Genomic DNA, 57,671 nt, shown 5'->3' with positions numbered 1-57,671 from the left:
GAGAGCTTATGAGCATTTTGCTCGGCGAGCGATCGTAACGCTTGGCTTAGTTGGTTGGTTTGCAGGGCAAGGCTAGCTTGCTCGATCACAGTGGCCCGCTGGCTGAGTTGGTCTCGAATGTCTCGCCAAATCTCATCGACACTTGCCTCAATTTGAGCCGCAAAAGTCTGTGAATCGAACGATTTAAGGTCTGGCAGAATTAGTTCTTCGGCTTTTCGGAGACGATAACCGATGCCATAAACGGTCTCGATCGGGTCGCCTTTCACCCCAGCTAGTTTAATTTTATGCCGCAACCCCTTGACATGAGAGCGAATCGTTTCTTCAACAGGAGGCGTTTCTAGCGACCAGAGATGATCGATTAAGGCACTCAAACTATAGATGCGTTGAGGGTTTCGGAGCAGCAATTCGAGCAGGCTGTATTCTTTTGGCGTTAAGCGAAGCGGTTGAGTTTCACAGGTGACTTCGCAAGTGCTGGGGTTGAGATGAAGATTTCCCCAGGTTAACAAAGGTGGCAACACAGATCCGCCTCGGCGCAACAGCGCTCGAATGCGGGCTAATAGCTCCGGCAAATCAAACGGTTTAGCCACATAGTCATCTGCCCCCGCGTCTAACCCTTTGATCTTGTGGGTGCTGCTGTCTTGAGCGGTCAATAACAAAATTAGCGTTTGGTTGCCCTGCGATCGTAAGCGCTGACAAAAACTAATGCCGTCTAATTGTGGAAGCAGCACATCGAGCAAAATCAAGTCATAGCTAAACGATTCTGCGAGTTCCCAACCCCTCAAACCATCACTGGCGAGATCTACCACATAGTGTTGGCTGCTTAAAGCTTTGGCAAGGGGAATTGCAATAAGCTGATCGTCTTCGACTAAGAGAATCCGCATGGCGTGAATGATTCTGTAGGAAGAAGGGTTTGCACCCAGAGACTACTGATATCAAAATGTGTCTAAAAAGCAACTCAACAGGAACCCTGACCATTAGTGTAAGGGAAATTACGGATTAAGTAAATCTTGGGAATATCAGGAATGAGCGCAGACGTGCCTGTGTTGATGACCACGATCGGGCTTGCACCTCTCGATCACCACCCCTGAGCGTTCGTAGAGCGGTAAACGATGCCTCGGCACCGACGATCGTCACACCCGCCGACTCTAAACGAGTTTTAACGCCTTGATGAAAGCTGTCTCGAATGCCGCGAACTCGCTGCATCACGGTCAAAAAATCCACACTAATTTCAGCCTGAATTCCTAGCTTCTCTGCCTGTCGCGCTCGGCCTGCTGCATGAGCCGCCGCCAAAAATGCCTTAGAGGGCGTGCAGCCATAGTTGATGCAGCTTCCGCCCAAAACATCACGCTCAAAGATCACGACCTTACGCTCTGCGGTTGCATAATCGCTGGCAAGCGGAGTGCCGCCCTGACCACTGCCGATCACCATTAAATCTGCGGTCTCCATGCGGCGCGTGACCTCCTGAGAAGAATGGAGTGGATTCAAAAACGGTTGCCTAACGATCGCCCCCAATCTTCTAGCCTGCGATCGCTCCTAATCCTTGCAGCAATGGCATCCAGTTCACCCCATTGCGAGTTTCTAAAATCTGCCCATTGGCAACGCGATAAATGCTGATGCCCTCTAGCTTGAGTGACTTGTTTGTTGCCGGAACGCCCGCAAACTCGCCCGTGTGGGTCAGGGTTCCTGTCCATCGGGCAATCACTTGATCGCCAGTGGCAATCAGATCGTCGATCGTAAAGTGAGTATCGCTAAACACGGCACCCGCCCCCCGAAAGTCTTGCTTTGCCCCTTCGCGTCCTCGCCCTGGCGGATTGTGACCATAATCTACATAATCAGGAGACACTATTTCGTCAATGACTTCTTCACGTTTTTGATTAAACACTTCTTCATAAAATCGGCGCACGACGGCTTTATTTTCTGCTTCGGTTGACATGGTTAATTTCCTGGAATGCTTGCCAAAGCGAATGCTATTGAGATTGGCATCGATGTTCATCCTTCTTAAGAAGTAATTGCGGCGGCATCCGATCGCTGCCCCAACTGAAGCGCATAGAGATTCGCGTAGACTCCTTGTTGGGCAATGAGTTCAGCGTGAGTGCCATGTTCTACGATCGCGCCTTGCTGAATCACCAACACCTGATCGGCTTGAGTCACCGTGCTGAGACGGTGAGCAATCACAAAACTGGTGCGCCCTTTTAGGAGTCGAGCGATCGCAGATTGCACTAAGGCTTCTGTGCGCGTGTCAATGCTGCTGGTCGCTTCGTCAAGAATCAGAATCCGGGGATTAATCAACACGGCGCGCGCGATGCTAATCAGTTGCCGCTGACCCTGGCTGAGAGTCGCGCCTCGTTCACCCAAAAGCGTTGCATAACCTTGAGGAAGGGTGGTAATAAACTCGTGGACGTTTGCCACCTGAGCCGCTGCTTCAATTTCAACATGAGTGGCTTGAGGATTGCCAAACGCAATGTTTTCGGCAACACTGCCACTAAATAAAACGGTGTCTTGCAAAACGATGCCAATCTGACGGCGCAAACTGGCTTGAGTCACCTTGCGGATGTCTATCCCATCAATTTTAACGGCTCCGCCAGTCACATCATAAAAGCGCAAAATCAGGTTAATGATCGTGCTTTTTCCGGCTCCGGTGGGCCCGACGAGAGCGATCATCTGCCCTGGCTTTGCGTGAAGAGAAACGCTATTTAAGACGCGCTGATTAGCTGTGTATCCAAAGGTTACAGACTCAAAGGTGACTTCTCCCCGCATCGGTGGCATCTCGATCGCGTCGATCGCGTCTTGAAGTTGCGATGGCTCATCGAGGAGTAAGAAAATCCGCTCTAACCCGGCAAACGCAGACTGTGCTTGGGTATAGAACTGGCTCAGAATCTGAATGGGTCGAAAAAACTGCTGGACGTAGAGCAAAAATGCTGTCACAACCCCGACTGTAGCGGCTCCGGTAACGGCAAGATAGCCTCCATAAGCTAACACACCCGCAGTTGCTAGCGTGTTTAGAAAATCGATCGAAGGTAGAAATGCTGCGGTGATTGCAACTGCTTGAATATTTGCATCGCGATTGGCAGCGTTGAGATGTTCAAATTCTTCAATGTTGAGAGAAACGCGATTAAATGCCTGAGCCTCTCGGACACTGCCAATATCTTCTTCTAGCTTAGTAGACAAATCTCCGATCGTTTGTCGCGTCACTCGAAATCGCTTTCTCGCCCATCGTGCAAATAGTCCAGTTGTAAAAATCATCAACGGAACAACTAAATTGCTTAACAGTCCCAATTGCAGATTAATAAACAACATTGCAATGACAATACCAACTATGCTAAACAAGTTACCTAACATCTGAGCGATCGTTTGCCCAAATGCTTGATTAACGGTACTGACATCATTGAGCAAACGGCTCATCAAATCTCCGGCTTCACTCTGATCGAAGAAGCTCAATGGCAAACTTTGAATTTTGACAAAGATATCTTGCCGCAGTTGAGCCAGCAATCGCTGCATAATCCAACCAACGCGCAAAATCTGACCTCGAATTGCCTGTACGCCCAGCAGGTAGATCAGTGCCAAAACGCCCAGCATTTGCAGAAGTCCGCTCAGGTTGCCTTGAATGATTAAATGGTCGATCGACCAACCGATTAAAAAGGGCCCGATCGCTTGGGTGGCTGCCCCGATCGAGACTAGCCCCAGAGCGATCGGAATCTCTTTGCGATAGGGTTCCAAATATTGCAAAAAGCGTTTCAGCGTTGAGCGCGGTCGATGTGCTTTTTCGGTAGGTGCGGCAATAGAACCTCGCATATATTCTCCTCGATCGGGCGTTTGTTTCTCTAAGGATAATTGTGATCATGCCAGAAAAGATGCTTTCTAGTGCAGCGATCAGATGCTCAACGCTGGTTAACGACCCAGGTTGTAAAATCTTGATGTCGTTGCTCAAGCAAAGTCCATGCGCGTCCCTCAAATTCGAGACTTCTTAATCGTGATCCTGTTGGCTAGCAGTTTTCTAAACGCCAAACCTCTGCTGGCGTTCACCTCGGTTCAATATCGTGAGCGCGGCATTCAATATCGAGATCAAGGGCGATTTGAGGAAGCGATCGCCGCATTTCAAAAAGCGGTTGAGCTTGAGCCAAACAATACCAAAGGTCGCGTGAGTTTAGGATGGACGCTGCATTTAGCAAAGCAAGACCGATTGGCGGCAGAAACTCTAGAACAGGCGATTTCACTCAACCCCTTTGAAGTCGAGACTTCTAACGCCTTGGGAATCGTCTATCTGGTGAGCGATCGCTTGACAGACGCAGTAATGGTACACACTTGGGCAACCCTACTTGCGCCAGAGAATGAGATCGCTCACTACAATCTCAGTTTGGCGTTTTGGCGATTAGCTGCCTACGATTCGGCGATCGCGTCTGCAAAATGGGCAGCGAAACTAGAGCCGAATAATCCTCATCCTTGGGTGGCACTGGCGATCGCATACTGGAACAACAAAGAACAATCGCTGGCTAAACAGGCTTATCAGCAGGCGATCGCGCAGGATGGTAGATATCACGATCGGGCTTTTTTAGATAATCTGGACGAAGCGGGATTCAGTTCGAGTCAAATTAAAGTGTCTGGGCAAGTTCTTGAAGCGTTGTAGTGGGGCGATCGTATCTAAAACTTAGTTTAAACTTAGTTTAAACCTTCAGGGTTGACGAGCCAACGACCAAACTCACCCGTCGTAAATAACTTAGAATATCTCAACAGATAACCTCTCAAGGGTCGGCTCCAACAAGTCGTTTTACCGCGTAGCACAGAGGTACTTTTACCCTTCGCGCTCACTTTCATACTGGAAGGGCAGGGCAACTCTGCTATGAAAGCTATGGTATCGCCTGGAAAAATGTTCCAGGTAAGGACTAGCTAAAACTGTTCTTCGTGTAACTACACCGAGTTCAATTTGACGGTATAGAGTCGCCGCATCTATACCGAAAACTTTTTTGAAATCAGCAGTGAGTTCAGGCAAACCTTCCTGCTCTATCTCACATTCAGCAAGAATTTTCTCAAAGAAGTAGAACCTTTCATGACGATGAGAGACTACTAGCTTCCACGCTGCACTATTCATATCATCTGCTGTATCTCTGATTTCTCTTGCAGTTGCAATTTCACACAAAATGACTGAGTTTAAGAGTTTCGATGGCTGACTACTTGCAGTTTGCCTAGCTCTGTAGTCCCAATCAAGATCACAATCTTGAGTGACTACAATTGCGTAAGGGTGAAGAACAGCATCAAAAGATAACTCTTGCTCTTTCTGTAATAGCTCACTAACAACAGGCTTGTATTGAATTACACCTGTCAAGATTTCCCCTTGCCTTAGCGAGGAACTTTTATGTGATAGTTGGTAGATAGCCCGTTCTTCCATGCAATAACTTACAAAACAATCTAAGGTTCCAAAACAATGGGTGGTCTAACTTGTGTGGCTCTCAACTTACCTCGGATACTACTTGCAGGAATCGTAGGTATACTGGCTTGAGGCAGACGATTCTTATGGAAGCGAGAAATTCCCCCTAACTCCTCACAAGCTTCTTCTAAGGCAGCTTCTGGGAGGTCTTGAATAATAAGCAAGCATTTCAGCAACAATACCAACCTGCCCGACGACAAACGATACGCATCAGTTCTAAAGGATAAAGACGCATCAGACATTATTAAATCAAAAGAAGGATATTGAATTGTGATAGGTTTTCCACTTTCTCTATCAAAAACTGTGTTGTTGAGGGCAACGCCGGATGAAGTCTGGCTATGCTTATACTGAGTCAACTGATTGGGGTTGCATGGCGTTATGGAGAGCATCTGTAATGCTCCACCTAAAGAGCCTTCCGGCAGATTGGTTGAACTGATTGAGTACGTTCCAGACATCTCCATTTCCCTCTATTTTTTGTTCTGTGTAAAAATCAGCATCAAATAAGTAGGCAATCTCATCACTGGTTTCCTGTAACTCTTTCACAGCAACAAGTCCATGAGTTAAATTAATTTGTCCATTTTCTGTCTTTAAAATTAGGTTTTTTACTACTGTCTGAATTGAAGAAGAAAGTTCTGGATCATACAGCTCTGAAGCAATATGTTTAGCAATTAACTCTGACCAGCTCTTATCCTCGATTCCAAGTTTTGAACGAACAATTAAGTCCTGATACCGTAGACCCACCCTTGTATAAAAAGACGGCTTATATATACGTTCAAAAATCGTTAAAGCTTCTTCAAGACGTTGCTTAAATTGCTCGTATCGCTCATATGAAGAAGTAGTTAGAGCAATAAAATCTTTAGTAATAGATAGATTCCATCTTTGATCTTCTGACTTAAAGCTATAGGCAACGTCATTTTGCAGCGGCAAGCCGAATTGTTGAACAATCTTTGAGATTTCTGATGGAACTTGCGCTCTGGTCGTCTCAAAAAGTGGGTAGTGAAACCTAATCTCATCCTGAAACTCAACTGGCTCTTGATGAGAGATCTTGAGTATGGGCGGAAAGCGAAATTGACAGACAACCTCTATAAGAGGGTTGCGCTTGTAAATTACACGCTCAAACTCTGGCAAATTCATCAAAATCTACTTTTTATCCTAGGGCTACCACTATAGCTCTAGGATAAATTACTGAGCTACCTCTCTACCAGAAGTTTCAATAACTTTTTACTGAGACGTGATCTAATCTAACGACAACAGCCCCGCCAATACCTTTAGAGACCCGTCTTACCGATAGCCTCCAGGTCATTGCCCCAACCAACAGCTTAAGCGGCACAACTTCTTTTCAGAGAGAAAGATTTTGCCCATCATCCTGGATCAGGTGGATCGGCAAGAAAACTGTCCGCATATCCTCAGATTGAGTTCGACTTGGCAGCCCACAGGTTCCCTGCACCAGAGTTATTTACCCTAGCATTGCCCGTGCTTTGATTGCTACACTCAATTTTCGATGCGATCGCCCTGAGCATTGCAGTAGCTAGACAGTGTTTTCCTTCAGCCTGAGCAGTTTGCATCTAAGCTAGTCTTTTAACCTACGATCGTCAAGCAAAATTCAGAATGAGAAGTTTTTCGGAATCCACTTAGCAACACCTAACGGCTCAAATCAGCGGTGGTAGATAACCTTAAACTCAGCACCAGAGGCTTTCAACCGTCTGCTGCATTTGAGTTGCTAGACTGTGCCAAGCTAACAACTGAAGTCGTCAGGTGTACCATGATAATATCAGACAAATCGTTTTGACCTTAAGGAAAATGGGACTACAGATCTCAATTTCTGACTCTATTGTGCAAGCTCTTCGCTTACCAGAACCGCGTATTGAGCAGGAATTACGTCGAGAATTAGCCATTGCGCTCTATACACAAGACATTCTCTCCTTTGGTAAAGCACGAGAATTAGCTGAGATGGATAAATACGAGTTTGGGCAACTGCTGGCTCTTCGTGGAGTAGTACGGCATTACGGTTTTACAGAATTAGATGATGATTTAAGCTATGCCCGTAGTGAGTAACACTTCGCCAATTCTCAATCTGGCGATCGTGAATCAGCTTATCCTCTTGCATCAGCAGTTTGGTGAAATTCTGGTTCCAAATGCTGTGTTAGATGAGTTGAAAGTTAGTGAAGAGCGATCGGGTTCTCAAGCAATTCGTGACGCAATTTCATCGGGTTAGATTCAGGGTCAAGAGGTAAGTAACGAACCCCTTGCTCAACTTTTGAAGCAGACACTGGATCGAGGAGAAGCTGAAGCGATCGCCCTTGCCATTGAGCTTAAGGCAGATTGGACGCTTCTGGATGAGCGTGAAGGCAGAAAAGTTGCCAAGTCTCTGGGATTGAAAGTAACGGGAGTTTTAGGAATTTTGCTTCGGGCTAAACAGCTAGGTGAGATCGAATCATTACAGCTTGTTATTGACGACTTGATAAACAAAGCTGGATTTCGGATTGCACCAGAATTATTGACTCAAATTCTGACGCAGTAGAACGTTACTGGTACAGTGGATTGCTGACTTCATAGTTCATCAAAACCTATTTCCCTAGTCTTACCATTCATGGAATCACTGAGAGCTTTTTCTGCAAGCTCGTCTAACTTCATACTCTGCGGTCGGGATAATAGTTGCTGCCATTTTATTTCATTTTCAACATCTTCGATTAATTGTTCAGCAAGTTCATCTTGCAAATAATCCGGTAAATCCCGTGCTTTTCTGAAAGCTTCTGTCAATAAATTAGTCATATATTTTAGTGTGTTTTAGCAATTTCTTTTCATTAGAATAGCATTTTGAATTAACTGCTCGTTATTTCGTTTTTATGTAGCTAGACAGCGTTTTTCTCAGCCTGGGCAGCTTACATTTGAGAGATTCTGACTTACGATCGTCCAGCAATCAGAATGAGGAGTCTTAATGTCTTCGGGTCAATTTGAGTATCGCATTCCAGCAGATTATACCGAAGTGCAGCAGTTCGGACAGGTTTTGGCACAATGCTTTAACAGTCCGCCCAATGATGAATCGGTTTACCTCAACCGAATCGGGAGCGAGAACGTTCGGATTCTCTACGATCGCGGGCGAGTGATTGGCGGGTTGGGGCTGCTGCAAATGGGGCAGTGGTACGGTGCGGCGTGTGTGCCAATGGTTGGCATTGCAGCAGTGGGAATTGCGCCCGACTATCGAGGCAAAGGGGCAGCAATCGCCCTGATGCAAAACATGCTGCAAGAACTTCACGCTCAAGGAAGGCCGCTTTCAGTTTTGTATTCGGCGGCTCAACCTCTCTACCGCAAAGCCGGGTATGAACAAGCCGGAACCCTTTGCACCTGGAAGATTGCCACCAGCAGCATTGAGCTTCGAGACGATTCAATGCCGATCGAGCCAATCTCGCTTGACCCGACTGAATTTGCCGCCCTTTATCAACAGCAAGCCCAACAAATTAACGGCTTTCTCGATCGCAATTCTGCGATTTGGCAAGGGCTGTTAGAATCTCGAAAAGACATTCCTCCTTATGCTTATCGACTGGGGACAGCCGCCCAGCCAGAAGGCTACATCATTTTTCAGCAGCAGTGTGAAGGCGATCGCTGGCGGCTGGTGGTGAAAGATTGGGTGTTGCTAACGCCTGCTGCGGTCAGACGATTTTGGTCTTTTATGGCGGCTCATCGTTCTCAAATTGAGACAATTCAGTGGCGAAGCGCTGCGATCGACACGTTAACCCTGTTTCTGCCAGAGCAAAACAATGTCAAAATTCGATCGCTGACTCGCTGGATGCTGCGAATTGTCAATGTTCGGCAAGCTCTTGAAGCCCGCAAATATCCAGCAGGCATCGCAGCAGAATTGCATTTTGAGATTCAAGACCCGTTACTGCCTGCCAATGGGGGAAAATTAATTCTGACCGTTGCCAATGGCGTTGGAACTGTGACCGATGGAGGGCGAGGAGACTTGCAGATTGAGGTCAGCAGCTTATCACCGCTTTACACTGGGTTGTTTTCTCCTCGTCAGTTACAGGGGTGCGATCGCTTAACAGCAACCGATTCTGCTTTGACGATCGCCACCCAACTATTTGCAGGATCGCCTCCCTGGATGCCTGATCATTTTTAGTTCTGGCTAGATGCCACTTTGCAAGCAGCGTCTGCACCTGACTCAGGCGGCAACAGCGCGACGACATGAGGAACCGGACGAGGTATGTAACTCATCATCGACTCACCTTGATAGGCAAGAGAGGCGCTGGCTCCCGAATCGAGCATGATCGCATCTCGCAATCCAGCTCGACTAAGCACTTCTCCAAACTTTACCGAGTTGACATAATCACCCGATACGCCGACTACCGGACGGTTTGCCCAGTCGATGCCCCAAAAGGCCCGATCGCGCTCCGCATCAAATCCATACAGTTTGCCAAAGCTTTGAGCGTCTTGAGGCAGACCGTCTTTGACCAGCCAAGCCGCCGCAACAAAAGCATCAGTTAGCCCAGGTAAGTCACTCTCCATGCCAGCCTGGGTGTTGTGCCGACTGGGATCAAAGGGAACAAACCGCACCGTGCTGGCGTTGATCAGCACCAAGGGTCGTCCTTGAATCAGAGGCAGTTCTTTAGGATTTCCGGGAATGAATTTGCCTGTGGTTTGACTGAAAATTGGGCCAATCATTTGATTAGAATCGAGAGATTTGAGCGAGAAAAAAGTCCCGTCAACCGCTGCGATCGCCCTCGTTTTAGCGATAATTTCAGGAACTTGATAGCGCTTGTCTGCGTGAATGGTGATCGGTTTGCCGCCAGACGCAAAAATTAACGGCACCTTACTGACTGTCGTGCGAGTCAGTTGAACGGGCGCATAAAAGTTTGATGAATCGCCCAAAAAGCTGAGAGCCGGCCCGCCATCAGCTTTTTCGATTACCTCTGCTAATTGAGACTGACCGATGCGATCGATCGTCAACAAATTCTCTGAATCTTCAGCAAATCGAGTTTCTTCATCATTCATCGTCCAGGCGGCTTCATATCCAGCTTGCTGAATTCCTTGCTGAACGCGATCGTCATTCTTGCCAGAAGGATAAACAAAATACTTAATCGATTGACTGAGTTCTGTTTCTAAAATGCGCTTCGACTCGACAAATTCCTGCTGAAGCTGCGCGTCTGTAGACTCTCTCAAATCGAGAGGATGAGTGAGACTATGAGACGCGATCGTCACTAATGGATCGGCTGCCATTTCTCGAAGTTGTGCCCAGCTAATGCTCGATCGCCCTTTTGTCGTGCCCATTTTAGATGGGTAAATGGCAAACGCACCGGGATATCCATACTTCTTTAATAGGGGATACACAAATCGATAATGTCCTTGATAGCCATCGTCAAAGGTCAGCACGATCGGCTTTTTGGGCAACGGAATTCCGGTCTTGAGATGTTCGACTAACTGATCTAAACTAATCGGCGTGAGGCCATTTTTTTGAATTAATTGCAGCGCTGCCTCAAACTCTTCGGGCGTGACATCAAAGAAAACTTTTTTCTCGGCAATGATGTCGTGATACATGACCACGGGAACTTTTGCCAATCGTGCCCGCCCATGAATTTGAGGGAACGGTGGGGCAGCGGTCGTATCTTTCCAAGCTGGGGCGATCGCTTCTAATTGACCGCTCACGTTTGCATCTCGAACCGAGTGATTTGCTCCACCAAGCGCCGCAGGGTTGCCCATAGAGGTCGAAGCTTGATATCCGATCGAGTTGCCTTGGCGACACAAAGGAGTCAAAGAAATATCAAAATTGGAGAGAATCGGCGAAAATCTCTTCGCAGCCAGCAGACCTACTCCTGCGGGGTTAATCAGTGATAGTTTGGGCAGCATCCCATTTGAGGTAGAAACGACGAGTGAAAGCGTCAAAACAAATAAAGGCAGGCTGATCAGCATGAAGCGGTTAAGCCTGGACTTTAGATACCCGCGTTTCAGCAGACTGAGAAATTTAGTCCAGTGGGATAGCTTCATAAATCAACGTTAGCAGCAACTCTGTTGCTAGATCTAACCGATTTTGCGGCAATCTCAAGGTGTTATGGATCACATCCCCTAAATCTCTCAATCAGCGACTGAGAGAAAGAGCTTTATTTCCTGATCATGGACTCAATCTCCTGTATTGATATTGATGTGTTGGACTGATCGGGAAGCTCAACCACAATCAAATAGCCCGAAAAATTCTGTCCACCAGCGGCGGTTAGGGCACTCAAGATCTTGGGCATATCGGCTTGCTGAAGTCGTCCCGTTTGATCATAGAGTTCTAGAGCAGAAAGACAGCCGATCGTCGGATTCCAACCCGCACTGTCTGGGTAGCGGCTGTTATTTGTGAAAAAGGTTGGCGCTTCCCCACTTCCATGCACTCGGAATAGCCCTCGACCCGCTTTCCCTGCCCAATAGCTCTGCTGCATCGAAAAATCGTTACGCCAAGCAGGAGGCAGCAGTGACTGATAGGCAGACAACCCACTGATTTGACCCGGACGATTGGGCAAAAATGCTTTCACTCCAGGCTCAAACGGAGTGAACAGCTTGACTAACGAAAAGGTGCCATAGGCTCTAAAAAACTCGGTATCGGGTTGAGGAACACTGCCCTCTAAGCGATAGATCCCCTGCGGGGTTTGCCCACGAGTGAAGACGCTGGATAAGCCATGCAGCGATCGCGTCAGCAAGGGCACTGACCACAACTGACCGTTTTGACGAACAAACTCACCCTGGCGATCTTTTAAAATCGTTTGACAGAGAACGCCGCGATCGGGTCGGCAAATCACATACATCTGAAGCTGACCAGGGGCAATTGTCCAGGTCAACAGATCCTTTAAAGGCGGTGTGACACGGGGACGATCAAGACTCTCGATCGTTTGCAGCGTCGTGAATAGAGCCGGGTGATTGCGCCATTGAGGAAAGCGTTGCTGAATGAGATCGCGCCACTGCGATCGCGTCTCGGAATCAGCACCGCCTTGCACCAATGCCGAAACTGCCATGGCAACCCACTCTGCATCAGAACTGCGCTCAAGGGTTTGTAAAAACTGCTGCTTGACACCCTCATATTGAGCAGGATTGCTGAGATAAAGCTGCGTTCCGACCTGCATTGCCATTTCAAGGGTTCGTCCTTGAGCGCTGGAGAGGTTACGGTGAGTAGTCAACGAGAGAATTTGAGCGATCGCCGCATCAACTGACGCAAGCTGAGGTTCTGTGATCGCAGTTGACCAGAGCAAATTGCGCCAATAGCGTTCGTTAGCGTCGTTGACCGGGTAGCGGCTGAGATCGTAGCGATCGGGGCGCGTTTGGTTCACCTGCTGTTCGCGCTGTTTAGCTCTGGCTGCGGCAGTAGCTTGAGGAATGGTTGTTTGCGATCGGGCAGGAAGCGCGAGAAAAACTCCTCCAACGATCAGTAGGCTAGTTGCCCGCAGCAAGAGTTTCCAGGTTTTTTGTAGTAACGTTTTTTGCGCGTTCATGTTGGTATCAAATCTTCGCGTTTAATTTCCAGCACTCAGTTGGCTGCGGCTTGTTAGTAGACGATCGCGTAGTTCAACCGGATTGAATCAAGTTTAGGGCTAGGTTGGGACAGTATAACTCAGGCGTTTGAAGCACTCCTTTTCCTCTGTTTGTCAAGAAATGTATCTGACATTAAAGACGAGTATCTAGCTCGAAAGATAATCAACTACTGTAAGCAGCTTTCTCAGACATCACTTCTCCCGACAGAACTAGGTTTCTGAGGTGAGTATAAAGATTGTTTAATTTTTGTAACACTTTATGATAGTTTGAGACTGGAGGTAGAACCGTAGTCCGAGGATGTCTTGCTTCACCTTTGGTCAGTTGAAAACTTAATGAGGTAGCCCTTCGTATGGCCATTACTATTGATTCCGCTCGTGGTATTTTCCCTGGCACCCTGTCGGCTGATGCTGTGCCAGCACTGACCGCACGATTTAACCAACTCAGCGCCGAAGATCAACTGGCGTGGACATGGTTTGCTTTCTTGGAAATGGGCAAAACAATCACGGTTGCGGCTCCAGGTGCAGCCAGTATGCAGTTTGCTGAAGGAGTTTTGAACCAAGTCAAGAAGATGACCTTTGATGAGCAGACTCAAGTCATGTGTGATCTGGCAAACCACGCTGACACGCCGCTCTGCCGTACTTATGCTACCTGGTCGCCCAACATCAAGCTAGGATTTTGGGATCAGCTTGGAAAATGGATGGAGCAGGGCGTTGTCGCGCCGATTCCGGTTGGCTACAAACTTTCAGCCAACGCCAATGCTGTTTTAGAAACTCTCAAAACCCTAGATCAAGGACAACAGATCACGGTTCTGCGGAACTCTGTTGTAGACATGGGGTTTGATGCTGGTAAACTCGGCGGCTACACCAGAGTTTCTGAGCCTGTTGTCGCGCCTAGAGAGCTGTCTCAGCGCACTCAAGTCACCATTCAAGGTCTCGACAACCCGACCGTGTTGAGCTACATGAACAACTTGAATGCCAATGACTTTGACGAACTGATCAAACTGTTTTTGGCAGATGGTGCGTTGCAGCCTCCCTTCCAGAGACCGATCGTGGGCAAAGATGCGATCATGCGGTTCTTCAAAGAAGAATGCCAGAACCTCAGTTTGCTGCCAGAGCGAGGTGTCGCTGAACCCGCAGACGATGGCTACACTCAGGTGAAAGTCACGGGCAAGGTTCAGACTCCCTGGTTTGGCGCAGCCGTTGGCATGAATATGGCTTGGCGGTTTTTGATCAACCCCGAAGGCAAAATCTTCTTCGTAGCCATTGACTTGTTAGCGTCTCCTAAAGAGCTTTTGAATCTAGTTCGTTAGGAAGCGTGGGACGAAGCGATCGCTGATGATCTCGGTGAGCGCTCTCTTAATCAGGAGCGCTCTCTTATTCTGAGCAAACGGAACAATCTTAATCAACTAACTACCGCGAAATTTTAGATTGAATCATGCAAGTGAGTGAAGCTGAGTGGACTGATGTTGAGAAGAAGGTAGCTCGAACTGCCTTTGATAAAGCTTATGAGCGAGAGATTGAGGCTTTGCTGAAACAGGTTCGAGAGCAAGCAAGCACGATCGTAGACCTGAGTAATCTCTGGCAGTTACACGATTTCTTGAGTGCTAAACGCTATGGAATCGAGGGCAAGTACGACTACCAATACGCTGGTTTGCTCTTTGTCTTTGCTGGGTTGGTCAAGGAAGGCTGGCTGCATCTGAACGAATTGGAAGGGTTGGATAAAGGCAAGCTGTCCAAAGTTGCTGCCTTATCACGGATGTAGTTTGATGACACTCGGTCTTTTTTTTCAGCGCTTTTCGGCAGCAGTGTGGAGGCGATCGCTAGTTTGCTTTTACTCGCTGGTAGGCAAAAGCTGTCATTTTCGCTACCTCAGTCTGATGTCTTAAATAGTAGGCAACTACCGAATAAATATCGGAAATCTGAAGTAAGGGATAATGTTCCCCAATTTCTGCTGCTGCCCCTTCAAGAAAAGCTGCAACAACTGTATCCAAAGTGATGCGCTCTAGCAATGCGAACAACCCCCTTTGCATCAGCTACAAGTGGAATCGTCTCAACGGTAGGGACAAGCAGCATTTTGAGATCAAGATGGTTCTAGTTTTGTCTCTACTATAAGCCCAAGCTGAATCAGTCGTCACATTTTTAGATTTTTCAGCGTGTATATCGAGCGTCATTTTGAACAAACCGAAACACAACCAATAAGACAGCCACCACCAGTAGCGGTTTTCAGCTTTTTTGTAATAACGTTTTTAACTGCGCGTCCATTGTGTTTATAGGCGAAACTAGCGATTAAACTAAGCTCTACGCCCGCAGCAATTAGGCAGTTTGAAGTGTACTAGGCTCAGGGATAGGTTCACCTTCCGTTTGCCAAGCTTCCAAGTATATTTCAATGACTTCTTCACCATTACGAATTGCTTGCTCACGAGTCATGCCATGAGTGCAAGGCATCACGACACGATCGGCAAACTCTGGAATCGTAACCAAGAAAAGCTGATCTTCGTTTGACCACTGAACAACCATACTGTACTTATTCATGAGTCCTTATTTTTCTCGTGTGCTTTACTGCTTCAACTCCTTTGATTAGCTGGTAGTTGCACTGACGATCGCTTCATCTGTGATTCTAAAATCGCACCATAAAGCGGACTCGTTGCCATCAATTCATCGTGGGTGCCTTGGGCAACCAATCGCCCTTTATCCATCAACAAAATGCGATCGGCGTTTTGAACCGTGCTAATGCGTTGAGCGATCACAAAAGCAGTGCAAGTTTTGCGACGCATCAAATCATCTAGCGCGGCTTGAATCTGAGATGCCGTTTGAGCATCGACCGCCGAAGTGCTGTCATCTAAAATTAGGATTCGATAATCGGTTAACAAGGTTCGTGCGATCGCGATCCGCTGCTTTTGTCCGCCTGACAAACCGACTCCTCGCTCTCCAACTAGGGTGTCATAGCCATCGGGCAACTCACTGATAAAGTCGTGAATTTGTGCCGTTTTTGCCACCTCAATCACCCGATCGAGCGACGCATCAGAATCCGCATAGGCAATGTTTTCGCGAATGGTGCCACTAAACAACGTCGTGGATTGAAAGACAATGCCAATCCGCGATCGTAAACTGGCTAACGTAAAATCTCGCACGTCTCGCCCATCAATCCGCACTGAGCCTGACCTGACATCATAAAAGCGCGGAATCAGATTCATAATGGTGCTTTTGCCAGAACCTGTCATGCCGAGAATGGCAATCAGTTCGTTGGGCTTGGTTTCAAACGAAACTTCTTTGAGCGCTTCGATCGTCGCACCCGGATATCGAAATGAGACATTCTCGAAGGTGATTCTGCCGCCACATTGCTCAAACGGGATTGCACCGCGACGATCGCGAATATCAATTTCAGTGTCTACGACTTCATAGACTCGTTTGGCAGAAGCAGCGGCTTGCGCGATCGCGGGTGCCGCAAATCCAATTAGCAAAATTGGCTGAAGAATAAACAAAAGATAGGAGTTAAACGCGACTAGCTCTCCGATCGAAAAGCGTTGATTAATCACTTCTGCTCCACCATATCCGACGACTGCCAGCGTGATTAAATTACTCAATAAAAAGATGATTGGAAATGTGCCGCGAATGGCGCGAATCGTTTTCATGTTCGCAGTCACCAGCTCATTGTTTAGCATTGTGTAGCGCGATAGCTCTGTCGATTCGCGCACAAACGCTTTGACGACTCGCACCCCTTGCAAATTTTCTTGCAGCACTGCATTTAAGTCACCTAACTGTTCTTGCACTTGCCCAAACAAGGTGCTGTTTTTGCTAAAAAATTGTGCCAGCAGCCAGCCCGCGATCGGCACTACTGTCAGCGTAATCAGCGCTAATCGCCAATTCATCACGAGCAAAATTGTAGAGATCGTCACTAAAGTCACGATCGCGCCCAGAACTTGAATAAAACTGGTGCCCACAAAGGTGCGAATTTGTTCGATATCACTGGTGACGCGGGTGAGCAATTGCGAGGTTTGCGCCTGGTCGTGATAGCTAAAGCTGAGATTTTGAATTTTGCTAAAAATCTGATTGCGTAACTGGTAGGCAACGCCTTGCGACGCGGCTTCTGCCCAAAAACTCTGCCCAAAGTTAAACAAGCCCCGCGCGATCGCCGCGACGACCATCCAGCCTGCACTTTGCAGTGCGATCGACAGGTTTTTTGGAGTGATGCCCTGGTCAATGCCCCAGCGAAAGAGTTGCGGAGTGATGGCGTTGGCAACCGTCAGCAGCAGCAGACTCACGAAAGCGCCGATCGCTGCAAATCGATAGTCTTTTAAGCTCTTTAAGACGCGACGCAGTGAGACCATAGGCGCATCTTCGGGTCTGGGTGAATTATTCATAGCGGGGCAGTTTTAGGATCGTGGATTAAATCATATCGGTTATTTGCAATGGTAACGGGCGGCAGTGCCATGCCCTTACACAAATTCCGGCTTTATCTAATTCCCAATCCTTATAACCTGGAACCTGGCTTCTCGATCGCGATCAGTTTTGCAATTTATCTAACATGGGTTATGGTCTATTGAAATGGCTGCTGAAATGGGTGAAGTTGCCTAACGGCTTATTTTGCTCACAAACTGCTGCCAAACGCTCGATTTCTTAATCACTTGTGGCGTTTCAGGAGGCTTCGGTTCGTGAAGATAACGGTAGTGTTCCCAAATCTGCCAGTAGGGGCAACCGGGCTGAATGCGAATTCCCGCCCAGTGTAAATATTGCAGGGGTTGGTCAACGCTGGGGTCGATCAGGCAATCGCCATCTACTACAAAATGTGAACTGCCTGCCCAGTTACCCGGTGCGCCATTGGGTCTGCGAATGATATTAAACCGACGAGCAATGCGCTTGAGAATCATGTAGTTGATGATAGGCTGATCTGAGGTTTTTTGAGAAAAGTCAAAATATTCAGGGTGAGCCGCGCATTCTGCAAATGTATCGTAGAGATCTTGTTCAGAAATCAAGCCTTTCTTAGATGCCCAAAAGCCACCATTAAAAATATCTTTAAGTTCGTTTTCGGTGAAGAGATTATCTTCAACAACTTTAGGAGTAAATACGTTTTTGATGCCACCTAAATGCTGATAATCACAAGAGAGAAAATCGTATTCAGAGAAGTAATTTAAGTTGTCAATCAGTTTTTCAAAAACAACTATATCGGTGTCGATATACAGGAACTCGTCAAACTCACCGAACCAACAAGCTTGCTTACGAAATTGATTGGGTCGCGCAAAAAAATCACCGCCAAAGATCTCGTGTAATCGATTCGATAAGCGATCGATAAACTCCAAATCCTCATATACGCGCACTCCATGTCGTTCTTTGAGAATCGCTGCAACCTGGTGATAATTGTCATCATAGGGAATGAGCACGATCGGGATTTCTAAATCATGAACCCGAATGCTGTTAACCAACGCGATCGCGTGGTCGGTTACTTTGTCATTTGCAGTAATATAAATGCCGCGGCTCATAATGAAATTCCTTGTCTTGCTAACTGAAGTTTTTGAAGAATTCGATTGATGAAACGATTGGTTAAGGCAGGTCGATTCTCAGGTTCATGCAGATAGCGGTAATGCAAAAAGATGTCTTGATAGGGAAAGTCGATCGTTTTTCCTGCACAAAGTTGGCTAAATAAACTAGATGCCAATCCAATGTAATGCAGATAAGTTAGCCGATTGCCTTGATCGTAGAGCAAATGATCGCGTTCTTTAAAGTGCAGCGATGTGACACAACAACCCGTGCTTTGATCAGCAGGTAACTCTAAAGCAAAGTTATAAATTGAGCGGTTTGAGCGCATCATCATATAGTTCACGATCGTTTGGTCTGGAGCTTTTGAATAGAGAAGCTCAACTTCTCCATGAGATAGGTTTTTGAGCAGTCGATCGAGATCTTCTTGGCTAAATATTCCCCGTTTTGACCCATATAGACCAGCGCAAAAAATTTCGGAACTAATACGATCGCGCGTGAAGGTTTCTAACAGCTTCTCAGACCCTACGTTATAGACATGGGTTGGATCTTTGTACTGAAAATCATACACAACACAATCGGATTGACTGAGTTGGTTAAAAATCGGTTCCAGTGAGTTTAAAACTAGAATATCTGCATCTAAATAAATAAAGTTTTCAAACATGCCTTCAAAAGCACAAAAACGGCGATGCATTCCCATGCGATAAACCTCTAGCACACCATTTTTTCGCCAGGTGTCTTTGATGATTGGATGAGTTTCCCAAACTTCTCTCACAAAGGTTTCCCATCGATCGATGCACGCTTGATCTTCAAATAGAAAAACGTTTTCTCGTGTTTGAATCTCTTGACGAATTTTATCTAACCGATCGTCATAAGGGAGAATGCAGACTGGAAATAAATCTCCTGCATTGACTTCGATGCTGTTTAGCAGCGCCACAAGCTGATCATAAACCACATCATTAGCGAGAATATAAATACCGTTTTTCATTATCGAAGTTACGCAAAGTTTTTAGAAAAATTCGATACCCATTCCATGAGATTTAACTTGTGCAAAATGATTTGTCTTGCCTCTGCGATCGCGTCTTTTGCTTCATGCCAAGCGTCTGGCGTAGCAGTCACTTCTTGAATATATTGCAATCCTTTTTCATCTAAACTAGGAAGCCGAAGATAACTCCCTGGAGGTAATAGTTTATCGGCTGCGGAACCTCCATAGTAAATTGGCAAACACCACGACAGTAAGGAATCCCATAGCTTTTCACTAACATACCAATCATTGTCAGCATAGTTCTCGATCGACAAGTTGTAATAGTAGGGAGCCATGCCATACCATTTATTGCCGATCGCGCCTTTTGAGTCTGCCCAATCTGGCAAATCTCGTCCATAAAAATCGATGTCTAGCTGACTCGATCGCAGCAGTTTCAAAAAGTCTAATCGTTTGCGATGATTGGCAGTGCGGTTAATGCCTGATGTAATCCAGCTACAAGGCTTTTTTTTCTCTGGAATATGCCGTTCTGCTAAGTCGTGAAAGGGATTGGTCACATACCAAATTGCAGGCATAAAGTCGGGGACGGGCGCAAAGTCATCAGGCCCCGAAATGTGTCCACAATAAGGTTTTGCTTTCTCATAAAAGTCGATATTTTTTTGGACAACTTCCTCTAAAGGAGGTTCTCGCATTAGAAAAATAGTACGCTCTTGAGGAACTCCACGCAGTTTGGCTTGCAGCGATCGCGTCTCTTTTTCATAGCGTTTCTGTTGACGCTGCGCGTTTAACCAATTTGTATTTTGGGGCACTTCTGGAAAAGAATTAAAGTTATAAAGCAGCAAAAAATCTGGTTTTTCAGCTTTTGCCAACATTTGAACATTGCCCCAAACTCCAAACGGGTGAGGAGTTTGTTGCCAAAGCCAATCAACTGGGCTAGGGTTTAGTCCGCTATAGCTACTAATCATTCCAACAATCTTTTTAGTCATATATCCAGTCTTATTTATGAGTTTAAATTTATGGTCGTAGGTCGCATCTTTTCATCTACATAGCTCAAAATCTTTTCAATGCGATTTTCCCAAGAAAACTGTTGTCCAAATTCAATATTTTCTGCATATCCTTCAATCTTTCGAGGATATCTTTTGAGAGCAGATTGAAGACAATCTGAGAACTGGATCGGATCATCTGGCTCACACCAATCCATCGCTAAGTGAGGCAATTTGAATTCCAGCAAAGGCACGATCGTGGTCGCTACGATCGGCGTTCCAGACGCAATATATTGAAAAAACTTAACGGGATTCGTAAAATCGGCTTCCTTCCCAGAGCAGTGAGGATGCGCCAAAACATCAGCCGCTTGAAACAAACTCACTAATCGTTGACGAGGCAAAATCCAGCCTAAGAATGTGATGTTCTCAACGCCTTTTTGCTGAGAAAGTTCTCGATAAGCGTCAACTTGAAAATCTGTGCCGCCAGTCACTACAAACTGAATTTCAGGCAACTCTTTAGCAACCTCAATTAAAAGGTCAACACCTTTAAATCGATAGAGCGCTCCAGAGTAAACAACTAACTGGTTTCTTCCATCTTTTAATAATTCTCGCCGCCAACTTTCAGCCTCTTGAGGTTGTCTAATTAAGAACGATCGCTCAAATCCATTATGGAGCGCAACGGCTTTTTCTGGTGGCATTCCGCACCGCACTAGGTTTTCTTGCGTCAGTTTAGATTGGGTAATCGCAACTTGAAACAAAGGACTCGAAACAATCTCTTTTTCAAACGGAGTTTCTTGGTAATAGTGAGCCTCATAAATCACCGGAATCTTATTTTTAATAGCAGCTTTGGCAAAGTTCCAATTGCGAGTATGAACTAACTTTATTGTTGGCAGAATATGAATTGGCAAATAATATTTACAAACGATCGTGCTGGAGTTTGTGAGTTTGTCAGAGGTGTGATCGGATAACCAGGGCATCGGAAGTGGAGCAATGTTTAAATGCTCTTGAGTGTCATAAAACTCTGCAAAAGCTCGATCGGGTTTCTGTAGTTTGAACGGAGCCATCCACGCGATCGGATTATATCTACCTAATGTTTGATCAGGGTAAGTCAACACTGCCGAATAACCAAGATTTGCAGCCGCATTTGCACACAAAACATCGTGAATTTCATGAGCCGTATCTGGCTTAAGCGACAAATGATTTGAGAAGAAAAGATAATGCTTTTTCAAAATAATCTCCTCTATTCTGCGGTGACTTGCTGAGTGCAAATCGGCTGCTCATTTTCTGAAAACTGCATCGTGTAAAGACGGGCATATAGCCCCTGTCTCTGCAACAAACTCTCGTGATTGCCCACTTCGACAACCTGACCTTTATCAAGCACCGCAATCTGATCTGCTTTCTGAACGGTTGAGAGACGGTGAGCAATCACCAGCGTGGTGCGATCGCGGCTCAATTCATCCAGAGCTTGCTGCACGAGTCGCTCAGAAACGGTGTCAAGCGCACTCGTTGCTTCGTCGAGAATCAAAATATCAGGGTCACGCAGTAGCGCCCGCGCGATCGCCAGACGTTGACGCTGACCGCCCGACAACATTACGCCGCGATCGCCGATCGCAGTATCAAACCCTTGAGGCAAGTTGACAATAAATTCGTAAGCGTTAGCGCGTTTTGCGGCTTCGACAATCTGCTGATCGGTGACTTGCTCACAGGCATAAGCGATGTTGTTACGCACCGAGTCGTTAAACAGAAACGTATCTTGACTGACGATGCCCATTGACTGACGAAGCGATCGCACGTCTAAATCTCGGAGGTCGCGATCGTCGATCATGATCCGTCCGCGAATGGGGTCATAAAATCTGGGCAGTAAGTCTGCGATCGTAGACTTTCCTGCCCCGGATGAACCGACTAACGCCAACGTTGTTCCTTTGGGCAACCACAGATCGATTTGGTCTAATACCAACCCTTCATAACCAGGGTAAGCAAACGAAAGTCCCTCAAATCGGATGCCCTCTTGCAGACGCTGATAGGGCTGAGTGCCCAGACTCATAAACGGCTTATTGTCACGGCGCAGAAAATCATGCACCACTGCAACGCTAGGAGCCGCCCCCGCAAATCCGCCCCGAATTCCGTTCAACTGCGAGACAAATGGCAAAAGACGAAACAAAATCAGTAAATAAGTCAGCAGCACCGTCGATAGCGATGCAAGCTGAGTTGCAAAGAACATTCGACCGAGAATGACGATCGCTAGCACTGTTAAAATTCCTGCCATTTCGTTAACAGGTGCGATTAAGGCAGTGTTAGCTTGAGCGTTAAATTCTGCTTTTTCACGATCGTGAATCAGGTCTTCTATTCGCTGATATTCTCGCAATTCGTTGCCCGTAGCTTTGACCAATCGCATCCCGTTGAGAATCTCTAACAGTCTGATGGAATATTCGCGTGAGGAATCAGATAGCTGTTGTCCAAATTTTTTGGCTCTAACCACAAAATAGTGATTGGCAATCGACACAAACAGCAACAGCACCGTAGACACTACCGTTAATTGCCACGAGATCGCCAGTAATAACGCCACAAATACCAAAATAGTAATAGCAGTGGTCAAAAGTTGAATTGCAATTCGGATTGCATTCGCAGCTAACCCAACTTCACCACCGAGACGATTAATTAAATCGCCGACTTTAGTTTTAGCGTAGAAATCTAAATCGACTTCTAAAAGCAGTTTTAGCGCTTCTTGACGAATCTCGTTGACCAGCGATCGCGATAAATGACTCGATGCCAAAGTGCTGGCATAAGTGGTGACATTTTTGAGGGCGATCGCAATTAAGATTACGCCCATCATCAACAGCAAATTCGAGTTGTTTCCCCCGCTCAAAGCCGAGAAAATGGGATGTAAAACGGGCGGTACTCCTTTAAGACTAATGTCTTGCCCTAAAAATCCCAAAATCACTGGCACGATCAGAACGGTGCTGACTCCATTAAACAGCGCTCCTGAAAATCCAAGAACGATCGTGAGAGCCACCCAAATCGGGTGCTGAAGGGCAAATTTTAGGAGTAGTTTGTTAGGAGACATGCGAGATTTTGAAAGACTTTGAATCTTGCTCCCCTCGCCTGTGGGAGACGGGCTGGGGGTGAGGGTCTTAAGTTTAGTTTTGTCCACTTACTTATTTATCCCGATCTTTAGCGGAAGTTATCGAGCGATCGCAAAAATAATTTAAAACTTTTACGAACGATCACCGTGAAAAGACGGAGACGTTGCGTAAACTTGCGGAGAAAACCCTCGCCCCTCTAGTCGTGAGACTCCTTGCTTATGCCATCATGCTCGTCTCAAAATCTCGCAAGTTGGTCGCTTCGAGGGTATAGCTTCTGCCGTAGATGATCGGCTCTTTTCCGATCGCTTTAAGAACTTGCCTAACCTCAAGATTAGAAATCGTCGCCAAATCCCGATTGGTGGTGATCGCTAGCGCTGCGGCGATTCCGACACCCTGACCGACCGCCACATTAAATTCTACAATTCTGCCAGCCGCACAACCATAGCCGTCAAAGCCTGATGCAGGACTAACCACAGCCAGATTGGGAACCGATTTTAGCAAGGCATGACGAATGCCAATGTTAAAGAGCGGCGATTTGTGAAAGCTGATGCTGGGAAAGCCTTGGGCATGGGCTTTTAGACCTAATCCGTCAATGCCTCCCCGCACGTCTAAGGCATAGCCAAATGTGCCGATCGCGTCATCTTTAAAGGTGCCGCCTTCGAGCATTCGAGCGCCGCTCAGAGGCTCAACCACCCCAGTCACATTTCCGGCATGACGGATATAAAGCTCTTTGGCAGGTCGGACACTTGTGGCTCCTAAACTCTTCATGAAGCGATCAACAAACGTCATTTCTGCCACGATCTCAGGAGTCGGCTTTGCGGCTGATCGAGCGATCACTTCGGCTTGAGAGCCAGTGACACTGCACAGCAGAGCGTTCCAAGACAGTCTGCCGCCCGGAAGAATCGCAATATTGGCTGCGTCAAAAATGGCACCACTCTTAGAGAGCACAAACTGTTTGCCTCGAAAAGCGTGATAGACGATCGACAGTGCTTTGCAGCGAACATCGATGTGGTCAGAGCCGACGTGCATCGTTTTCAACTGACCCTTGTCATCGAGCAAATCTTTTTTAAACCAATCCGCCAGCTTGGAATCAGCGCCAGCCGCAATCTGAATAAATTTTTGAGCTTGGACATCTTTGGGGTCGGTCAAGCGCTTTAGGTAGTCTAACTCGACTTGTTTAAGCCGCGTCATCGTCAGCCCTTGAGTCTCAAAGGTGAGCGTTACGGGCAGTTCTGATCCGGGCAACCCAAAAGTGCCAAAGCCCTTTAGCTTGTTTGCCCCCGCAGCTTGCGCCAATTCTGCGTTGACCGTGCAATCGATGAACTGTTTGGCTAAAAACGTGGTGCCGTTATCTAGCAGAATTCCCGCAATTTTTGAGTCATTTATAAGCACCGATCGAATCTCAATGCGGCTAATAATGTCGGTGCCCGCTTCGCTCAACATCTTTCGCAGTGCAGCATCGGCTTTGCCAGGGTCGAGCGCGATTTCGGTCACGCCCGATCGCTGCAAAAATTCTTTATAAAGGAATGCAGGGTCACCAAACATAGACAAGCCCAGTTTTTTGCGAATGTCGTCTGGGACGTGCGTCCGATCGAGATATGCCAACCCGCCTCTGACCAAGTGCCCACCCACACCATCGGGCGAGTTGCCTTTAAACATCACTAGCGTTTTAGGATTTTTGCCAGTTTTACTTCGACGGCGAAACTCTCTAGCCGCGCTGACGATCGCTAACAGTCCGGGGACTTCATCTCCAAAGCAAATAATGTCATAGGTGCGGGTGGTAGAAGGTGTGGCTGTAGTCATGACGAAGGTAACTCCCGAATACTGAATCGATTCTAGAGATAAATCCAGCGATGGGAGGATGAATTTCGCAAAACTCTTTAATCAGGCGGAAATTTAGGTCGATAGAGCGTCGTAGAAAATAGTTTCGCGAAGGCAGAACGCCGATCGCTAACGGTCTCCCCTGATAAATTCCACATCGTCTCATAGAAGAAGAACGAGACTCCGGCAAACTTACGATCGCGAACAACTTGAACTTGATCTTGAATCTGTTTAAAGGCAACAGGACGATCTTTCAGTCCCGTTAAAATGCCGACTCCGGTTGGAATGTGCGATCGCGCTGCCTGCACTTCGGGACGCATTAATTCATCTGCAAATCCCTGAAGACTGTCTCGGTAGACTTGCAAAACCAACTCTTCTAACAATCCCGTCTGTTCCCAAGTGCGCCAATCTTGCAACGAATGCGTGTAAGAAAAATCGTAATTATTGGGCGACAGAGAGATCAAAACGTGATTCTTTCGAGCTTTAACAGACTCGAAAACTTGCGTCATGAATGCTGTAATTTTATCGGCTCTCCATTTTGTCCAAGCTGGGTCTTGGGCATTCGCTGGCGGAGATTTTCCTGCGTTTTCTTTTTGGTAAAGCGCAACCGTAAAGTTATCGTAGCCAAATTCAAACGGCAGTCCAAAATGATCATCAAACTGAATGCCATCGATATCGTAATTGTTAACCAGTTCTAGAATCAAACTAGAAATGAACTTTTGCACCTCTGGCTTAAACGGGTTGAGCCACACACGCGGATATTTGCCTTCTTGCCAGATTTGCGTTTTGTCCGATCGCTGAGTCAACCAATCAGGGTGCAGCCGCGCTAGCTCCGAGTCAGCAGGTGCCATAAACCCAAACTCAAACCACGGAATCACACTCAATTTGCGTTGGTGTCCCTGTTCAACAAATTCTTTGAGCATATCGCGATCGTTCAGCCCCACCGCTTCGGGTCGCGGATCATAGGCAACTCCGATCGTTTGTTTTGCCGTCTCGCTAGGATAGAGCGTGTAGCCCCAATTCCACACGGCTGGATAGAGGGTGTTGAGATTTGCGTCTGCCAATTCTTGGACAGTTTTGGTGAGCCGATCGCGACTAAACATCACATCACTATCAATATTCGTCAGCCAAACCCCGCGAATCTCACTCAGTTGGGCTGCTGGCTTTCCAGCCACGTATCGCTCGGGCACCAAAGCAGTCGTACCCGGTAGAGCGCGACACAGAAAAGCAGCAATGTCTCCCCGCGTCGCAGGCTGATTCGGGTTCAATTGTTTGACGCTGGGATAGTTGACCACGATGCGCTGTTCGGTGGCACCTGCGATCGTATTCTTTGCATAGTCTGGAATGCTCTGAGCATCGCTAAAAACAGCCAATGTCTCAGCAACAGGCTGCTTCGGGGCATAACCCACGCCACTCGCTAAGGCTGCCAGCGCCTGCACACGAGGAATATTTTGATTGGGTCGAAAGGTCTTGTCGGGGTAGCCAGAAAAGAAATTTGCGTTCACGGCTGCCGAAATCGCACCCGCCGCCCAAAATCTACCCGGAATATCCCGAAATTGAATATCCCTACTCGGAATTGTGGCATTCACCACGCCCGGAAAAGCCGTGACCAGCAAAGCTGCATATTCTGCGCGAGTCACCGGGCTGTTGGGGCGAAAAGTCCGATCGGGATAACCATTAATAATCTTACGATCGGTCAGCGCTTCGATGCAAGGTTGCGCCCAATGACCTTGAATATCAGAGAATCGAGTTTGAGCAAAGGCGGGTGAAACGCTTGAGCAAAGCACCCCCGTTACAGTCAGCAGAAAAACGAAAAGGCAGATCAAACGAAACTGCCAATGACGGAGATTTAACATTTCAATATTGCAAAGCGACTCTGTTGAGGAAGCTACAAAAGTCTCAAGTAGGATTCCAATACTTTAAGACGACTGTAGCAACAAGAGGTTCACAGCAATACAAATAAATAATGGGCAAAAGCACTATTCGATGCCTCTACCCATCATTTAAAAACGTTCTGTAAATCTCGATCGTCCTACCGCTCCACATCAACATAGAGGTCGTCTAAGTCTTGCTCGTCTGCCCGATCTCCGTAAGGATCTTCAATCACAGAATCATCGACTCCGCCGTAGCCTAGGCCAAATTGATTGGCACGATTATCGGTACTCGGAGGCGTTCCAGCATAGCCCGTACCAAATTGATTGGCATCATCACTAGTGCTTGGAGGCGTTCCAGCATAGCCCGTACCAAATTGATTGGTACGATCGTCAGACTTTTGGCTGTCAGGATCTACGCCGTCATAACCCGTTCCAAACTGATTAGCTGAAGCGTCATCATTTTGGCTAGCAAGACGATCGCGATTGTCAGGATCTTGATCTTTCATATCGTTCAAATTCTTTACCATGACAATTCTCCAAAAGTTAGCTAAAACGACAGCCGTATTTCATGAACGTCTCAAATTATCGTCAGACGTGCCTTAAAAATCCTCACGCTCTCGGTAGAAGTGTGAAGCGCAAAGCTCTCTCTTTAAGAAGAGATTAGTCAGGAATCAAAGATTAAATTGCGAAAGAGTGCTATCTAACCGCCGCTAATCTTCGCCTTGTAGCCTAACTGCACCAAGATCTGCACCAACTTTTGAGCATGGTCGCCCTGGATCTCCAACGTCTCTTCTCTAGCGGTGCCACCTGTTCCGCACTGATTTTTTAACGTCTTCAGCAACGCACTAAGCGTTTCGGCTTTTCCTTGAAATCCAGTAATCACGGTGACGGTCTTTCCTCCGCGACCTTTGCGAGACACCTGCACTCTCAAATTTTGCTGATTGGGCGGCAAGTCAGGAACCCCACGCTGCAAAGCCTCTGAGTTGCTATTGCCAAACTCAGAATAGACGATTTTATCTTTAGGCGAATCACCAGACTGAGAAGATTTGCGTTTTGAAACTGCCATAGTGAGAACAGGAAAACTGCCGACCTCTATAATAGAGGCTGTCCTCTACACTCATCTAGCGATCGTGACGACTACACCGCTTCCTCGCAGTCTCCAAACAGATTCTTCGCCCCAAAACCGCCCCGACTCTCTCGGAAGATTTGGCAAGTTTGGCGGGAAGTATGTCCCTGAAACCCTGATGCCTGCCCTATTTGAGCTAGAGGCAGCCTATCAGCAATATCGCAACGATCTCGATTTTCAGCAAGAGCTGCAAGGGCTTTTGCGCGATTATGTGGGTCGCCCCAGTCCCCTATATTTTGCAGAGCGACTCACAGAGCATTACGCACGACCCGACGGCACAGGTGCCCAGATTTATCTCAAGCGAGAAGATCTCAACCACACCGGGGCACACAAAATTAATAACGCTTTAGCTCAAGCCCTACTCGCAAAACGTATGGGCAAACAGCGTGTCATTGCTGAAACCGGAGCCGGACAGCACGGGGTAGCAACCGCAACCGTCTGTGCCCGATTTGGGCTGAAGTGCATCATCTACATGGGTGTTCAGGATATGGAGCGGCAATCGCTCAACGTCTTTCGGATGCGATTGATGGGTGCTGAAGTTTGCCCCGTCGCATCAGGCACAGGAACCTTGAAGGATGCGTGTTCTGAAGCAATTCGAGACTGGGTGACAAATGTAGAGACAACACACTACATTCTTGGTTCGGTCGCGGGGCCGCACCCATATCCTATGATGGTGCGCGATTTTCATGCGGTGATTGGTCAAGAGACGCGCGTTCAGGCACAAGAAAAGTGGGGCGGCTTGCCGGATATTTTGCTGGCGTGCGTGGGGGGTGGGTCGAATGCGATCGGGCTGTTCCACGAGTTTATCGACGAGCCGACTGTTCGTCTGATTGGGGTCGAAGCGGCAGGTCACGGAGTCGAAACCGAAAAACACGCAGCGACGCTGACAAAAGGGCGAGTCGGCGTTTTGCACGGAGCAATGAGCTATCTGCTGCAAGATGAAGACGGTCAGGTGATTGAGCCGCATTCAGTCAGTGCAGGCTTAGATTATCCAGGAGTCGGACCCGAACACAGCTTCTTAATGGAACTCGGACGCGCCGAATATTACGCCGTGACCGATCGGCAAGCGTTAGATGCATTTCAGCAGTTATCGCAGCTAGAAGGAATTATTCCTGCACTAGAGACGGCACACGCGATCGCTTATCTTGACACGCTCTGTCCTCAACTGACTGGCAGCCCTCGTATTGTGATCAACTGCTCTGGTCGCGGTGATAAAGACGTGCTGACGGTTTCTAAAACTCTCAATCCATAAATGTGTTTGTCGATCGCGTAATCCGATCTGTAGATTATTTTGCGCGATCAGCGAGTAAGTTGTAAAAGATTGAGAAATTTAGCCGTAGCGACAAGATTAAGATAGGCTGAGAGTGACTGATTCCAAGGACTCCTAAATTAGGTGTAAAACTAAGTTCTGGCATTCAATCATGGAGAAAACCCCTGTGGCAAAACATCGGTTTAACTCAAAAACTCAGCCGAGTGCTGCGGTTGGCAATGTGGAAGATGCCTTTCAAGGGCAACTACGATCGCTGTTGACCCAAAAGAAATATCGTCAAGCGATCGAAGAAATTAAAAAAGTTCGACGCACTCAGCCTGATCTTGCGTTTAAGCCAACAGAAGCTGAGATTTGGTCACTGCGAGGTCAACAAGAATTCCAGAAAGCCGATTTTAAGCAAGCGGAAAGCTCATTCCGGCAAGCGCTGAACTTAGGATTGGTTGGGGAAGCGCATTACTGGTTAGCAAAATGTCTGGTTTCTCTCAATCGATTGGATGCTGCCTTAGATCTGATCCGCCCTGCCTTTGAACAAGGAACGCTCCCCAAAGAGTTTGCCATCTGCTACTTAAAACTTTTGTTACTCAAAGGCGATACCCAAACGGTTGAGCAGTTGATCACAAAACAAGCCAAGCGGTTTAGCGCCCCGCAGCTTCATTGGGTTCGCGGAGTGTTAGCGCTTAAAAACGGCGAACCAGAGACGGCTTTGACCTCGTTTCAGAAGGTCAAGCGTCCGGCCACGCCAAAAGATTTGCCAGATGCTTGGGTCGTTTATGCACAGCAAGCGATCGGAAACTGGGACGCTGCCGCCGCCAAATTAGGACTCGCTGCACCTTCAGTGTGGGGCGCGTTTTATGGCAAACCCAAGTTTCTCGATCATCCGATTTTGACGCGATTAGCTATCTTCCAGCAGGCAAAGACGGGAGACATCGAAAATATTCTGGTCAAACAAACCGATCAAGCGGCTCAAGAACTGCTGAGTGCTTTGGCGGTGGTGCAATTGATTGATCAGGGCAACTATCACGATGCAGGACATGCGTTGCTAAAAGTGAGGCAGTCTAAACAATTTCCTGAATTGGTAAACCTGCGATCGCCGCTCCTAACTTTGGCAGGGCAACAAGCCTTCACTCAAGGCGAAACCGAATGTGCTGTTCAACTCTGGCAACCTTTGCTAAATGAGTCATTGAATCCTCAACTCGTAGTGAATGCTCTAGAAGCGCTAGAAATTAACGACGCGGGACAGGAACGACAACGGTTATTGACTCGCTTAGTAAAATGGATCGAACAAGATGCCAAGAAACACCCTGAGAACTGGGCAGAGGAGCGTTTAAAGCTGACATTAGCACACGCGCACTGTCGCCTTGCCGATGCTTGGGTTTCAATGGGGCGAACCCGAACTGCGATCGGAGAGGTTCAGCAAGCGGAACGCATTTATCCCACTTCGCCGGAAGTATTGGGGCGGAAGGGACTGTTAGCAGCGGATGAGAGAAAGACTCAAGACGCGATCGATCTTTTAACTCAAGCGATCGAGGGCGGCTGTCGCTATGAAGAAGTGTATGAAGCATTGCTAAACTGCTGGCGAGAGCTAGGAAACACGGGCGCAGTAAATGAAGCTCGTCGCCGCTATGGAAAGTTTTTTGGGGATCTGAATGCCGAAACAGATATCGAGCTTGCTCCTTGGATCGATGCCCTTTCAACTCGCAGCTATCCGTTTTACAGTCGTCTAGTTCAAAGTGCTAGCGCCAATGATCCGGCGGTGCGTGCCTGTCAGATCTTTGTCGAATCGACGCAAGGGAATCTCACGTCGAGTGGAAAAATTTCTCTCGATCAGGCAAAAGCAACCGAGCAGTGGGAAGCATTGCTGCAAGGATTGTCTACTAAAGATCAGATTCCAGTAGCGGAAGCGATCGCGCTTTCCATCCAACTGTTTGCCAAGCGCGAAAAAGGAATTGCGGCATTAGTCAGTGACTATATGTTGAAGATTGCGAATGTCAAAGAAGACTATCCCGAAGCGAGAGCCGCGCATCTTGTCGTCTTGGCAGTCAGAGAAGGCAATAACCCTCAGAGACTTCTGTTTCCAATTCAGTTCTATTTAGCGGCAATGCCTCAGCCTGGAAATGCGTTAGCCACTGTTCAACTGCAAGTGCGTCTCTTTGCCCAGACTTCGGTTTTACGATCGTTCCTTGATGAAGCCCTGACGCGAGAACCTCAAAATCCGCTATTACTTCTAGCAAAAGCGACCACTTTCCCACCCACCACAAAACAGTATGAAGACCTGAAGCAGCAGGGATTTGATCTCGCTCGTCGGCTGCAAGATGCCAGAGCACTGCAAGCTTTTCGCGCCGAGCAAGCCTTTCTTGCCACCCAAGAAACTCAGAGAATTTTGCCGAACCCAGAGCAGTTAGACAATCTCGATCTTGAAGGGATGGAAGCAATGCTCGAAGCGATGGTTCGCAACATGTTTGGCGGTCAAATTCCACGAGCAGAACTCGATCGCATGCTGCCCGAACTCAAGCAACAAATGATGAACGAAATGCCAAACTTCAGTGACGACGAAGAGTTTGAGGAGGACGACAGCTTTGATCTCGATGCCATTTTTGGAGGAAACCCGAAGAAACGCAAACGCAGTTTTCGAGATCTGTGATGTCCAATCAACGGGTGCAATGAGTCAAGGGCTGCATGTTCGATAACGTTTCTAAATTTCTCGCTGAGCAGTTCTCGGTAGATTTTGCCACTTGGCTCGTTGGTGAACCTGTCGCCCTCACCGAGCTAAGTCCCTCAGAGCTATCGCTTGAGCCAATCCGAGCCGATGCCCTGATTTTGCTGCAATCTGATCAGGTCGTGCTGCACTGCGAATTTCAAACTGACCCTGACTCTGCGATGCCTTTTCGGATGGCAGATTACCGCCTCCGCGTCTACCGTCGGTTTCCGAATAAGCGGATGGTGCAAGTGGTGATTTATTTACGAGCTACAGACTCAGAACGAGTTCAGCAAACCACCTTTGAGTTAGACAATCTGCGCCATGAGTTTCAAGTTGTAAGATTGTGGGAGCAACCGACCGAAATCTTTTTGCAGCGTCCGGGGCTATTGCCTTACGCAGCATTAAGTCAGACGACCGATCGAGTGGGCGTGTTGCGACAAGTGGCTCAAGAAATTGAGTTGATTTCTGACCGAAACCATCAAAACAATTTAGCCGCAGCGACAGGGATCTTAGCTGGGCTACTATTAGACAAAACAGTTATTCGACGAATTTTGAGGAGAGAACTTATGCAAGAGTCCGTGATTTATCAAGAATTACGCGAAGAAGCCCGCGAAGAGGCTCGCGCTATGCTTTATCAAGAATTACGCGAAGAAGTTCGGGAGGAAGCCCGTAATGAAGTTAAGCAATCTGAGGTGAATCTGGTATTGCGACAACTGACCCGTCGTCTTGGGCACCCGATCGCCTCTAGTTTTGAAACACAAGTGCGATCGCTGTCCCTTGAGCAACTAGAAGCATTGGGTGAAGCCCTTCTAGATTTTACACAACTCACCGATCTGCAAACGTGGCTTGAGACGCAGCCAGATTGACCCAATCTACAAAAGCTTTCCTGAAATGAACTCAAATTACGATCGCTTAGGCATTTCCCCAACCGCCAACCCTGCCGAAGTCAAAGCCGCTTATCACGCCAAGTTGCGGGAGTTTCCTGCACACACTCATCCAGAAGATTTCAAAGCCATTCGCACCGCTTATGAAGCGATTCGCACCGGGGCAGCGAGTCAGCCAGAGGATTTCTTTAAGATTCGTCCTTTAGAAGCAACGATCGACCCAGAGCCATTAAATCAGCTTCGAGAGCGGGTGATGGCACAACTTGAAGTCAGTCTAGATGACTTGATTCGCGCTACATTTTAAGGAAAATTTATGCTCGATCGTCAAGCTCTATTTGAAAAGCTACTCGACTATCTTCAGTCAACGCCCAAGCCGCCTGAATATTTGGGCGAAGCACCAGACCATGTAGAACCGTTTGATCCCTATCAGATGGTGGGTGAATGGGTGGCACTACGTCACGAAGTCAAACAGCAGAACAGATTATTGCAAACCGCGCACACATCTTTGCAACAAGCGCTAGAAACTGAACGATTACAAAATACACAGCTTCAGCAACGCTTAGAAGAACTTTCAGCCGCAAAATCAGAAAGCCAGTACCATCACTTGGAGCAGAAGAACTTACTCCAAGATTTGTTAAAAGTTATGGATGCGCTCGATCAGGCTTGTGAATACTGGCGAGCGCAGATTCTAGAATCCTCTACAACGTCAACTAAATCAGCAACCTTTTGGGAAAGACTCTTTCCTAAACAAAAGACTGACTCCACTGCTCTGAACGAAATTTTAATCAGCAATCAACAAGGAATAGAAGTGATTCGGCGATCGCTTCTCGATCTGCTTAGGCAAAAACAAGTCGTCCCGATCGTCACCGTCGGAAAACCGTTTGATCCAAAATATATGTATGCGATCGGACGACAAGAAAGCGACTCAACTGCCGAAAATACGGTCATTCAAGAAGTTGTTCGGGGCTACTTGTGGCAAGATCAGGTGTTGAGAGAAGCGCAAGTGATTGTAGCAGCAAGGTAACAATATGACTCGATTTGGCATTCTCTGTCCGGCAGCGATCGGTCACCTCAATCCGATGTGCGCCCTTGGGCGAGAATTGCAACGTCGGGGGCATACCGTGATCCTCTTTGGTGTGCTGGATATGGAACCCAAACTGGCGCAAACGGGCATCGAGTTTCATCCACTGGGCGAGGCAGCCTTTCCACTGGGCACCATCACCAGCATCCATCAACGCTTAGGTGAAATGACGGGGTTAGCGGGGTTCAACTTGACAGTGCAGTGGATTCAGAACGAAACGCAAATGCTGTTTAACGCAGCCCCGGCTGCCCTGCAAGCTGCCAATATCGAGGGCTTAATTGTCGATCAAACCATCCTCGCAGGAGGCACGATCGCCGATTTTCTAAAACTCCCCTTTGTCACAGTTTCTAATGCGTTGTTGATTAATCGAGAAGCCGGAGTTCCCCCATTTTTTACAGACTGGAGTTACAGCCCATCTGGGTGGGCACAGTGGCGCAATCGTCTGAGCAACGCTTTCTTAGAAATGCTCACCCAGTCTGCCCGGCGCTTAGTTTGGCAGCAACGCCAGCAGTGGCACCTACCACCCTATAAGAATGATGACCACTTTTTTTCCCCCCTTGCCCAAATTTGCCAACTGCCAGCAGCGTTTGATTTTCCCCGTAAGCAGTTAGCCCCCTGGTTTCACTACACGGGGCCGTTTCAAGACCCCTCTGGAATCGAACCGATCACGTTTTCCATCCCACCCTTTCCGTTTGACCAACTCACCGATCGACCGTTGATCTACGCCTCTCTGGGCACCTTACAAAACCGTAAACCGGAAATTTTTGAGATCATAGCTGCCGCCTGTGTGGGACTAGATGCCCAACTCGTGCTTGCCTTGGGGAATCCTATAGCTCCGATGGCTGATCGGTCGTTTCCGGGTGATCCTTTAGTGGTCTGCTATGCACCGCAGCCACAACTGATTCAACGCGCTAGCTTAGTCATTACCCATGCGGGCATGAACACCACATTGGCTGCCCTGAGTGATGGTGTGCCTATGGTCGCGATTCCCATTACTAATGATCAGCCCGCGATCGCGGCTCGGCTAGTGCACACCGGAGCGGGTGAAATGGTGCCCCTCTCAAAACTAGGGGTGACAAAACTCCGCAGCACAATTCAGCGAGTGCTAAAGGAAGATCGCTACAAACAAAACGCAGTCCGCTTGCAGGCAGCGATCGCCCAAGCCGGGGGAGTGCGTCGGGCAGCAGAAATTATCGAACAGGCAATCTCAACCGGGATGCCTGTCTATGCAATTGAGCCGAAATAAGTAATTTGTGAATGTGCAATAATCGGGTGCAACAACGATTTCTTAGAAGTCATAACTATGAGCAGAACCGTTGGCATTGACTTAGGAACCACAAATTCTGAAGTAGCGATCGTCGAAAATGGACAAGCGCGAGTCTTGCCCGGCCCAGATGGCGATTTAATGCTTCCTTCGTGTGTCGGATTTAGCGATAGCGGAAAGCTGTTGGTCGGGCGTGAGGCACTCAGGCAATATGCGGCGGCTCCCGATCGCACCGTCAAATCGATCAAGCGCTGGATGGGCACTGACCACAAAACCACACTGCCGATCGGAACTGACGAAACTCGTGATTATTTGCCCCACGAGATTTCTGCCATCATTCTCCGCGCCCTCAAACAACGGGCAGAAGTTGCTTTAGGGGAAGCAGTGACCCAAGCCGTGATTACCGTTCCCGCCTACTTCACCGATGCTCAACGACAGGCAACCAAACTCGCCGGAGAAATTGCCGGGCTAGAAGTGCTGCAAATTATCAACGAACCAACCGCAGCCGCACTGGCTTATGACGTGAGATCGGAAGAAACCGAACGAGTTTTAGTCTATGACTTGGGCGGCGGCACTTTTGATGTATCGGTAGTTGAAATCACAGGCGATGTGACAGAAGTTCTGGCAAGTCATGGCAACAATCGCTTGGGCGGCGATGACTTCGATCGGTTGCTGCAACTCCACCTCGCCGATCGGTTCCGACAAACTCATAGTGTCGATGTTCCCACCGATGCAGTCACCCAAGCTCGCCTACTCCGCGCCGCCGAACAGGTGAAAGTTGACCTCAGTTCCCATGCTTTTGCAACCGTTAGAGAAGCGTTTTTGAGCAGCAAAGGCAAGACCGCCCTGCACCTGGAAACCGAGATTGCCCGCACCGATTTTGAAGCGCTGATTCGTCCTTTACTTGATGAAACATTAGAGGCGATCGATCGCGCCCTCTCCGATGCCAAACTCGACGCTGAAGACCTCGATCGGATCATTCTCGTTGGTGGCTCAACCCGCATTCCCCTCGTCCAACAGATGATTGAAGAGCATCTTGAACAAGCTCCAACCGATGGCGTTCAGCCAGATTTGTGCGTTGCCTTGGGTGCAGCGATTCAAGCTGGGGTGAGAGTTGGAGAAAATGTCGATGCAATTTTGGTCGATGTCAGCCCTTACTCATTAGGCGTTGCCGCCGTAATCACTACGCCAATGGGCATGATGCCAGGGTTCTTTAGCGTGATTATTCCTCGCAACAGTGTCGTTCCGGTTTCTCGTTCTCAGGTTTACTCGACGGCTGCCGATCGCCAAACCTCGGTTGAAATTGAAGTGTTTCAGGGAGAGAACACAATCGCTGAAGAAAACGTTCCCCTCGGTGCTTTTATGGTGGAAGGACTGCCGCCTCAGCCTGCCGGAAGTCTGCAAGTCGAGGTGCATTTTGACTTTGACATCAACGGCATTCTCACCGTCACGGCAACTGAAAAAGGCAAAGGTCAACAAGGCAGTTTAGTGGTGAACAATGCTGCGGTTCATCGGCTTTCTAGTCACGAACTAAACCAGGCCAGAGAAGACCTACAAGCGTTATTTGAAAGTGATGAAACGATCTCAATCCAGTCGCGGGAGATCACGGATGCTGAAACGATCGATCCTGATTTAGCAGATCTGCTCGATCGCGCCCAACAAACGTTAGAAACGCTAGACGAAGAACAATCTGAAGAATTACAAACGCTAATTGGGCAACTTCAAACCGCGATCTCCAACGATTACGACCTCGCCATTTCAAAACTTCAGGAAGAGCTAGAAGAATTTCTCTACTACGTCAGCACTAATACAGATTCATAGCCGATGAAATGCCCCGTGTGCCATGCAAGTTACCGACCTCCTGCGGTTCTCTGTCGCCGTTGTGGGGCTGATCTTTCTCCCCTAATTCAGGTTCGAGATCAAGCGGTTTGGCATCATCGGCAGGCGATTCAACGGCTCGAAGCTGGTCAATATGCGGAGGCGATCGCTCAAAATGACCAGGCGATCTCGCTCCATCATCAGCAAGCAGAATTTCATGCGTTAGCCGGACAACTGTGGGCACTGCAAGGAATGTTCGATCGCGCGATCGTCTGTTGGCAAACGGCTCAAGCCCTCGACTCTCAGAGTCTAACTACCGGAGCCTGCTTAGACATCTTGATGCAACTCCGCAATTCTGATTGAGTTTGCCCAGTTGGGCTTTGGAACCTCGACGAACTTAAAATGAAAGGAGAACGATCGGGTTGACTGACAAAACGTGAATTCGACGACTTCGTTACCAGTTCATCGCGCCCCCTAAATCCCCCATTCTGGGGGATTTAGGGGGCAGAAGCCGCTCTTGACGAAGCGATAAATCTCATCGAATTCACGTTAACAAACCCCAAAATGCCCTCTGCCCCGGTTCAAAATGACCCAACCTGAAGCCCTCAAAACCCTGCTCAACTCGGTTGCTCTAGGAGACATTAGCCCAGAAGACGCGATCGCCAAACTCAAACATCTCTCTTATGAGCGCGTCGGAGACTTTGCCCATATCGATCACCATCGCGCCCTGCGGACAGGCTTTCCTGAAGTGATTTGGGGCCCCGGAAAAACTCCCCAGCAGATTGCCCAAATTATGGAAGCGATGCGAAACCGCACCTCGGTGATCATGGCAACCCGCATCGAACCTGACGTTTATGGCGCGATTAGAGCGATCGTGCCCGATGTTCACTACTACGCTACTGCCCGAATCTGTGCTTTAAAATCACCCCCATCTCCAGACCACAAACCCCAAATCCCCGGAACGATCGGCATTCTCTCAGCCGGAACCGCCGACCTCCCCGTTGCCGAAGAGTCCGCTGTCACTGCCGAGCTTTATGGCTTTGGTGTGCAGCGACTTTGGGATGTTGGAGTCGCCGGAATTCATCGATTGTTGAATAACCTGCACGTATTGAATGATGCTGACGTGCTGATTGTTGTCGCAGGCATGGAAGGCGCATTGCCCAGCGTAGTAGGAGGGTTGGCAGATTGCCCGATCGTTGCCGTGCCCACCAGTGTCGGCTATGGCGCTAGCTTTAATGGACTCGCACCCTTGTTGACAATGCTCAACTCCTGTGCAGCAGGCATCGGCGTAGTCAATATCGACAATGGATTTGGAGCCGCAGTTTTAGCAGGACAAATTCTCAGAACTGCGGCGAAACTCAAAGCAAAGTCAGAAAAACTTTAGACGATGACGCGATGTGCGACTTTCCTAAAACCGCCTAAAAACAGCCCTCTCCCGCCGGAGAGGGAACCAGAGATCGCTTGAGAGCATCTCTCCTGTGGGAGAGGGGTTTGGGGTGAGGGTTCTTAGCCGCACATCGCGTACAATGGCTCATTTTTCTCAAATCTGTTGTTACCGTCGGGTAGGAGCTGGAGTTGACCTCGAACAGTCCTCAGAGTACACGCGGAAATAGTCTATATCCATCACTCTAGGCAACTTAGCCTTCGACACATCACCACACCAACCGCCACAGGTTGCGGCACCAATGCTCGGATAAAGGGCTTTAGTGGGTATCCCGATCGTGGTTCGCCATCGTTCTCGACTGTCGATATAAAAAACTAGTAGGTTTGGTTTCCACAGCACTCCATAAGTATGGTAGTCCCGACTGAGAGCAACCGGACTCTCCCACGTCCCTTCATTCGATTTGTTCGCGCCATAGTGATTGGTCATGAACACCTTCCGCTCTTGCTGCGGAACTTCAAACACATCAATTTCCGGGGGCCATGAACGATCGGCTGCTCCAGTAGCAAAAAAAGCTGACAGCCCATCTCCTGAAACAATCTTGGTGCGAACTTCCCAATATCCGTAGGTTTGGGCAAATTTCCCATAGGTGCTGATCAATGAGCTTGCATACGGCTTGCCCCCAGCGGCTCTCTTTTCAACTTTGATGTGAGCGGCTCCTCTACTGACCGACACATTCTCGTCTGTATAGTAGTTGAGCGATCCGTCTTTAATGTTTCCGTCGCCCCACCAAAATCGAGTCGTCCACTTTGAGGAGTCAAGCGACTTGCCATTAAACTCGTCATGAAAAGTTTGTCTCAACTTACACGCACCTCGCAGCGGGTCGGCTGAAACCGTCGATCGCCACACGCAACCTAAAACTACTAAGAGCGTCACACAACAAAGAAAAATCAATTTCATCCATGCCCTGTCGGTCTTTTTCTTCATGAATGTCCTCAAATAACGCGATGGTAACTAGTTTGCTCTCATCATCTGACGTTGTTATTTTTGTACAATTGATATTCGCTCCTCTCCTTTGTGCTGATAACTAAATTGTATAAAAAGAACTCCTCTGTGGTAAGTGCTTAATCATGAGTGAATCGTTTTATCAACAGGGCATTGCAAAAGCAGATGCACAAGACTATCAGGGAGCACTCCAAGCGTTTGATCAGGCGATCGCCACTCAGCCAGATTTCACCGAAGCCTACTATAATCGTGGGCTTGCCCGGTTTAAGCTCAATGATTTGACCGGGGCGATCACCGACTACACCACCGCAATCCGACTTGATGCTAACAACACCCGTTTTTATTTTGCTCGAAGTTTGACCTATCTCAATCAAGGTGTTCTGCAAGCCGCGATCGCCGATGCCGAACAGGTGATTCGTCTCAATGCCAATCATGCTGGGGCTTATAATCTGCTGGGCAATCTTTGGCAGCGAAAGGCTCAGATCGGCAAAGCGATCGTTCATTACAAAAAAGCGGCTGAACTTTATTTAGAGCAAAAAGACGCGGCAAACTGTCGGCGCTGCATGGCGATCGCGCAACAGCTTAAACCCAAATCACCCGATCAGTTGGCTCAGTCATCTGCCCCGATCGAGATTGGCGAATTTATCAACCAAGCCAGCGATAAGGCACGACGCGGAGATTTTGCAGGTGCGATCGAAGATTTGGACTGGGCGATTCAAATCGATCCCGACGATGCCGAGGCTTACGCAGCGCGAGGACAAGTTTTAGAAAAAATGGGCAACCCTGATTACGCGTCAGAAAACTATCAATTGGCAGCCCGACTGTTTTTTCAGCAGGGAAATTCAGCGATGCAACAGTCGATGTTAAAGGCAATCCAGCAGATTAAACTTCCTGAGCGGCGATATACAGCGACAAATGCCCCGACGAGTCGCCAACCACCTGCCGTCTCGTCGGGGCGAATCAGTCCCCAAGTTCAAGACCAATTGAGGCGACTGGTCAGCTACGATCGCAAAATCATCACCGATCTCGTTGCACAGCTAAAACTCAAACACCCCGGTAGGTCAGAAGATTGGTATTGGGAAAAAGCAATTTATGACTTAGAACGCGATCGGCGTTGAATGCTAAGATTTTAAGCTGCCTCGCTTTAACTGTTCTCGCTCGATCGCTTCAAACAACGCCCTAAAATTGCCCTCCCCAAATCCTTGGGCCTGATGCAGACGATCGGCGACTTGATAAGTGTGGCGCTCGATTAATTCAAAAAAGAAGGTCGGTTGCTCAAAAACAGGCTGAGTAAAGGTTTGCAGCAAAACCGCTTCGGGCAGATCTGATTGCCAATCAACTAAAATCTGTTGGGCTGCGATCGCGTTTAGCTGCGACTCAGAAAGCGCACAATCAAGACGCTGCCGCAACTGAGTGTAATAAGTGGCAGGCACATTCAAAAACGATAAACCTGCGTGACGGAGTTGCGCGATCGCATCCACAATATTCTCGGTGTGAATGGCAATGTGCTGCACGCCTGCGCCCCGATTCAGGTCTAAAAATTCTTGAATTTGAGAATTGTTTGAGGTCGGCTCGTTGATCGGCAACTGCACCCGGCTATTGGGGTAGCGCATGACGCGGCTACACAGACCGGAGCGATCGGTTTTAATCGCAAACATCTGCTGAGGCTCAAAGCCAAGAACGGTTTCATACCAATCAACGGCTCGTTCTAAATCGCCCAAAGCCACATTTAGAACGACATGATCAATGCGGCTAAAGGTGACATTGAGCGCGTTATCTGATGTCTTGCCCACAATTAATGAATTCGCCTGCCGCTCAACCAGTGTATGTCTTAGCGTTCCCCATGCGGCGATCTGGGACCATTTCAGGCTTCCTTGAGTCTGAAGGGGTTGAAGGACATTGGCTCCTTGCGCGATCGCCCGCTTCATTACAGTCTCGACATCCTCCACCCCAAATGCCACATCCACGACTCCGGGAGGATGGGCGCTTAAAAACTGATAGACAGGACTGAAATCGTTAAGCGGGGCGGAGAAAACTAGATAGATCGAGCCGTTAGCAACAACTTCGATATGCGTGTGATTAGAAGGGGCGATCGTAAAGCAAAACTCGTTTGGAATCGAGTAGAAGCCCATTTTTTGAATAAACCAGTCTCGCGATTGACGAGCATCTTCTACATAAAAATGAATGTGATCAATTTGCATAAAAACGCGAATACTTCGCCCAATGACTCTGCCTGTAGATTTTGCCTTGATTATCGAATTTTCGGGTCATTCTGAAGGAAGAATCTAGATTAACGTCAGTTCGACAGAATCTTTTCGCTGCGGTTGTGAATTTGGAAGCCCCCTAAATCCCCCATTTTGGGGGACTTTAAGCCCAGAATTTAGGTTCAAAGTCCCCCAATTTTGGGGGATTTAGGGGGCAGAAGCCGCTGACAACGAAGCGAAAAAACTCGTCGAACTGGCGTTAGATTAGTGCCCTGTGGCATGGGTCAACTATAGCAATCCCTTTTAGTTGTCAGAGTGGAACAGGCTTCCAGCCTGTACGGGCAAGATGCCCATCCCACCCTTCACTTAGGGTATATTCCTGCAATCACTTTGCAAATCGGTTCTAGCATTAAATAATGAACTGAGAATGTAGCTGATTCCAACCTGATGACTTCTCCAGAGATCGACTTGCAGTTTGAAGCCTTGCTAAACTACCTCAAGCATAACCGTGGGTTTGACTTTACTGGCTATAAGCGCTCAAGTCTGAGCCGTCGGGTGCAGCGCCGAATGCAAACCATCAACATTAAGCAATACAGCGAATATTTAGACTATTTAGAGGTGCATCCAGAAGAATTTTTGCACCTGTTTAACACGCTGCTCATCAACGTCACCACCTTCTTTCGCGATCGCCCCTTTTGGGACTTTTTGAGCAGCGAAGTCTTGCCCCGCATCATTGCCCAAAAAGAGCCAGACGAGCCGATTCGGATCTGGAGTGCAGGCTGCGCTAGTGGTGAAGAAGCCTATAGTCTGGCAATGGCCTTTACAGACCTGCTAGGAGCCGAGCAGATGCAACGGGTAAAGATCTATGCCACCGATGTCGATGAAGAGGCGCTTTATCATGCGCGTCAAGCAACCTACACCGCGAGAGAAGTGGCGAATGTGCCCCCCGACTCGTTGGCAAATTATTTTGAGCCGATCGTCTCGCCAACCGATGGCGAAGTCAGCAGCTACGTGTTTCGCAAAGACTTGCGCCAGTCTGTGATTTTTGGTCGCCATGATTTAATTCAAGACGCGCCGATCTCTAAAATCGATCTGCTGGTGTGCCGCAACACCTTGATGTATTTCAACGCAGAGACTCAGGCAAAGATTTTGACGCGCTTTCACTTTGCCTTGCGCGATGGCGGCTATCTATTTCTGGGCAAAGCAGAAATGCTGCTCAACAACGTCACGATGTTTACACCGATCGATTTGTCTTACCGGGTTTTTACAAAAATTGCCAGGGTGATGTTGCGCGATCGCCTGACCTTAATTAACCCCATCAGTGGGGGATCGATCACGACTCCGCTGTCTACTCATGTGCGGCTGCGAGAAGCGGCGTTTGATAATGGACCGATCTCACGCATCATCACCGATCTCAATGGCAATCTCGCCTTAGCAAACGCACGAGCACGATCGCTGTTTGGCATTTCGCCCCGCCATATTGGTCGCCCCTTTCAAGATCTAGAAATTTCTGATCGCCCCATCGAGCTACGATCGCGCCTTGAAGAGGTGTATCGCGGTCAAAAAATAGTTTATGTGCGCGATGTGACATGGCACTCGATAGAAGGTGAAACCAGCTATTTCGATATTCAGGTGGCCCTTTTGACTGACGTGGCAGGCAATCGGCTCGGTGTTAGCATCTCTTTTCTTGACATGACTCGCCATAAGCGACTGCAAGAAGAAGTCGAGCACTCAAATCAAGAAGTGGTGGTGGCTTATGAAGAACTCCAATCCACTAATGAAGAGCTAGAAACCACCAATGAAGAGATGCAATCCATGAATGAAGAATTAGAAACCACTAATGAAGAACTGCAATCCACCAATGAAGAACTAGAAACGATGAATGAAGAACTGCAATCTACTAATGAAGAATTGCAGACCGTAAATGATGAGTTTCAGCGACGAAGTGAAGAACTCAACCAATCCAATCACTTTTTAGAATCGATTTTGACCAGTCTCAAAGGAAGTGTAGTGGTGCTCGATCGAGACTTGCGTGTGCAAATCTGGAACCAAAAATCTGAAGACTGGTGGGGGCTGCGGGCAGTAGAAGTGCTGGGGCAACACTTTTTAAATTTAGAAATTGGGCTGCCAGTTGAACAACTGCGCGTCCATATTCGCAACTGCCTAAATGGAATTTCTGAGCCGCTCAACGAGGTGACGCTGCCAGCGATTAATCGTCGCGGTCGATCGCTCAAATGTCAGATAACCTGCACTCCCTTAATTGGCGATGAGCAAGTGCGAGGGGTAATTTTGTTGATGGAAGAACAAGCCAAGTGAGCCGAGTTGCTTAACGACTGTATCAAAGCTGACGGGTCCACTTCATTGATAACTAAGCTTTAGAGAGAAGCCACACCGCACGATCGCGTCTAACCTACAGATGGCAATAGATTATATCAGTCTGCAACGCCTATCAATCCTTCCTATTTGAGAGGCACCCGATCGTGCAACTACATCTCAAAGCCCTTTCGCAAACCGAGATTTTGGACGAGTGGCGAGAACTTCAGCAAAATGACTATCAATCGATGACGCTGTTGACCGATCGTGGCGAGATTCAAGGTCGCTATTATTCGGCTGAACGCGCCCGCCTTGGAGCAATCTGGGTCGGCGGAGTCAGAGGCGGCTGGGACACTCCCGCAGATGGCTTATATCCGCAACTGTATCAAACGCTGCAACCGTCAGGCATCTCATCTCTACGCATTCGCTATCGCTATTCGACCATTTTAGAAGAAGCCGTTTTCGACACCCTGGCTGGAATCGCATTTTTAGCCCAAGAAAACATCCCCGCGATCGCCTTGATTGGGCACTCGTTTGGCGGTGCGGTTGTGATTCAAGCGGCGGCTCTCTCTGCGATCGTGCAAACCGTGATCACCCTCGCGAGTCAAAGTTATGGGACGGCCCCAGCGGCTCAACTGGCTCCCCGGTGTTCTCTGCTGTTGCTGCACGGCACAGCCGATCATGTGCTTTCTCCTCGATGTTCGGAATATATTTACGCGATCGCTCAAGAACCCAAACGGTTAATTCTCTATCCAGAAGCGAAACACGAGTTAGATGAGGTCGCCGATCAAGTGTCTCAAGTCGTTCACGATTGGCTAATTAACCACCTTTAACGTCAGTTCGACAGAAGTGATTGGCTACAATTGTGAATTCGGGAGAGCTACCTAAATCCCCCAAGATTTCCGGTTCAAAGTCCCCCAGAATGGGGGATTTAGGGGGCAGAAGCCGCCGACAACGAAGTGAAAAAACTCGTCGGACTGACGTAACTTCAGCAACTTTGATCACGGCTTTAGGTTTTGAGGTGATCCTTCAATTCTGACGGCGGCTCGACTTTTGATGGCTCAAGCTGGGGGAGATCTGCGATCGCACTCACCCTCAACGCTCTCGACCCAATCAACAACACCACTAGCGGAATGCCGATCGACACCAAAGCCTTTAAAGCGCTGTGCCCTTGCAGTAAATATTGAGCGCTGCTCGACAGCCCAAATGCCAGACTCGTTAACCCAAACAGCCGAGCCTGGGGAATCAGCGCGGCGATCGTCAGCCCGATCGAGGCGTACCACGGCATCAACCACGGAGTCGCAAACAGCAGCAGCACCAAAGTCACCCAGCCAATATCTTCAACCAGGTCAGGCTGCGAATAGTTCCACTGTCGATAGCTGCGCCAGAGGGTTGCCCCATAAAATCCAGCAAACCCCAGCAAGGTCAGATAAGTCACGATCAAAAGAATCGTTTGCTGCTGACTCCTGCCGATCGAGCCAGGAATAAAGATTCGCACGAGATCGAGTCCAAATCGAGCGATCGTCAGCAGCGATGCTTGAAACTGTCCCGCTACCCCAGGGTTGAGCAAACTACTCCAGGCGTTAAACCCCGGAAGCTGTGACGCACTCAGCACTAAAATCAACCCTAACGAGGCTAGTGTGGTGTCAAGCAGCAGTTTCCACTGGCGTTGTCTAATCAAAAAAAGCGTGACTAAAGGCACCCAAATCAAAGGAATTGTTTTTGACAAAAACCCGCCCCACAATGCCACAATCGAAATCCAATAACGCTGTTTGGCAAGACTGGCCACTAAGACGATCGCGCTCGTTGAAATCAATACATCAATATGAGCCGAGCCGACCTGCTCCATTAACAAAAGCGGGTGAACGAGATAGGCGATCGCAATCCGATCGCGGTTGAAAAATGATTCGCTTTCTTGACGGGGCAACAGTCGCCAGATGATATAACCGTTAAAAAGATGCAATGCCAAGCAAAAAACTTTGAAACTGTAAATTGCCAGAATCGGATGAATCGAGAGAATCGCGGCGGATATCCTAAACAAAAACTGTGAAACCGGGCCGTAAGTGGAGGTTTGCCCCCAGTCTACAAAGGGCGACAGCTCAGAGGCAAACAACCCTGCACGAGCGATAAATGGGTTGACCCCGCTCAGATCCATCAACCCTGAGTGCAGATAAAGATAGATATCATTGCCTAACGGGTAAGCGATTAATGCAATCACCCAGAAGACGGCAGTCTTTTGCAGAATGTCGCCAAAGTTTAAAACCGGAGCGCGGCGATCGGCGTTAAAAAACCAAACGAGATAAATAATTGCCAGCGCTAGATAGCTGCCACCAATAGCAATTTGACTGGCAACATTTGGAAACGTCGCAAATTTTTTGCCACCCGCGAGAATATAGTGAAATTTATCTAGACCTAGATCAACGAGTGCAATGCTCAAATAAGTAGCGCAAAGCAGTGCCGTCGCGATTAGTACTCCAGCTTTTTTCACGAAATTGTGTACTTTATTGAATAAATTTGTTTGAGCATATCATCAAGATTTTAGACCCGTTATCTCACTTGTGGCAGAACCCCTGTCAAGCATGGCACCATTAGCTTAAACAAAGGGTCAGTAAAGACAGTTTAAGAGATGCGATCGTGAGTCAAAAAAAACACCTAATTTTAGGAGGAGTCGGAATCATCGCGATCGTGGCATTGCTCGTCGGCGCTTATTTTTTGCTAGACAAAAGCATCGCCGCGAGAGTCTCCAATCGAGTCTGCATTCCTTCTTATGTTGATGGCTTGGTGTGCTATTCCCAACATCAATCCTTAACTACCGAACAAACAACCAAAATTACGGTCAGTCCCGACGGCAAGATTTTGGCCAGTAGCACTCACGACATCATTCACCTGTGGAACCTGGAAACTGGGAAAAAACAGCGCACGCTATCAGGTCATCGCGATTGGGTGAGTGCATTAGCCATTAGCCCCGACGGTCAAACCTTAGCCAGTGCCAGCCTCGATCGCACCATCAAGCTATGGAATCTAGAAACGGGCCAGCTATTAAAAACCTTATATTCTGGACGGGCAACCACGATCGCCTTTAGCCCAGATGGACAGACTTTGGCCAGTGGAAGTCGTTTAATTAAGTGGGCAGATGGCACCCTAAGCCGTCCGGGGGTGCAGTTGTGGAACTTAGCCGCCCAAGAGTGGCAAGACACCATCGGCGATCAACCTGTGGTCGCGATCGCGTTTAGCCCCAACAGCGAACTTCTGGCGGCTGGCAAGCAAAAAACTTATCTCTGGCGTGTCAGCACCAAACAGCTTTTGCAGACCGTCAACTCTGGAGATCTAACAGCGCTCACCTTTAGCCGAGATGGAGAAACTCTATTGACGGGCAGCAGCCGCATGAAACTTTGGTCAGTCACCTCTGGAATGCTGCTACACACTTTTGGCATCGGGGCTTCTGACTTAGCGCTCTCCCCAGATGGGCAAACCCTCGTGGCGGCTGTAGGAGGCACCATGCAATTTTGGCAACCCGACATCGAAGATTATTTAGGAATGCTGCGCGGCTCCTCTTATAGTGGGCTGTCTGTCACCTTTGGCTTAAACGGAAACACCGTAATCAGCAGCAGCAGCGATGGAATTCGCATCTGGCACCCGAACAGCTTTGCGGCACCAGAGGGTTTCTTTGGGCAATAAAATCAATCAGATAACCCCTATAAATACTTTGATAACTGTTCGAGACTATACTAAACAGCTACAATTCAGGGTGATTGGCGTTGAGGGCAGGCAGATGCGGGGAAAAAATCGCCAAAAGCGGGCAACAAACGGGTTTGTAGTCTTCAAAAATATAGGATTGATGCTGACAGGCAGTGCCCTGATGCTGGCAGGTGTTGCCGTCATAGGAGCAGGACGATCAGGCGATCGCTGGTTTAACCGCGTTCAGAGTTTTCTCAATCCGCCGCCGTCTCAGCCTAAAGTTGAAACCCGATCGGTCGTCATTCAACAAATTCGCAACGCCAGTGAACTCACGACCGCTGTCTTCACAATGGAGGCGGTGATCCCGACTCAACAAGATGCCACTGTCGGCGGATTTGTGGTCGGCACAACTCGGCTACTCTATATCGCCTATGGAGAGGTAAGAGCCGGGGTTGATTTAAGCGTTCTCACACCTGAAAGCGTTGAGATGGTGGGTGAAACGCTGCGGCTGCGCCTACCTCCACCCAAGATTCTCGATAGCAAAATTGATGTCAATCGCTCCAAAGTCTATGACTATAACCGAGGGCTGCTAGGACTTGGGCCCGACGTTGCCCCAAATCTTCAGTCTTTGGCGCAAAAAGAAGCCCTTAAAAAGGTCAAAGATGCTGCTTGCACAAACGGAATTTTGCTACAAGCCAACGATCGAGCAAAACTCACCGTCACTCAACTGATCAAAGTGCCCAATGTTAAAGAAGTTGTGATTGAGACTCAAGCCCCGGCATCTTCTGCCTGTCAAAATCCTTAGTGATAATAAAAGCGTTCAGAACCGGGATCACTCTCTAGGCAGGTGATCCCCATTTTGCTTTAAGGTTAAACTGAGCGCAAATAAAAAGTTGATCTCCATCAATACTGACCATAATCGAGAGAGACAAATAGCGCTCACAGCGATACCAAATCGATTACTTAAGTAGCTTTAGACACCTTTTGTTTTCACTCTGTAGACTTATGAGTCTCTCATTGATTTTTAGTTTTTTCGTCAAATTTTGATAAGGTAGAGGGCTTTAAAATGCAGACAGTTCAATGTGTTCGATGTCCCAACTGTGGCAGTCATGCTGAACGGCACTATCTAGAAAGTAATCGGCTCACCCGAACTCAGTGCCCTACCTGCGATTACTTAATGATCACTTGCTCGGAGACTGGTAACGTCATCGAAGCTTATGCACCCGGAATCTATGCCCGACGCTAGTCACTCATTTAATATCCATTAATTTTTTAGGGATGTCGATCGGGCATCCCTAAATTTTTGTCTCAGCGTTGGCTAATCAGCAAATTCAAGCTTCAAGCGATCGCCTGAGATGCCCGTAACTGCCCACAAGCCGCATCTGCCTCCAACCCGCGCGGACGACGGACACTCACCGCGATGTGCCGCTCCTTCAACGTGTTCACAAACGCTTGAATGCGACGCGGATCTGGCTTTTGATAATCGACCTCACTAATCGGATTGTAAGGGATCAAATTCACATGACTTTGAAACCCGCGCAGGTGTTCAGAAAGCTCGATCGCGTGTTCGACACAATCATTTAATTCTGCTAGCAAAACATATTCAAATGACACTCGCCGCCCCGTCAGCTTGACATATTCGCGACATTCACTGAGCAGCGTTTCTAAAGGATATTGACGAGCACTCGGAATTAACTGTGTCCGTAGCGCTTGATTGGAGGCGTGTAAGCTAACCGCCAGTGTTGCTTGAAGCTGCTCTTCAGCCAAACGACGAATCTTCCCCGGAATCCCAACCGTGGAGATTGTGATCAACCGTTGCCCAATGCCCACATCTTCATTGAGCGATCGCACGGCTCCCAACACATTATCGGTGTTCAAGAGCGGTTCGCCCATGCCCATAAACACGATATTGCTGACGCGCTGCTGAAACACCTCTTGCACCGTTAGCACTTGATCAACAATTTCGTGCCGTTCTAAGTTGCGCTTAAAGCCACCTTTGCCAGTCGCACAAAAATCACACGCCATCGGGCAGCCCACCTGAGAAGACACGCAGACCGTTAACCGCTTCTCAGTCGGAATGCCAACCGTTTCGACAATTTGACCATCTGAGAGCTTCAGCAAGAACTTGATCGTGCCGTCTAACGCAGGTGCCTGAAAGTGAATCTGCGATCGCCCGATCGGATAATCAGCGAGATTTTCACGCCAAGACTTAGGAAACACTGAAACATCACTCAGCGATCGTGCCCCTTTCTGATAGATCCACTGGTGCAGTTGTTTTCCTCGATAAGCGGGCTGCTGCTGCTGCTTGACCCACTCGGTTAACTCAGTCAGAGACGCTCCGACAAGGGGTTGATGCTCGACACGATGGGCGGGTTCTAACTGCTGAATCACGGCAAAGGGTGGGGTAAATATCTTGAGTTGCTCTCTCAGACTCCTATCGTAATTCGCAATCGTTACTTGCTGCAAACTTAACTGATCGGGTTGCCGATTTAGAGTGCCCAGCTTTAATTCTTTTGAGAAAGAGCGACGGTTTTGTAGTTGTCTACTGTCTAATGATAGAAGTCGTTCACGGTCTGTGGTTCAGCTTGTTAAGAGCCTGACGGAACCGCTCTAATCGGACTATACTAAGAACAAAGGTACTGAAATTTGCAGCCAGTGGTAAATTATGCGTCTTCTCAGGCAGTTTTCTGAAGCGGTTAGTCTTTGGGGGCATGAGAATTTTGAGGATGAGAATACTCCTGACTTCTCAGACGAAGCTGGATTTGAGCTACTCAACCAGACTAACGAATCCGCTCGATCGCCCAATAATCTTGCAATTCCCGCGATCGCAAACTCTGTTCAAGAATGTGTAGTGCTAGAGCCTTTATCGTTTGAAGAGATTCCTCAAGCCGTGGATGCATTGCTGGCTCAAAAGGTTTTAATTCTCAAATGCGCCAAGATGCGATCGCCCAGCGAAGCTCAACGCGCTGTCGATTTTTTAGCAGGAGCGGTCTATGCGATCAACGGTCATCAGAGCCGCATCTGGAAAGACGTTTTTATGTTTGCGCCGCCTTCTGTGCGGCTAACCCGACTGCACGCAATGGTTCCTATTCAGCCGTTTGCTCTCTATTCAGGATGATGCGATCGAGCAAAATAAATGCTGCTTTCCTGTCAATTAATGGGTTTGTGAACTTTAGCGTATGGAATCGATCAATAGTCAACCCCAATTAAAAGATTTTGCCGTCTTTCCAAAGCACGTAGGCGTTTGGCAAGGTGATTGGATCAGAATCGATCACAACGCCCAAGAAACAACGCGATTTACGGGCTTATTAACGCAGCAGATTATCGACAATCAATGGATTCAAACCAACGAACACGAATTTCCTGATGGTAAGAAAGTCACTCAGAATTTTGTGGGTCGAGTGACTGGAACGGGCAGAGTCACGATCGAAAGCTCCGACCCGCCTTTTTCTAACTACTCAATGATCGCGCAAGAAGTCGCCGATCATCTGCTGGTCTTTGACATTTGCGACAAAGCAACGGGCAAAATTTTGGCGACTGAAACGATTAACTTAGTCCAACCCAATCAGCGCATCCGCACGACTCAATCGTTCTCGATCGAGGGAGTGTTTCAAGGAGTGATGCTGATTGTTGAACATCGAGTTGGCTAATCATTCACAATCTAGTTCACTAACAAAAAACGTAAGAACTCTCCACAGAAAGCTCCTACGTTTTTATGAGGACAACTCTATATCGGATTAATGTCCCGTCGTGATTTGCTTGCGCTCTGCTTCTAACAAATCAAGCAACGATTGATCGCCCCGCTCTTGAGCGGACTGCAAGCGACGTTGCAGATTGCTTAACAGGTTTGCCTGATGCAATTGACTCACTTCTCGCTGAGACACTCTTGCAGAAATGGCCTTCGATCGAGGTGCATTTGCCGATTGCGTCAAGGCGGTCAGATTGCCTTGAGCATCACGATCGACGTGATAAGTTGACCCACGATAGATCAAATCATAGGCTCTGGGTAGAGATGATTGAGTTTGGGGAACAGTCGGATCGACGTGATAGGTCTCTCCGCGATACATCAATGTGTAGGGTGCTTGAAGCCGCGGCGCAGACTTGACAGGTCGTCCAGCATTGTCGGGTCTAAATTGGGTTGGGTCGTAGTCGTAGGTATTGCCACGATAAATCAGTTTCATGGGTCGCTTCTCCAAAAATTTGTTTTGTTGGGTGAAGAGAAGCGCGTTCCTTCAGGAATATCCCTTACTTCCGTCTCCTCTGATTTGCGAGAGGGGATGAACGTTTTTCCTTCTGTATCCAATCATACAGTTTTTCAAGAAAAAAGGGTAATCATCCGATCGGGTGAAACTACGACTCATTGGGGGAATACCCGACTCTAGACTTTCATGTCATAACCAAAGAGATTTGGATCGACTTCGCCAAGCTCTAAATCTGCCAGCCCATATTGCGCCCAGCGGCGATCGACCATTGCCGCTACATCAGGGTCAGACACCAACGGCGCAGCCCACGGGCGATCGGTTTCTGGATACAGTTTCGTTGTCGCATCAATGCCCATCTTGCTGCCCAAACCAGGCTTTTCGGTCGCAAAATCCAGTGAGTCGAACGGGTTATCTGGCAGGATGAAGACATCTCTAGCGGGGTCAACTTTTGAAGTGATTGCCCAAACTACCGCTCTTGGATCACGAATGTTGATGTCTTTATCAACCACAATCACAAATTTTGTGTAGCTAAACTGCGGCAGTGCGCTCCAAAATGCTAACGCGGCTCGTCGGGCGTGACCGGGATAAACTTTGTCGATCGAGATCACGGCTGCCTTATAACTTAATGCCTCCATTGGCAAAAAGAAATCAACAATTTCGGGCACCTGCTGTCTGAGAATGGGCGTGTAGACGCGATTGAGTGCGAGTGCCATCATCGCATCTTCTTTGGGCGGACGACCGCTAAACGTCGTCAGATAAATCGGATCTTTACGATGAGTCATGCAGTGAAATCGAAACAGCGGCGCTTTCTCGTTCACACCGCCGTAATAGCCCATGTGATCGCCTGCCGGGCCATCTACTCCGACTTCTCCTGGTGTGACAGTGCCTTCTAACACGATTTCGGAGGTGGCAGGCACTTCTAAATCAACGGTTTTGCACTTGGCTAGATGAATGCCCGACCCGCTATAGAGTCCGGCAAATAGCCACTCAGAGAGATCGACCGGAACGGGAGTCGCGGCTGCCAAAATCACGAGCGGATCGACTCCGATCGCGATCGCCACTTCTAGATCCTGTCCCATCGCCGCCGCTTTTCTCAAATGTCGAGTCGGCCCACGCACCGAGAGCCATTGCACTGTCATCGTGTTTTTAGACTGCAACTGCAAGCGATATACGCCCACATTTGGGATTTTGGTTTCGGGATCTTTGGTGATCATCAATCCCAGGGTCATCACCTTACCCGCATCGCCAGGATAGACACGCAGCATCGGCAGCGTCGTCAGGTCTACGTCATCGCCTTTAACCACCACTTGCTGACAGGGCGGAAAGAGATCTCGATCGGGTTTTGCCCGCAAGACATCAAACAAAACTTTGCCCAGGTCGATCGCTTGAGAGACTTTTTTGGGCGGTCTGGGTTGATAGAGCAACGCCAACTTTTTGCCTAGCGTCTCCAATTCTTGCGGAGACTCCATATTCATTGCCCAGCAAACTCGCTCGACGGTTCCTAAGAGGTTGATCGCGACGGGGTAGGGAGAGCCTTTGACATTCTCAAACAGCAAGCCAGGGCCGCCACGCTGCAACATCCGATTGGCGATCTCAGCGATCTCTAGATCTGAGTCAACAGGGGCGCTAACTCGGCGCAATTGCCCCCGTTGCTCAAGCTGTTTGATGAATCCTCTTAGATCTCGCGCCATGATGAAGCAATGTAAAGTTCTATTCTCATTATGGACGCGTCAAACTTCGGTCAGCCTATGGAGTCGGTGGAAATTTCACGTTTTGCACGACATCGCCCGTTGCTCCTAAAGATTTGGCTGCCCCGTTGTTATAAGACACCAAAACGCCGCCTGCGTTGCCTAAGCTAATCACGACTTGCTTTTGTCCGCCCCAGGTTTTTTGAGTGCCCTTTGGCAAGGTGCCATCAAACGCAACTTTGCCATCTACCACCACTTCGACCCAGCTTTCCTCGGTTGCATCCAGCTTGACCGCAACGGGGCCGGTTGCCACAGGCGAAGCGCCAGGACTTGGTGCCGATGACGAGCTAGGCGACGTTACAGCTACTTTTGACGGCCCTTTTTGCGGGGCTGTGCTGTTAGCGCTCACAGGCTTGGGAGTTGGTGGTGTAGCGGGTTTAGAATGATTAATCAGGCTAGCGATAATCAGCCCTAGCGCGCCCAACCCGATCGCGCCTCCCAGAACATAGAGCCAGGGAGGAGGCTCAAACGAGGGGGGTAAAGTTTCGGTAGATTCGAGTTCTGGCGGCTCTGCCTCATAGATCGGCACGGGCGACTCGATCGCAAATTCTTTTGACAAGGCAGTTCCATCTAAGCCCAGCGTGTCAGCATAGCGACGAATAAACCCCTGAATAAAAACTGGTTCTGGTAATAGATCGAGTCGTCCTGCTTCGATCGCGCTTAACAGACGCAGCGGGATATAGGTTTTTGTTGCAACTGTTTCTAGAGCCACCGATCGCGCCTCGCGTTCATGACTCAGCTTTGACCCGATGGTTTTGAGTTGCTCTGCCTGTGTTGATGAATCCGAGTACTCCACTGCTCCCCCCCGTGGCTTTTTGTCACGATATCAGATATCTGCTCTCGATAGAACGATAGAGCAATTACTACTATGACAGTCAAGGGTAGATTCTAAGTATCAACAGACAACTTTGTCCGCTATAAATTTCAGTATGTTGGAGAAGTTAGTCACACCTCACTGATTCGACAGGCTTCTAGATCTCAATCCGAAGGCTATTTTTGCACCACTCTAATCGGATTGCCGTATCACTCAATCACTGTTCGATCGCCGATTGTTGAGGTGATGCGGTTGATTGAGGTGACTCGATCGGGGCTAGATTATCTGGCTTAAAGGCAATCTTGACGTTATCAATTTCGATGATGTGACGAATCATTTCCGCGTGTCGAGCCGCTTCATCTGCTCGCTGCATAAATTGAGCAGCAGAGAGAGATCGATTATTAGCACGTGCTTGGTTAGCCAATCGCCTCGCCAAACTCGCTCGTTCTTCAAGCGCACGGGCGGCTGTCCATAAAGCACTTTCAACCGCATCAGACTGCTCTACTGCCAAACTATCTACCGAATAGACGTGACCTACATGACAGCGATAGCGCATTAACCCATCGCTGTTTAGCTCCCACATGACACCCCCACACGATGGGCAGGTAAAAACCGACGGCTCTTTTTGTGGCTCTCCTCGCTCTGCCGCCGCTTTATCTTGCTGAATAATTTCTAGTTCGGGATCGCGTTGATCAGCGATAGATCCATTCCCGATCGAGGGTTGCGATCGGGCTAACACCCCTGCAATTTTACTCACTGGCAATACATAATCAACCGCGACATTGGCGATCGCGCTGGTCGGCATTCCATTAAATAAGGCTTCTTCTGGGTCTTGAACAATGGTAAGTCCGCCTTTTTGTTTGACCATTGCTAGACCTGCGGTGCCATCGTCTAACAGCCCCGTGAGAATCACCCCAATCACTTGCTGTTGATAAGTCATGGCCGCACTGCGAAAGAGCGGGTCGATCGCGGGTCGATGCCCATTTTCTTTAGGAGTGCGGCTCAAACAAACCCGCCCTGTCTCAACCATTAGGTGATAGTCAGGCGGTGCCACATAAATTTGTCCTGCTTGCAGCGCCTCGCCATCTTTGGGGTGTTTTGCCGGAAGTGACCCGGCTCGACTGAGAATATCGGGAAGCACACTCGTGCCATAGCTTGGAAAGTGCAGCACGATCAAAACAGCCGCCGCTAAATCAGGAGGCAGCAAGTGAACCAGTTGAGTCAACGCCTCGACCCCACCCGCTGAGGCTCCTATGACAATAATCTTAAAATTTTTGACATAAGTTGATTGAGCATCTGACATTAGAGTTTCCTTTTATTTCCCCATACTTACCAACCTGGCAGTAGTTGGAGCGCGGATTCACGATCGTTCCAGCTAGAGACTACTGCAATTGTGAGTGGTTTCTTGGCAATTAGGCACCTCCACAAAGGCGTAAAAACGCTTCGTTGCTTGAGCAATACGATCACTTTAAATTGACGTGAATTCGATGAAGCTTTTTGCCACGGTTGCAAATCCGGGCTGCCCCCTAAATCCCCCAATTTTGGGGATTTAGGGCTGAAGCGCTGAAGAACGGAGCGAAAGAACACATCGAACTGACGTTAAATTGGCGATCCATTTCGCCCCTGTTGTCTGTCTGCGGAATAATGGGATTCAAACCTCCTTTCTATCACCGACTATGGCAACCATTAACGACAACTATCTAAAACTCAAAGCAGGCTACTTGTTTCCCGAAATTGCGCGGCGAGTCAATGCTTTTGCTGACGAAAATCCTGCTGCGAAGATTATTCGTCTAGGCATTGGCGATGTGACCGAGCCGTTGCCCGAAGCTTGTCGCGCTGCCATGATCAAAGCTGTCGAAGATATGGGCGATCGTTCGCTTTTTAAAGGCTACGGCCCTGAGCAAGGCTATGAGTGGTTGCGCGAAAAAATTGCCGCTCACGATTTTCAGGCTCGCGGCTGCGACATTGATGCGTCTGAAATTTTTGTGTCCGATGGGTCTAAGTGCGATTCGGGCAACATTCTCGATATTTTTGGCGACAGTAATACGATCGCTGTCACCGATCCCGTCTATCCCGTCTATGTCGATACTAATGTGATGGCAGGTCACACGGGCGAAGCGAACGAGAAGGGTGAATATGAAGGGTTTGTCTATCTGCCAATCACCGCAGAAAATAACTTCACCGCCCAGATTCCTTCGCAAAAGGTGGATTTAATTTATCTCTGCTTTCCCAATAATCCCACGGGAGCCACTGCGACGAAAGAGCATCTCAAAGCGTGGGTTGATTATGCCAACGCTCACGGCTCCATTATTTTCTTTGATGCTGCCTACGAAGCGTTTATTAGTGACCCTGAGCTGCCTCACTCGATCTATGAGATTGAAGGGGCAAGAAATTGTGCGATCGAGTTCCGATCGTTTTCCAAAAATGCGGGCTTTACGGGCACTCGATGCGCCTTGACGGTGGTGCCCAAAACTTTGACCGCAAAAGCTGCCGATGGCTCTGATGTCGAACTCTGGAAGCTGTGGAACCGTCGCCAATCAACCAAATTTAATGGCGTGTCCTATATTGTGCAGCGCGGAGCCGAAGCCGTCTACTCTGAAGTAGGGCAAGCGCAAATCAAGGCATTGGTCAACTTTTATATGGAGAACGCCGCCATCATTCGTGACCAATTGACGATCGCCGGAATTGCAGTCTACGGAGGAATCAACGCGCCCTATGTTTGGCTAAAAACGCCCAACGAGCTATCAAGCTGGGATTTCTTTGATAAGCTGCTGCACACCGCTCATGTCGTTGGCACCCCTGGCTCTGGGTTTGGTGCCGCCGGGGAAGGTTATTTTCGCATCTCGGCGTTTAACAGCCGCGACAACGTTAACGACGCCATGAAGCGCATTACCGAAAAATTCAAGGCGTAGGGTCAACCCAACAATTGGGCAAAGCATTCAGCGTCCGTTCTCTCTCGAATGCTTTGCCTTCTCATAGGGCACAACAGCTTAGTTGACCACGGTTATCATCCAGTTTTGGGATAATCCTAAAATAGGTTTATCGTACC

Annotated in this window: 52 protein-coding genes, 1 pseudogene and 1 riboswitch (1 of these 54 cut by a window edge); of the genes and pseudogenes, 25 read left to right on the top strand and 28 right to left on the bottom strand. The window is 48.3% G+C overall.

Features of this window, described 5'->3' with window-relative positions; translation table 11 throughout:
• From C7B65_RS09955 to C7B65_RS09940, 4 genes are all read right to left on the bottom strand, one after another.
• On the bottom strand, positions 1-881 hold the 5' portion of the coding sequence (locus C7B65_RS09955) for a response regulator (protein WP_073071186.1). Its footprint begins 709 nt before the window's first position; 881 of the gene's 1,590 nt are visible here — the first part of the coding sequence; its start codon is at positions 879-881; the stop codon falls past the left edge of the window.
• A 115-nt stretch (positions 882-996) separates the two neighbouring features.
• Positions 997-1,446, bottom strand: coding sequence for an FAD-dependent oxidoreductase (locus tag C7B65_RS09950; protein ID WP_219898466.1), 450 nt, complete (start codon positions 1,444-1,446; stop codon positions 997-999).
• A gap of 70 nt (positions 1,447-1,516) precedes the next feature.
• Positions 1,517-1,993: an ester cyclase gene (locus C7B65_RS09945; RefSeq protein WP_219898465.1), complete on the bottom strand. Its 477-nt coding sequence runs from the start codon at positions 1,991-1,993 to the stop codon at positions 1,517-1,519.
• A gap of 5 nt (positions 1,994-1,998) precedes the next feature.
• Positions 1,999-3,792, bottom strand: a complete 1,794-nt coding sequence (locus tag C7B65_RS09940) for an ABC transporter ATP-binding protein (protein ID WP_073071185.1) — start codon at positions 3,790-3,792, stop codon at positions 1,999-2,001.
• Positions 3,793-3,937: 145 nt separating this feature from the next.
• On the opposite strand from C7B65_RS09940, the gene C7B65_RS09935 reads away from it, so the two are divergent.
• Positions 3,938-4,624, top strand: a complete 687-nt coding sequence (locus C7B65_RS09935; RefSeq protein ID WP_073071183.1) for a tetratricopeptide repeat protein — start codon at positions 3,938-3,940, stop codon at positions 4,622-4,624.
• Positions 4,625-4,789: 165 nt separating this feature from the next.
• Here the strand turns inward: C7B65_RS09935 and C7B65_RS09930 are convergent, their stop codons facing one another.
• Both C7B65_RS09930 and C7B65_RS09920 read right to left on the bottom strand, forming a co-directional pair.
• The gene (locus C7B65_RS09930) at positions 4,790-5,320 is read right to left on the bottom strand and encodes a hypothetical protein (protein WP_244913191.1); all 531 of its coding nucleotides are present in this window, start codon (positions 5,318-5,320) and stop codon (positions 4,790-4,792) included.
• Positions 5,321-5,764: 444 nt separating this feature from the next.
• Positions 5,765-6,556 (bottom strand): TIGR04255 family protein, encoded by a 792-nt coding sequence (locus C7B65_RS09920; protein WP_073071180.1) that lies wholly within the window; start codon positions 6,554-6,556, stop codon positions 5,765-5,767.
• Positions 6,557-7,222: 666 nt separating this feature from the next.
• Between C7B65_RS09920 and C7B65_RS09915 the strand changes: the two genes are divergently transcribed.
• Together C7B65_RS09915 and C7B65_RS29825 are read left to right on the top strand one after the other, a co-directional pair.
• Positions 7,223-7,477: a UPF0175 family protein gene (locus tag C7B65_RS09915; RefSeq protein WP_073071178.1), complete on the top strand. Its 255-nt coding sequence runs from the start codon at positions 7,223-7,225 to the stop codon at positions 7,475-7,477.
• Positions 7,461-7,943 (top strand): annotated as a pseudogene (locus C7B65_RS29825) (PIN domain-containing protein). The gene C7B65_RS09915 and the pseudogene C7B65_RS29825 overlap by 17 nt, the downstream one beginning before the upstream one ends.
• A gap of 29 nt (positions 7,944-7,972) precedes the next feature.
• Here the strand turns inward: C7B65_RS29825 and C7B65_RS09905 are convergent.
• The gene (locus C7B65_RS09905; protein WP_073071176.1) at positions 7,973-8,194 is read right to left on the bottom strand and encodes a hypothetical protein; all 222 of its coding nucleotides are present in this window, start codon (positions 8,192-8,194) and stop codon (positions 7,973-7,975) included.
• Between the two features lie 166 nt (positions 8,195-8,360).
• On the opposite strand from C7B65_RS09905, the gene C7B65_RS09900 reads away from it, so the two are divergent.
• Positions 8,361-9,542 (top strand): GNAT family N-acetyltransferase, encoded by a 1,182-nt coding sequence (locus tag C7B65_RS09900; protein ID WP_073071174.1) that lies wholly within the window; start codon positions 8,361-8,363, stop codon positions 9,540-9,542.
• On the opposite strand, the gene C7B65_RS09895 is transcribed toward C7B65_RS09900, so the two are convergent.
• Both C7B65_RS09895 and C7B65_RS09890 read right to left on the bottom strand, forming a co-directional pair.
• The gene (locus tag C7B65_RS09895) at positions 9,539-11,404 is read right to left on the bottom strand and encodes a polysaccharide deacetylase family protein (protein WP_073071173.1); all 1,866 of its coding nucleotides are present in this window, start codon (positions 11,402-11,404) and stop codon (positions 9,539-9,541) included. The two genes, C7B65_RS09900 and C7B65_RS09895, sit on opposite strands and share 4 nt — an antisense overlap.
• Positions 11,405-11,517: 113 nt before the next feature.
• Entirely contained in the window at positions 11,518-12,882 is a 1,365-nt protein-coding gene (locus C7B65_RS09890) for a hypothetical protein (RefSeq protein ID WP_223257354.1), read from the bottom strand.
• A 389-nt stretch (positions 12,883-13,271) separates the two neighbouring features.
• Between C7B65_RS09890 and C7B65_RS09885 the strand changes: the two genes are divergently transcribed.
• Complete coding sequence (locus C7B65_RS09885) at positions 13,272-14,231, top strand: orange carotenoid-binding protein (protein ID WP_073071171.1); 960 nt, start codon at positions 13,272-13,274, stop codon at positions 14,229-14,231.
• 125 nt (positions 14,232-14,356) lie between these two features.
• Complete coding sequence (locus C7B65_RS09880) at positions 14,357-14,683, top strand: hypothetical protein (protein ID WP_073071169.1); 327 nt, start codon at positions 14,357-14,359, stop codon at positions 14,681-14,683.
• Positions 14,684-15,234: 551 nt separating this feature from the next.
• Here the strand turns inward: C7B65_RS09880 and C7B65_RS09870 are convergent.
• Complete coding sequence (locus C7B65_RS09870) at positions 15,235-15,453, bottom strand: type II toxin-antitoxin system HicB family antitoxin (RefSeq protein WP_073071166.1); 219 nt, start codon at positions 15,451-15,453, stop codon at positions 15,235-15,237.
• A 32-nt stretch (positions 15,454-15,485) separates the two neighbouring features.
• Positions 15,486-17,282 (bottom strand): ABC transporter ATP-binding protein, encoded by a 1,797-nt coding sequence (locus C7B65_RS09865; protein ID WP_073071164.1) that lies wholly within the window; start codon positions 17,280-17,282, stop codon positions 15,486-15,488.
• Between the two features lie 48 nt (positions 17,283-17,330).
• Here C7B65_RS09865 and C7B65_RS29240 point away from each other — a divergent pair, with 48 nt between their 5' ends.
• Positions 17,331-17,465: a hypothetical protein gene (locus tag C7B65_RS29240; protein WP_280523176.1), complete on the top strand. Its 135-nt coding sequence runs from the start codon at positions 17,331-17,333 to the stop codon at positions 17,463-17,465.
• A 27-nt stretch (positions 17,466-17,492) separates the two neighbouring features.
• On the opposite strand, the gene C7B65_RS09860 is transcribed toward C7B65_RS29240, so the two are convergent.
• From C7B65_RS09860 to C7B65_RS09820, 9 genes are all read right to left on the bottom strand, one after another.
• Positions 17,493-18,398: an Npun_R2821/Npun_R2822 family protein gene (locus C7B65_RS09860; RefSeq protein ID WP_073071162.1), complete on the bottom strand. Its 906-nt coding sequence runs from the start codon at positions 18,396-18,398 to the stop codon at positions 17,493-17,495.
• A complete protein-coding gene (locus C7B65_RS09855) occupies positions 18,395-19,381 on the bottom strand; it encodes an Npun_R2821/Npun_R2822 family protein (protein WP_073071160.1) in 987 nt (328 codons plus the stop codon). The genes C7B65_RS09860 and C7B65_RS09855 overlap by 4 nt, the downstream gene beginning before the upstream one ends.
• Positions 19,382-19,389: 8 nt before the next feature.
• Entirely contained in the window at positions 19,390-20,361 is a 972-nt protein-coding gene (locus C7B65_RS09850; RefSeq protein WP_073071158.1) for a glycosyltransferase family 10 domain-containing protein, read from the bottom strand.
• A 14-nt stretch (positions 20,362-20,375) separates the two neighbouring features.
• Positions 20,376-21,587 (bottom strand): glycosyltransferase family 4 protein, encoded by a 1,212-nt coding sequence (locus C7B65_RS09845; protein ID WP_073071156.1) that lies wholly within the window; start codon positions 21,585-21,587, stop codon positions 20,376-20,378.
• 11 nt (positions 21,588-21,598) lie between these two features.
• On the bottom strand, positions 21,599-23,422 hold the full coding sequence (locus C7B65_RS09840; RefSeq protein WP_073071154.1) for an ABC transporter ATP-binding protein: 1,824 nt from the start codon (positions 23,420-23,422) through the stop codon (positions 21,599-21,601).
• Between the two features lie 235 nt (positions 23,423-23,657).
• The gene (locus tag C7B65_RS09835; RefSeq protein WP_073071153.1) at positions 23,658-25,244 is read right to left on the bottom strand and encodes an FAD-dependent oxidoreductase; all 1,587 of its coding nucleotides are present in this window, start codon (positions 25,242-25,244) and stop codon (positions 23,658-23,660) included.
• 77 nt (positions 25,245-25,321) lie between these two features.
• Entirely contained in the window at positions 25,322-27,118 is a 1,797-nt protein-coding gene (locus C7B65_RS09830; protein ID WP_073071151.1) for a glycoside hydrolase family 10-like protein, read from the bottom strand.
• A 176-nt stretch (positions 27,119-27,294) separates the two neighbouring features.
• Positions 27,295-27,663, bottom strand: coding sequence for a hypothetical protein (locus C7B65_RS09825; protein ID WP_143162044.1), 369 nt, complete (start codon positions 27,661-27,663; stop codon positions 27,295-27,297).
• Positions 27,664-27,836: 173 nt separating this feature from the next.
• On the bottom strand, positions 27,837-28,202 hold the full coding sequence (locus C7B65_RS09820; protein ID WP_073071148.1) for a translation initiation factor: 366 nt from the start codon (positions 28,200-28,202) through the stop codon (positions 27,837-27,839).
• 1 nt (position 28,203) lies between these two features.
• Here C7B65_RS09820 and trpB point away from each other — a divergent pair, with 1 nt between their 5' ends.
• The 9 genes from trpB (at position 28,204) to larB (ending at position 38,661) form a co-directional block, all read left to right on the top strand.
• A complete protein-coding gene (gene trpB / locus C7B65_RS09815; RefSeq protein WP_425320463.1) occupies positions 28,204-29,514 on the top strand; it encodes a tryptophan synthase subunit beta in 1,311 nt (436 codons plus the stop codon).
• Positions 29,515-29,683: 169 nt separating this feature from the next.
• The gene (locus tag C7B65_RS09810) at positions 29,684-32,173 is read left to right on the top strand and encodes a tetratricopeptide repeat protein (protein WP_146135825.1); all 2,490 of its coding nucleotides are present in this window, start codon (positions 29,684-29,686) and stop codon (positions 32,171-32,173) included.
• Positions 32,174-32,208: 35 nt separating this feature from the next.
• Positions 32,209-33,096 (top strand): Rpn family recombination-promoting nuclease/putative transposase, encoded by an 888-nt coding sequence (locus C7B65_RS09805; protein ID WP_073071145.1) that lies wholly within the window; start codon positions 32,209-32,211, stop codon positions 33,094-33,096.
• A 25-nt stretch (positions 33,097-33,121) separates the two neighbouring features.
• Positions 33,122-33,418 carry a J domain-containing protein gene (locus C7B65_RS09800; protein ID WP_073071143.1) on the top strand — a complete coding sequence of 99 codons (297 nt, stop codon included), beginning with the start codon at positions 33,122-33,124 and terminating at the stop codon, positions 33,416-33,418.
• Between the two features lie 9 nt (positions 33,419-33,427).
• Positions 33,428-34,138: a nucleotide exchange factor GrpE gene (locus tag C7B65_RS09795; protein ID WP_073071141.1), complete on the top strand. Its 711-nt coding sequence runs from the start codon at positions 33,428-33,430 to the stop codon at positions 34,136-34,138.
• 4 nt (positions 34,139-34,142) lie between these two features.
• The gene (locus C7B65_RS09790; RefSeq protein ID WP_073071140.1) at positions 34,143-35,441 is read left to right on the top strand and encodes a glycosyltransferase; all 1,299 of its coding nucleotides are present in this window, start codon (positions 34,143-34,145) and stop codon (positions 35,439-35,441) included.
• A 57-nt stretch (positions 35,442-35,498) separates the two neighbouring features.
• The gene (locus C7B65_RS09785) at positions 35,499-37,280 is read left to right on the top strand and encodes an Hsp70 family protein (RefSeq protein ID WP_073071138.1); all 1,782 of its coding nucleotides are present in this window, start codon (positions 35,499-35,501) and stop codon (positions 37,278-37,280) included.
• Positions 37,281-37,283: 3 nt separating this feature from the next.
• A complete protein-coding gene (locus tag C7B65_RS09780; RefSeq protein WP_073071137.1) occupies positions 37,284-37,640 on the top strand; it encodes a hypothetical protein in 357 nt (118 codons plus the stop codon).
• 223 nt (positions 37,641-37,863) lie between these two features.
• Positions 37,864-38,661: a nickel pincer cofactor biosynthesis protein LarB gene (gene larB / locus C7B65_RS09775; protein ID WP_073071135.1), complete on the top strand. Its 798-nt coding sequence runs from the start codon at positions 37,864-37,866 to the stop codon at positions 38,659-38,661.
• 168 nt (positions 38,662-38,829) lie between these two features.
• Here the strand turns inward: larB and C7B65_RS09770 are convergent, their stop codons facing one another.
• Positions 38,830-39,618 carry a glycoside hydrolase family 16 protein gene (locus C7B65_RS09770; RefSeq protein WP_073071133.1) on the bottom strand — a complete coding sequence of 263 codons (789 nt, stop codon included), beginning with the start codon at positions 39,616-39,618 and terminating at the stop codon, positions 38,830-38,832.
• A 170-nt stretch (positions 39,619-39,788) separates the two neighbouring features.
• Between C7B65_RS09770 and C7B65_RS09765 the strand changes: the two genes are divergently transcribed.
• Entirely contained in the window at positions 39,789-40,781 is a 993-nt protein-coding gene (locus C7B65_RS09765; protein ID WP_073071131.1) for a tetratricopeptide repeat protein, read from the top strand.
• A 3-nt stretch (positions 40,782-40,784) separates the two neighbouring features.
• Here C7B65_RS09765 and hppD read toward each other — a convergent pair whose 3' ends face one another.
• Complete coding sequence (gene hppD / locus C7B65_RS09760) at positions 40,785-41,864, bottom strand: 4-hydroxyphenylpyruvate dioxygenase (protein ID WP_073071129.1); 1,080 nt, start codon at positions 41,862-41,864, stop codon at positions 40,785-40,787.
• Between the two features lie 450 nt (positions 41,865-42,314).
• On the opposite strand from hppD, the gene C7B65_RS09755 reads away from it, so the two are divergent.
• On the top strand, positions 42,315-44,183 hold the full coding sequence (locus tag C7B65_RS09755; protein WP_073071128.1) for a CheR family methyltransferase: 1,869 nt from the start codon (positions 42,315-42,317) through the stop codon (positions 44,181-44,183).
• A 164-nt stretch (positions 44,184-44,347) separates the two neighbouring features.
• Positions 44,348-45,013: an alpha/beta hydrolase gene (locus C7B65_RS09750; RefSeq protein ID WP_073071126.1), complete on the top strand. Its 666-nt coding sequence runs from the start codon at positions 44,348-44,350 to the stop codon at positions 45,011-45,013.
• Between the two features lie 176 nt (positions 45,014-45,189).
• Here C7B65_RS09750 and C7B65_RS09745 read toward each other — a convergent pair whose 3' ends face one another.
• Positions 45,190-46,668: an MptA/MptB family glycosyltransferase gene (locus tag C7B65_RS09745; protein WP_073071124.1), complete on the bottom strand. Its 1,479-nt coding sequence runs from the start codon at positions 46,666-46,668 to the stop codon at positions 45,190-45,192.
• Positions 46,669-46,814: 146 nt separating this feature from the next.
• Here C7B65_RS09745 and C7B65_RS09740 point away from each other — a divergent pair, with 146 nt between their 5' ends.
• From C7B65_RS09740 to C7B65_RS09730, 3 genes are all read left to right on the top strand, one after another.
• Positions 46,815-47,858, top strand: a complete 1,044-nt coding sequence (locus C7B65_RS09740) for a WD40 repeat domain-containing protein (protein WP_073071123.1) — start codon at positions 46,815-46,817, stop codon at positions 47,856-47,858.
• 94 nt (positions 47,859-47,952) lie between these two features.
• Entirely contained in the window at positions 47,953-48,663 is a 711-nt protein-coding gene (locus C7B65_RS09735) for a DUF4230 domain-containing protein (protein WP_073071121.1), read from the top strand.
• A 261-nt stretch (positions 48,664-48,924) separates the two neighbouring features.
• Entirely contained in the window at positions 48,925-49,104 is a 180-nt protein-coding gene (locus C7B65_RS09730) for a replication restart DNA helicase PriA (RefSeq protein WP_073071119.1), read from the top strand.
• A gap of 92 nt (positions 49,105-49,196) precedes the next feature.
• On the opposite strand, the gene rlmN is transcribed toward C7B65_RS09730, so the two are convergent.
• Positions 49,197-50,324 (bottom strand): dual-specificity RNA methyltransferase RlmN, encoded by a 1,128-nt coding sequence (gene rlmN / locus C7B65_RS09725; RefSeq protein ID WP_317615812.1) that lies wholly within the window; start codon positions 50,322-50,324, stop codon positions 49,197-49,199.
• A 199-nt stretch (positions 50,325-50,523) separates the two neighbouring features.
• Here rlmN and C7B65_RS09720 point away from each other — a divergent pair, with 199 nt between their 5' ends.
• Positions 50,524-50,976 (top strand): cell division protein SepF, encoded by a 453-nt coding sequence (locus C7B65_RS09720; protein ID WP_073071117.1) that lies wholly within the window; start codon positions 50,524-50,526, stop codon positions 50,974-50,976.
• 61 nt (positions 50,977-51,037) lie between these two features.
• Complete coding sequence (locus tag C7B65_RS09715) at positions 51,038-51,508, top strand: DUF3598 family protein (protein WP_219898463.1); 471 nt, start codon at positions 51,038-51,040, stop codon at positions 51,506-51,508.
• A gap of 87 nt (positions 51,509-51,595) precedes the next feature.
• Here C7B65_RS09715 and C7B65_RS09710 read toward each other — a convergent pair whose 3' ends face one another.
• The 4 genes from C7B65_RS09710 to C7B65_RS09695 all read right to left on the bottom strand — a co-directional run bounded on the left by C7B65_RS09710 (position 51,596) and on the right by C7B65_RS09695 (position 55,925).
• Complete coding sequence (locus tag C7B65_RS09710; RefSeq protein WP_073071116.1) at positions 51,596-52,039, bottom strand: DUF4278 domain-containing protein; 444 nt, start codon at positions 52,037-52,039, stop codon at positions 51,596-51,598.
• 40 nt (positions 52,040-52,079) lie between these two features.
• Positions 52,080-52,144: riboswitch (Glutamine riboswitch) on the bottom strand.
• Between the two features lie 92 nt (positions 52,145-52,236).
• Entirely contained in the window at positions 52,237-53,751 is a 1,515-nt protein-coding gene (locus tag C7B65_RS09705) for a UbiD family decarboxylase (RefSeq protein ID WP_073071114.1), read from the bottom strand.
• A gap of 55 nt (positions 53,752-53,806) precedes the next feature.
• Complete coding sequence (locus tag C7B65_RS09700) at positions 53,807-54,604, bottom strand: helix-turn-helix domain-containing protein (protein ID WP_073071112.1); 798 nt, start codon at positions 54,602-54,604, stop codon at positions 53,807-53,809.
• A 235-nt stretch (positions 54,605-54,839) separates the two neighbouring features.
• A complete protein-coding gene (locus tag C7B65_RS09695) occupies positions 54,840-55,925 on the bottom strand; it encodes a chemotaxis protein CheB (protein ID WP_073071111.1) in 1,086 nt (361 codons plus the stop codon).
• Between the two features lie 373 nt (positions 55,926-56,298).
• Between C7B65_RS09695 and C7B65_RS09690 the strand changes: the two genes are divergently transcribed.
• Positions 56,299-57,534 carry an LL-diaminopimelate aminotransferase gene (locus C7B65_RS09690; protein WP_073071109.1) on the top strand — a complete coding sequence of 412 codons (1,236 nt, stop codon included), beginning with the start codon at positions 56,299-56,301 and terminating at the stop codon, positions 57,532-57,534.
• Positions 57,535-57,671: the final 137 nt, after the last annotated feature.

The organism is Phormidesmis priestleyi ULC007 (genome assembly GCF_003003695.1).
GTDB classification, from domain to species: Bacteria; Cyanobacteriota; Cyanobacteriia; order Leptolyngbyales; family Leptolyngbyaceae; genus Phormidesmis_A; species Phormidesmis_A priestleyi_A.
This window is presented reverse-complemented; position numbering and strand designations above follow the sequence as displayed.

Excerpts from the sequence above, each read along its gene's own strand:
- C7B65_RS09950 (WP_219898466.1), bottom strand. The coding sequence starts at position 1,446 with ATGGAGACCGCAGATTTAATGGTGATCGGCAGTGGTCAGGGCGGCACT.
- C7B65_RS09945 (WP_219898465.1), bottom strand. The coding sequence starts at position 1,993 with ATGAACATCGATGCCAATCTCAATAGCATTCGCTTTGGCAAGCATTCC.
- C7B65_RS09940 (WP_073071185.1), bottom strand. The coding sequence starts at position 3,792 with ATGCGAGGTTCTATTGCCGCACCTACCGAAAAAGCACATCGACCGCGC.
- C7B65_RS09935 (WP_073071183.1), top strand. The coding sequence starts at position 3,938 with ATGCGCGTCCCTCAAATTCGAGACTTCTTAATCGTGATCCTGTTGGCT.
- C7B65_RS09920 (WP_073071180.1), bottom strand. The coding sequence starts at position 6,556 with ATGAATTTGCCAGAGTTTGAGCGTGTAATTTACAAGCGCAACCCTCTT.
- C7B65_RS09915 (WP_073071178.1), top strand. The coding sequence starts at position 7,223 with ATGGGACTACAGATCTCAATTTCTGACTCTATTGTGCAAGCTCTTCGC.
- C7B65_RS09905 (WP_073071176.1), bottom strand. The coding sequence starts at position 8,194 with ATGACTAATTTATTGACAGAAGCTTTCAGAAAAGCACGGGATTTACCG.
- C7B65_RS09900 (WP_073071174.1), top strand. The coding sequence starts at position 8,361 with ATGTCTTCGGGTCAATTTGAGTATCGCATTCCAGCAGATTATACCGAA.
- C7B65_RS09895 (WP_073071173.1), bottom strand. The coding sequence starts at position 11,404 with ATGAAGCTATCCCACTGGACTAAATTTCTCAGTCTGCTGAAACGCGGG.
- C7B65_RS09890 (WP_223257354.1), bottom strand. The coding sequence starts at position 12,882 with ATGAACGCGCAAAAAACGTTACTACAAAAAACCTGGAAACTCTTGCTG.
- C7B65_RS09885 (WP_073071171.1), top strand. The coding sequence starts at position 13,272 with ATGGCCATTACTATTGATTCCGCTCGTGGTATTTTCCCTGGCACCCTG.
- C7B65_RS09880 (WP_073071169.1), top strand. The coding sequence starts at position 14,357 with ATGCAAGTGAGTGAAGCTGAGTGGACTGATGTTGAGAAGAAGGTAGCT.
- C7B65_RS09870 (WP_073071166.1), bottom strand. The coding sequence starts at position 15,453 with ATGAATAAGTACAGTATGGTTGTTCAGTGGTCAAACGAAGATCAGCTT.
- C7B65_RS09865 (WP_073071164.1), bottom strand. The coding sequence starts at position 17,282 with ATGAATAATTCACCCAGACCCGAAGATGCGCCTATGGTCTCACTGCGT.
- C7B65_RS29240 (WP_280523176.1), top strand. The coding sequence starts at position 17,331 with ATGGTAACGGGCGGCAGTGCCATGCCCTTACACAAATTCCGGCTTTAT.
- C7B65_RS09860 (WP_073071162.1), bottom strand. The coding sequence starts at position 18,398 with ATGAGCCGCGGCATTTATATTACTGCAAATGACAAAGTAACCGACCAC.
- C7B65_RS09855 (WP_073071160.1), bottom strand. The coding sequence starts at position 19,381 with ATGAAAAACGGTATTTATATTCTCGCTAATGATGTGGTTTATGATCAG.
- C7B65_RS09850 (WP_073071158.1), bottom strand. The coding sequence starts at position 20,361 with ATGACTAAAAAGATTGTTGGAATGATTAGTAGCTATAGCGGACTAAAC.
- C7B65_RS09840 (WP_073071154.1), bottom strand. The coding sequence starts at position 23,422 with ATGTCTCCTAACAAACTACTCCTAAAATTTGCCCTTCAGCACCCGATT.
- C7B65_RS09835 (WP_073071153.1), bottom strand. The coding sequence starts at position 25,244 with ATGACTACAGCCACACCTTCTACCACCCGCACCTATGACATTATTTGC.
- C7B65_RS09830 (WP_073071151.1), bottom strand. The coding sequence starts at position 27,118 with ATGTTAAATCTCCGTCATTGGCAGTTTCGTTTGATCTGCCTTTTCGTT.
- C7B65_RS09825 (WP_143162044.1), bottom strand. The coding sequence starts at position 27,663 with ATGGTAAAGAATTTGAACGATATGAAAGATCAAGATCCTGACAATCGC.
- C7B65_RS09820 (WP_073071148.1), bottom strand. The coding sequence starts at position 28,202 with ATGGCAGTTTCAAAACGCAAATCTTCTCAGTCTGGTGATTCGCCTAAA.
- C7B65_RS09810 (WP_146135825.1), top strand. The coding sequence starts at position 29,684 with ATGGAGAAAACCCCTGTGGCAAAACATCGGTTTAACTCAAAAACTCAG.
- C7B65_RS09805 (WP_073071145.1), top strand. The coding sequence starts at position 32,209 with ATGTTCGATAACGTTTCTAAATTTCTCGCTGAGCAGTTCTCGGTAGAT.
- C7B65_RS09800 (WP_073071143.1), top strand. The coding sequence starts at position 33,122 with ATGAACTCAAATTACGATCGCTTAGGCATTTCCCCAACCGCCAACCCT.
- C7B65_RS09795 (WP_073071141.1), top strand. The coding sequence starts at position 33,428 with ATGCTCGATCGTCAAGCTCTATTTGAAAAGCTACTCGACTATCTTCAG.
- C7B65_RS09790 (WP_073071140.1), top strand. The coding sequence starts at position 34,143 with ATGACTCGATTTGGCATTCTCTGTCCGGCAGCGATCGGTCACCTCAAT.
- C7B65_RS09785 (WP_073071138.1), top strand. The coding sequence starts at position 35,499 with ATGAGCAGAACCGTTGGCATTGACTTAGGAACCACAAATTCTGAAGTA.
- C7B65_RS09780 (WP_073071137.1), top strand. The coding sequence starts at position 37,284 with ATGAAATGCCCCGTGTGCCATGCAAGTTACCGACCTCCTGCGGTTCTC.
- larB (WP_073071135.1), top strand. The coding sequence starts at position 37,864 with ATGACCCAACCTGAAGCCCTCAAAACCCTGCTCAACTCGGTTGCTCTA.
- C7B65_RS09770 (WP_073071133.1), bottom strand. The coding sequence starts at position 39,618 with ATGAAATTGATTTTTCTTTGTTGTGTGACGCTCTTAGTAGTTTTAGGT.
- C7B65_RS09765 (WP_073071131.1), top strand. The coding sequence starts at position 39,789 with ATGAGTGAATCGTTTTATCAACAGGGCATTGCAAAAGCAGATGCACAA.
- hppD (WP_073071129.1), bottom strand. The coding sequence starts at position 41,864 with ATGCAAATTGATCACATTCATTTTTATGTAGAAGATGCTCGTCAATCG.
- C7B65_RS09755 (WP_073071128.1), top strand. The coding sequence starts at position 42,315 with ATGACTTCTCCAGAGATCGACTTGCAGTTTGAAGCCTTGCTAAACTAC.
- C7B65_RS09735 (WP_073071121.1), top strand. The coding sequence starts at position 47,953 with ATGCGGGGAAAAAATCGCCAAAAGCGGGCAACAAACGGGTTTGTAGTC.
- C7B65_RS09730 (WP_073071119.1), top strand. The coding sequence starts at position 48,925 with ATGCAGACAGTTCAATGTGTTCGATGTCCCAACTGTGGCAGTCATGCT.
- C7B65_RS09720 (WP_073071117.1), top strand. The coding sequence starts at position 50,524 with ATGCGTCTTCTCAGGCAGTTTTCTGAAGCGGTTAGTCTTTGGGGGCAT.
- C7B65_RS09715 (WP_219898463.1), top strand. The coding sequence starts at position 51,038 with ATGGAATCGATCAATAGTCAACCCCAATTAAAAGATTTTGCCGTCTTT.
- C7B65_RS09710 (WP_073071116.1), bottom strand. The coding sequence starts at position 52,039 with ATGAAACTGATTTATCGTGGCAATACCTACGACTACGACCCAACCCAA.
- C7B65_RS09705 (WP_073071114.1), bottom strand. The coding sequence starts at position 53,751 with ATGGCGCGAGATCTAAGAGGATTCATCAAACAGCTTGAGCAACGGGGG.
- C7B65_RS09695 (WP_073071111.1), bottom strand. The coding sequence starts at position 55,925 with ATGTCAGATGCTCAATCAACTTATGTCAAAAATTTTAAGATTATTGTC.
- C7B65_RS09690 (WP_073071109.1), top strand. The coding sequence starts at position 56,299 with ATGGCAACCATTAACGACAACTATCTAAAACTCAAAGCAGGCTACTTG.